This window comes from Streptomyces sp. NBC_00154, from assembly GCF_026342835.1.
Lineage (GTDB): Bacteria > Actinomycetota > Actinomycetes > Streptomycetales > Streptomycetaceae > Streptomyces.
Genome location: NZ_JAPEMI010000001.1, coordinates 1,524,644 through 1,581,181 on the forward strand (window position 1 = coordinate 1,524,644; position 56,538 = coordinate 1,581,181).

Annotated in this window: 50 protein-coding genes and 1 pseudogene (2 of these 51 only partly in view); 28 read left to right on the plus strand and 23 right to left on the minus strand. The window is 70.3% G+C overall.

Annotated features, from left to right (window positions below; all coding sequences use genetic code 11):
* Positions 1-2,007, plus strand: partial view of a 1,4-alpha-glucan branching enzyme gene (gene glgB, locus OHA03_RS06620; protein ID WP_267001684.1) — the 3' portion only. It extends 441 nt beyond the left edge of the window; 2,007 of the gene's 2,448 nt are visible here — the last part of the coding sequence; its start codon lies off the left edge, out of view; the stop codon is at positions 2,005-2,007.
* Here glgB and OHA03_RS06625 read toward each other — a convergent pair.
* Positions 1,964-4,174 (minus strand): ATP-binding domain-containing protein, encoded by a 2,211-nt coding sequence (locus OHA03_RS06625; RefSeq protein ID WP_267007950.1) that lies wholly within the window; start codon positions 4,172-4,174, stop codon positions 1,964-1,966. The genes glgB and OHA03_RS06625 overlap by 44 nt on opposite strands.
* Positions 4,175-4,614: 440 nt before the next feature.
* On the opposite strand from OHA03_RS06625, the gene OHA03_RS06630 reads away from it, so the two are divergent.
* Positions 4,615-5,562 carry a TIGR04222 domain-containing membrane protein gene (locus OHA03_RS06630; RefSeq protein ID WP_267001686.1) on the plus strand — a complete coding sequence of 316 codons (948 nt, stop codon included), beginning with the start codon at positions 4,615-4,617 and terminating at the stop codon, positions 5,560-5,562.
* 10 nt (positions 5,563-5,572) lie between these two features.
* Here OHA03_RS06630 and trxA read toward each other — a convergent pair whose 3' ends face one another.
* Both trxA and OHA03_RS06640 read right to left on the minus strand, forming a co-directional pair.
* Positions 5,573-5,914 (minus strand): thioredoxin, encoded by a 342-nt coding sequence (trxA, locus tag OHA03_RS06635; protein ID WP_323181159.1) that lies wholly within the window; start codon positions 5,912-5,914, stop codon positions 5,573-5,575.
* Positions 5,915-5,917: 3 nt separating this feature from the next.
* Entirely contained in the window at positions 5,918-6,322 is a 405-nt protein-coding gene (locus tag OHA03_RS06640) for a MerR family transcriptional regulator (protein ID WP_267001688.1), read from the minus strand.
* Between the two features lie 293 nt (positions 6,323-6,615).
* On the opposite strand from OHA03_RS06640, the gene OHA03_RS06645 reads away from it, so the two are divergent.
* The gene (locus OHA03_RS06645) at positions 6,616-8,013 is read left to right on the plus strand and encodes a glycoside hydrolase family 16 protein (protein ID WP_267007952.1); all 1,398 of its coding nucleotides are present in this window, start codon (positions 6,616-6,618) and stop codon (positions 8,011-8,013) included.
* A gap of 64 nt (positions 8,014-8,077) precedes the next feature.
* Here the strand turns inward: OHA03_RS06645 and OHA03_RS06650 are convergent, their stop codons facing one another.
* Positions 8,078-9,442: a cation:dicarboxylase symporter family transporter gene (locus tag OHA03_RS06650; protein WP_267001690.1), complete on the minus strand. Its 1,365-nt coding sequence runs from the start codon at positions 9,440-9,442 to the stop codon at positions 8,078-8,080.
* A gap of 130 nt (positions 9,443-9,572) precedes the next feature.
* On the opposite strand from OHA03_RS06650, the gene OHA03_RS06655 reads away from it, so the two are divergent.
* The 6 genes from OHA03_RS06655 (at position 9,573) to OHA03_RS06680 (ending at position 16,089) form a co-directional block, all read left to right on the plus strand.
* Positions 9,573-11,321, plus strand: a complete 1,749-nt coding sequence (locus OHA03_RS06655) for a sensor histidine kinase (protein WP_267001692.1) — start codon at positions 9,573-9,575, stop codon at positions 11,319-11,321.
* On the plus strand, positions 11,318-11,992 hold the full coding sequence (locus OHA03_RS06660; protein ID WP_267001694.1) for a response regulator: 675 nt from the start codon (positions 11,318-11,320) through the stop codon (positions 11,990-11,992). Before OHA03_RS06655 ends, OHA03_RS06660 begins: the two co-directional genes overlap by 4 nt.
* Before the next feature lie 174 nt (positions 11,993-12,166).
* Positions 12,167-13,528, plus strand: coding sequence for an ABC transporter substrate-binding protein (locus OHA03_RS06665; protein ID WP_267001696.1), 1,362 nt, complete (start codon positions 12,167-12,169; stop codon positions 13,526-13,528).
* A 107-nt stretch (positions 13,529-13,635) separates the two neighbouring features.
* Positions 13,636-14,469: a carbohydrate ABC transporter permease gene (locus tag OHA03_RS06670; RefSeq protein ID WP_267007953.1), complete on the plus strand. Its 834-nt coding sequence runs from the start codon at positions 13,636-13,638 to the stop codon at positions 14,467-14,469.
* Positions 14,466-15,314, plus strand: coding sequence for a carbohydrate ABC transporter permease (locus OHA03_RS06675; RefSeq protein ID WP_267001698.1), 849 nt, complete (start codon positions 14,466-14,468; stop codon positions 15,312-15,314). The genes OHA03_RS06670 and OHA03_RS06675 overlap by 4 nt, the downstream gene beginning before the upstream one ends.
* Positions 15,315-15,465: 151 nt before the next feature.
* Positions 15,466-16,089 (plus strand): XRE family transcriptional regulator, encoded by a 624-nt coding sequence (locus OHA03_RS06680; protein ID WP_267007954.1) that lies wholly within the window; start codon positions 15,466-15,468, stop codon positions 16,087-16,089.
* A gap of 72 nt (positions 16,090-16,161) precedes the next feature.
* Here the strand turns inward: OHA03_RS06680 and OHA03_RS06685 are convergent, their stop codons facing one another.
* Positions 16,162-17,187 (minus strand): ATP-dependent 6-phosphofructokinase, encoded by a 1,026-nt coding sequence (locus OHA03_RS06685; protein WP_030916099.1) that lies wholly within the window; start codon positions 17,185-17,187, stop codon positions 16,162-16,164.
* Positions 17,188-17,452: 265 nt separating this feature from the next.
* Between OHA03_RS06685 and pta the strand changes: the two genes are divergently transcribed.
* The 3 genes from pta to pyk all read left to right on the plus strand — a co-directional run bounded on the left by pta (position 17,453) and on the right by pyk (position 22,325).
* Positions 17,453-19,525: a phosphate acetyltransferase gene (gene pta, locus OHA03_RS06690; RefSeq protein ID WP_267001702.1), complete on the plus strand. Its 2,073-nt coding sequence runs from the start codon at positions 17,453-17,455 to the stop codon at positions 19,523-19,525.
* A 5-nt stretch (positions 19,526-19,530) separates the two neighbouring features.
* Positions 19,531-20,820: an acetate kinase gene (locus OHA03_RS06695; protein WP_267001704.1), complete on the plus strand. Its 1,290-nt coding sequence runs from the start codon at positions 19,531-19,533 to the stop codon at positions 20,818-20,820.
* A gap of 74 nt (positions 20,821-20,894) precedes the next feature.
* Entirely contained in the window at positions 20,895-22,325 is a 1,431-nt protein-coding gene (gene pyk, locus OHA03_RS06700) for a pyruvate kinase (RefSeq protein ID WP_267001706.1), read from the plus strand.
* Between the two features lie 104 nt (positions 22,326-22,429).
* Here the strand turns inward: pyk and OHA03_RS06705 are convergent, their stop codons facing one another.
* The 4 genes from OHA03_RS06705 to OHA03_RS06720 all read right to left on the minus strand — a co-directional run bounded on the left by OHA03_RS06705 (position 22,430) and on the right by OHA03_RS06720 (position 26,575).
* Positions 22,430-23,683, minus strand: a complete 1,254-nt coding sequence (locus OHA03_RS06705) for a hypothetical protein (RefSeq protein ID WP_267001708.1) — start codon at positions 23,681-23,683, stop codon at positions 22,430-22,432.
* A complete protein-coding gene (locus tag OHA03_RS06710; protein ID WP_267001710.1) occupies positions 23,673-24,260 on the minus strand; it encodes a DUF6114 domain-containing protein in 588 nt (195 codons plus the stop codon). Before OHA03_RS06710 ends, OHA03_RS06705 begins: the two co-directional genes overlap by 11 nt.
* 97 nt (positions 24,261-24,357) lie before the next feature.
* On the minus strand, positions 24,358-24,996 hold the full coding sequence (locus tag OHA03_RS06715; protein WP_267001712.1) for a DUF6230 family protein: 639 nt from the start codon (positions 24,994-24,996) through the stop codon (positions 24,358-24,360).
* Between the two features lie 598 nt (positions 24,997-25,594).
* The gene (locus OHA03_RS06720; protein WP_267001714.1) at positions 25,595-26,575 is read right to left on the minus strand and encodes a tetratricopeptide repeat protein; all 981 of its coding nucleotides are present in this window, start codon (positions 26,573-26,575) and stop codon (positions 25,595-25,597) included.
* 317 nt (positions 26,576-26,892) lie between these two features.
* On the opposite strand from OHA03_RS06720, the gene OHA03_RS06725 reads away from it, so the two are divergent.
* Positions 26,893-27,522, plus strand: coding sequence for a TetR/AcrR family transcriptional regulator (locus tag OHA03_RS06725; protein WP_267001716.1), 630 nt, complete (start codon positions 26,893-26,895; stop codon positions 27,520-27,522).
* Between the two features lie 27 nt (positions 27,523-27,549).
* On the opposite strand, the gene OHA03_RS06730 is transcribed toward OHA03_RS06725, so the two are convergent.
* From OHA03_RS06730 to OHA03_RS06745, 4 genes are all read right to left on the minus strand, one after another.
* A complete protein-coding gene (locus OHA03_RS06730; RefSeq protein ID WP_267001718.1) occupies positions 27,550-29,250 on the minus strand; it encodes a methylmalonyl-CoA mutase in 1,701 nt (566 codons plus the stop codon).
* Positions 29,251-29,334: 84 nt separating this feature from the next.
* Positions 29,335-29,667: a DUF3817 domain-containing protein gene (locus OHA03_RS06735; RefSeq protein WP_267001720.1), complete on the minus strand. Its 333-nt coding sequence runs from the start codon at positions 29,665-29,667 to the stop codon at positions 29,335-29,337.
* Positions 29,668-29,765: 98 nt separating this feature from the next.
* Complete coding sequence (locus OHA03_RS06740) at positions 29,766-30,275, minus strand: MarR family winged helix-turn-helix transcriptional regulator (RefSeq protein ID WP_267001722.1); 510 nt, start codon at positions 30,273-30,275, stop codon at positions 29,766-29,768.
* Between the two features lie 10 nt (positions 30,276-30,285).
* The gene (locus tag OHA03_RS06745) at positions 30,286-31,650 is read right to left on the minus strand and encodes an MFS transporter (RefSeq protein ID WP_323181161.1); all 1,365 of its coding nucleotides are present in this window, start codon (positions 31,648-31,650) and stop codon (positions 30,286-30,288) included.
* Positions 31,651-31,652: 2 nt separating this feature from the next.
* On the opposite strand from OHA03_RS06745, the pseudogene OHA03_RS06750 reads away from it, so the two are divergent.
* Positions 31,653-32,389 (plus strand): annotated as a pseudogene (locus tag OHA03_RS06750) (DUF5937 family protein); the annotation flags it as partial.
* 57 nt (positions 32,390-32,446) lie between these two features.
* On the opposite strand, the gene OHA03_RS06755 reads toward OHA03_RS06750, so the two are convergent.
* Positions 32,447-32,740 (minus strand): MTH1187 family thiamine-binding protein, encoded by a 294-nt coding sequence (locus OHA03_RS06755; RefSeq protein WP_014048385.1) that lies wholly within the window; start codon positions 32,738-32,740, stop codon positions 32,447-32,449.
* Entirely contained in the window at positions 32,737-33,087 is a 351-nt protein-coding gene (locus OHA03_RS06760) for a DUF3817 domain-containing protein (protein ID WP_267001724.1), read from the minus strand. Before OHA03_RS06760 ends, OHA03_RS06755 begins: the two co-directional genes overlap by 4 nt.
* 211 nt (positions 33,088-33,298) lie before the next feature.
* On the opposite strand from OHA03_RS06760, the gene OHA03_RS06765 reads away from it, so the two are divergent.
* The 4 genes from OHA03_RS06765 (at position 33,299) to OHA03_RS06780 (ending at position 35,974) form a co-directional block, all read left to right on the plus strand.
* Positions 33,299-33,931 (plus strand): AIM24 family protein, encoded by a 633-nt coding sequence (locus OHA03_RS06765; protein WP_037689357.1) that lies wholly within the window; start codon positions 33,299-33,301, stop codon positions 33,929-33,931.
* Positions 33,931-34,581 carry an AIM24 family protein gene (locus OHA03_RS06770; protein WP_267001726.1) on the plus strand — a complete coding sequence of 217 codons (651 nt, stop codon included), beginning with the start codon at positions 33,931-33,933 and terminating at the stop codon, positions 34,579-34,581. Before OHA03_RS06765 ends, OHA03_RS06770 begins: the two co-directional genes overlap by 1 nt.
* Positions 34,578-35,360 carry an AIM24 family protein gene (locus tag OHA03_RS06775; RefSeq protein WP_267001728.1) on the plus strand — a complete coding sequence of 261 codons (783 nt, stop codon included), beginning with the start codon at positions 34,578-34,580 and terminating at the stop codon, positions 35,358-35,360. Before OHA03_RS06770 ends, OHA03_RS06775 begins: the two co-directional genes overlap by 4 nt.
* Positions 35,361-35,497: 137 nt before the next feature.
* Entirely contained in the window at positions 35,498-35,974 is a 477-nt protein-coding gene (locus OHA03_RS06780; RefSeq protein ID WP_267001730.1) for a MarR family winged helix-turn-helix transcriptional regulator, read from the plus strand.
* A 117-nt stretch (positions 35,975-36,091) separates the two neighbouring features.
* Here OHA03_RS06780 and OHA03_RS06785 read toward each other — a convergent pair whose 3' ends face one another.
* Together OHA03_RS06785 and OHA03_RS06790 are read right to left on the minus strand one after the other, a co-directional pair.
* A complete protein-coding gene (locus OHA03_RS06785) occupies positions 36,092-37,582 on the minus strand; it encodes a cell wall metabolism sensor histidine kinase WalK (RefSeq protein ID WP_267001732.1) in 1,491 nt (496 codons plus the stop codon).
* Positions 37,579-38,241, minus strand: coding sequence for a response regulator transcription factor (locus OHA03_RS06790; RefSeq protein WP_267001734.1), 663 nt, complete (start codon positions 38,239-38,241; stop codon positions 37,579-37,581). Before OHA03_RS06790 ends, OHA03_RS06785 begins: the two co-directional genes overlap by 4 nt.
* 121 nt (positions 38,242-38,362) lie before the next feature.
* Between OHA03_RS06790 and OHA03_RS06795 the strand changes: the two genes are divergently transcribed.
* A complete protein-coding gene (locus tag OHA03_RS06795) occupies positions 38,363-38,788 on the plus strand; it encodes a PepSY domain-containing protein (protein WP_267001736.1) in 426 nt (141 codons plus the stop codon).
* Here OHA03_RS06795 and OHA03_RS06800 read toward each other — a convergent pair whose 3' ends face one another.
* From OHA03_RS06800 to OHA03_RS06810, 3 genes are all read right to left on the minus strand, one after another.
* Positions 38,789-38,989 carry a hypothetical protein gene (locus OHA03_RS06800; protein WP_267001738.1) on the minus strand — a complete coding sequence of 67 codons (201 nt, stop codon included), beginning with the start codon at positions 38,987-38,989 and terminating at the stop codon, positions 38,789-38,791.
* 61 nt (positions 38,990-39,050) lie between these two features.
* Complete coding sequence (meaB, locus tag OHA03_RS06805) at positions 39,051-40,007, minus strand: methylmalonyl Co-A mutase-associated GTPase MeaB (RefSeq protein WP_267001740.1); 957 nt, start codon at positions 40,005-40,007, stop codon at positions 39,051-39,053.
* A 44-nt stretch (positions 40,008-40,051) separates the two neighbouring features.
* Positions 40,052-41,254 carry an acetyl-CoA C-acetyltransferase gene (locus tag OHA03_RS06810; RefSeq protein WP_267001742.1) on the minus strand — a complete coding sequence of 401 codons (1,203 nt, stop codon included), beginning with the start codon at positions 41,252-41,254 and terminating at the stop codon, positions 40,052-40,054.
* A 135-nt stretch (positions 41,255-41,389) separates the two neighbouring features.
* Between OHA03_RS06810 and mce the strand changes: the two genes are divergently transcribed.
* The 7 genes from mce to OHA03_RS06845 all read left to right on the plus strand — a co-directional run bounded on the left by mce (position 41,390) and on the right by OHA03_RS06845 (position 50,982).
* Positions 41,390-41,818 carry a methylmalonyl-CoA epimerase gene (gene mce / locus OHA03_RS06815; RefSeq protein WP_030916038.1) on the plus strand — a complete coding sequence of 143 codons (429 nt, stop codon included), beginning with the start codon at positions 41,390-41,392 and terminating at the stop codon, positions 41,816-41,818.
* A gap of 165 nt (positions 41,819-41,983) precedes the next feature.
* Positions 41,984-45,778, plus strand: coding sequence for a polarized growth protein Scy (gene scy, locus OHA03_RS06820; protein ID WP_267001745.1), 3,795 nt, complete (start codon positions 41,984-41,986; stop codon positions 45,776-45,778).
* Between the two features lie 185 nt (positions 45,779-45,963).
* Complete coding sequence (locus OHA03_RS06825) at positions 45,964-46,902, plus strand: cellulose-binding protein (RefSeq protein WP_267001747.1); 939 nt, start codon at positions 45,964-45,966, stop codon at positions 46,900-46,902.
* A gap of 87 nt (positions 46,903-46,989) precedes the next feature.
* Positions 46,990-47,988 carry an ABC transporter ATP-binding protein gene (locus OHA03_RS06830; protein ID WP_267001749.1) on the plus strand — a complete coding sequence of 333 codons (999 nt, stop codon included), beginning with the start codon at positions 46,990-46,992 and terminating at the stop codon, positions 47,986-47,988.
* Between the two features lie 5 nt (positions 47,989-47,993).
* Positions 47,994-48,773 (plus strand): ABC transporter permease, encoded by a 780-nt coding sequence (locus OHA03_RS06835; protein ID WP_267001751.1) that lies wholly within the window; start codon positions 47,994-47,996, stop codon positions 48,771-48,773.
* Positions 48,774-48,964: 191 nt separating this feature from the next.
* On the plus strand, positions 48,965-50,101 hold the full coding sequence (locus OHA03_RS06840; protein WP_267001753.1) for an ABC transporter ATP-binding protein: 1,137 nt from the start codon (positions 48,965-48,967) through the stop codon (positions 50,099-50,101).
* Entirely contained in the window at positions 50,098-50,982 is an 885-nt protein-coding gene (locus OHA03_RS06845) for an ABC transporter permease subunit (protein ID WP_267001755.1), read from the plus strand. Before OHA03_RS06840 ends, OHA03_RS06845 begins: the two co-directional genes overlap by 4 nt.
* A gap of 21 nt (positions 50,983-51,003) precedes the next feature.
* Here OHA03_RS06845 and OHA03_RS06850 read toward each other — a convergent pair whose 3' ends face one another.
* Positions 51,004-51,333 carry an ATP/GTP-binding protein gene (locus OHA03_RS06850; RefSeq protein WP_267001756.1) on the minus strand — a complete coding sequence of 110 codons (330 nt, stop codon included), beginning with the start codon at positions 51,331-51,333 and terminating at the stop codon, positions 51,004-51,006.
* A gap of 209 nt (positions 51,334-51,542) precedes the next feature.
* On the opposite strand from OHA03_RS06850, the gene OHA03_RS06855 reads away from it, so the two are divergent.
* The gene (locus tag OHA03_RS06855; RefSeq protein ID WP_267001757.1) at positions 51,543-52,595 is read left to right on the plus strand and encodes an LLM class flavin-dependent oxidoreductase; all 1,053 of its coding nucleotides are present in this window, start codon (positions 51,543-51,545) and stop codon (positions 52,593-52,595) included.
* 77 nt (positions 52,596-52,672) lie between these two features.
* Here the strand turns inward: OHA03_RS06855 and OHA03_RS06860 are convergent, their stop codons facing one another.
* Positions 52,673-53,065: an SCO5389 family protein gene (locus OHA03_RS06860; protein ID WP_030971516.1), complete on the minus strand. Its 393-nt coding sequence runs from the start codon at positions 53,063-53,065 to the stop codon at positions 52,673-52,675.
* Positions 53,066-53,336: 271 nt separating this feature from the next.
* Between OHA03_RS06860 and nucS the strand changes: the two genes are divergently transcribed.
* Positions 53,337-54,008, plus strand: a complete 672-nt coding sequence (gene nucS, locus OHA03_RS06865) for an endonuclease NucS (RefSeq protein ID WP_267001759.1) — start codon at positions 53,337-53,339, stop codon at positions 54,006-54,008.
* A gap of 89 nt (positions 54,009-54,097) precedes the next feature.
* Here the strand turns inward: nucS and OHA03_RS06870 are convergent, their stop codons facing one another.
* Positions 54,098-56,538: the 3' portion of an ATP-binding protein gene (locus tag OHA03_RS06870; protein WP_267001761.1), read on the minus strand. It continues 43 nt past the right edge of the window; only the last 2,441 of its 2,484 coding nucleotides appear in the window; the start codon falls outside the window, past its right edge; its stop codon occupies positions 54,098-54,100.

Genomic DNA, 56,538 nt, shown 5'->3' on the forward strand with positions numbered 1-56,538 from the left:
GGCGACGGCCTCTTCTCCGGACTGCTGCCGATGCCGTCCGTCCCCGAGTACCAACTCCTGGTCGGCTACGCGGACAACGAGATCGAGGTCCATGATCCGTACCGTTTCCTGCCCGCGCTCGGCGATCTCGATCTGCATCTGATCGGCGAGGGGCGGCACGAGGAGCTGTGGACCGCCCTCGGCGCACAGCCCATGGAGCATCAGGGGGTCGCCGGTACGCGGTTCACCGTCTGGGCGCCCAATGCCCGCGGTGTGCGGGTCATCGGGGACTTCAACTACTGGGACGGCACGGGCTTCCCGATGCGTTCGCTCGGTTCCAGCGGGGTCTGGGAGCTGTTCCTCCCCGCGATCGGCGAGGGTGCGCTCTACAAGTTCGACATCTGCCGCCCGGACGGTACGCACACGGTGCGCGCCGACCCGATGGCCCGCCACACCGAGGTCCCGCCCGCCAATGCCTCGGTCGTGACGGCCTCGCACCATGAGTGGCAGGACCAGGAGTGGATGGCGCACCGCGGGGACGTACCCGTGCACGAGGCACCGTTGTCCGTGTACGAGGTGCATCTGCCGTCCTGGCGGCCGGGACTCACGTACCGCCGGCTCGCCGAGCAACTTCCGGCCTATGTAAGGGATCTGGGGTTCACACATGTGGAGCTGATGCCGGTCTCCGAGCATCCCTTCGGCGGCTCCTGGGGCTATCAGGTCACCGGCTTCTTCGCCCCGACCTCGCGCATGGGCACCCCCGATGACTTCCGGTATCTGATCGACGCGCTGCACCGGTCCGGCATCGGCGTCATCGTCGACTGGGTGCCCGCGCACTTCCCGCGCGACGACTGGGCGCTCGCCGAGTTCGACGGCCGCCCGCTGTACGAGCACTCGGACCCGGCACGCGCCGCGCACCCCGACTGGGGCACGCTCGAGTTCGACTTCGGCCGCACGGAGGTGCGCAACTTCCTGGTCGCCAACGCCTCGTACTGGTGCGAGGAGTTCCACATCGACGGGCTGCGGGTCGACGCCGTCGCCTCGATGCTCTACCTCGACTACTCGCGCGAGGACGGGGGATGGTCCCCGAACGAGCACGGCGGCCGGGAGAATCTGGATGCTGTCGCCTTCCTCCAGGAGATGAACGCCACCGTGTACCGGCGGAATCCCGGCGTCGTCACCATCGCCGAGGAGTCCACCGCCTGGGACGGCGTCACGCGCGCCACCCACCATGTCGGCCCCGGCGGCTTCGGCGGGCTCGGCTTCGGACTGAAGTGGAACATGGGCTGGATGCACGACTCCTTGGAGTACATGTCGAAGGAGCCGGTGCACCGCAAGTACCACCACAACGAGATGACCTTCTCGATGGTGTACGCGTACAGCGAGAACTACGTGCTGCCGATCTCGCACGACGAGGTGGTGCACGGCAAGCGGGCGCTGGTGTCGAAGATGCCCGGCGACTGGTGGCAGCAGCGCGCCAACCACCGGGCGTATCTCGGCTACATGTGGGCGCACCCGGGCAAGCAGCTGCTGTTCATGGGGCAGGAGTTCGCCCAGGGCGCCGAGTGGTCGGAGGGCCACGGCCCGGACTGGTGGCTGCTCGACCCGTCGTACGCGGCGGAGGCGGACCACCGGGGCGTACGGGACCTGGTGCGTGAGCTGAACACGGTATACGGGGCGACACCGGCGCTGTGGCAGCGGGACACCGTCCCCGAGGGCTTCGCCTGGGTCGACGGCGGAGCCGCCGAGGACAACGTCTTCGCCTTCCTGCGTTTCGACGCGGACGGTTCGCCGCTGCTCGCGGTGTCGAACTTCTCGCCGGTGGTCCGCCACGACTACCGGCTGGGCGTGCCGCCGTCCGTGTCCGCCTGGGCGGAGGTGCTCAACACGGACGCGGCACGGTACGGCGGCGGTGACGTCCTCAACCCGGATCCGCTGAAGCCGGAGTCCGTCGCCGCCCACGGTCACCGTACGAGCGTCCAGCTCACTCTGCCTCCGCTGGCGACGGTGTGGCTGAAGCCGGTGTGATGATGCCGAGCCGCTGGGTGGCCCGGGTCAGCGCCACATAGAGATCGTTGGGGGTCATCAGCCCGGGCGCGACGACGAGAACCGTGTCGAACTCCAGGCCCTTGGCCTGGCGCGGGTCGAGCAGGACGACGGGCCGGTGCAGATCCAGCGGCCCGTCGTCGAGTCCGGTGAGTTGCGCGTGGAGCTCGCGCGGGGCGATGACGGCGAGCCTGCCCTCCGCCGGGGTCTCCGCCTCGGCGAGCCCGGCCACCTCGGCGAGCGGCAGGGTGCGCTCCCAGGGCCGTGCACCGGTGGCGCGGATGGAGCGCGGGGGTTCGAAGGCGGGATCGGTGGCCCGGCGCCGTTCGGCCGCGTACTCCATGATCTCGGCGGGCGTACGGTAGTTGACCCCGAGCCGGGCGAGCTGCCAGCGGTCCTGGACGTACGGCGCGAGGATCTCCTGCCAGGAGTCGCAGCCTGCCAGGTCGCCGGTCTGGGCCGGATCGCCGACCAGGGTCATCGAGCGGGTCGGGCTGCGGCGCATCAGCAGCCGCCAGGCCATGGCCGACAGCTCCTGTGCCTCGTCGACGATGATGTGCCCGAACGCCCAGGTCCGGTCGGCGGCGGCGCGCTCGGCGGCGCTGCGGTGGTCGGCCTCCTCCTGACGCTCGGCGAACCGTTCGGCGTCGATGATGTCGTGCGCCGCGAGGACCTCGGAGGCGTCCTCGTCGAGGTCCTCCTTGTCCTCGAACTCGTAGGTACGGGAGGCGTACGAGACGTCGAGGACGCCCTGCGCGTAGGCGATCTGGCGGGCCCGCTCGGCCTCGGCGGCGGCCCGGGCAGCGGAGTCGTCCGCACCGAGCAGTTCGGCGGCCTCGTCGAGGAGGGGCACGTCGGCAGGCGTCCAGACGGCCTTCTTCACGCGCCGGAGCAGCTCGGCGTCGTCCTCGGCCAGATGCGTGGGCTCCTCCAGATAGTCGGCGAGAAACTCCTGCGGGGTGAGCGGGGGCCACAGGGAGGTGATGGCGGCGTGCACCTCCGCGCTGGCGGCGATGCCCTTGCCGAGCTGCGCGATGTCGTCGGGGCCGAGGAAGTTCGGTCCGCCGTAGGGGTCGGCGCCGATGCGGTCGGCGAGCTGCGTGGTGAGATCGTCGATGATCCGGAAGGCGAAGGTGGGCAGGGCGAGATTGTGCGGCAGCCCGGTCTCGCGGGCCTTGTGCCGCGCTTCGACTGCCATGTCCCAGTCGAGGATCAGCTCCCCGTCGTCGTGCGCGATGACGATCGGCTCGCCCTTCTCGGGCACCTGCTGCCGGTCCCGTACGGCCTCGGCCAGTACGCCGGCCATCTCCGCCCGGCCCTTGACGGCGGCCGCCGCGGGGCTGTCGGTGCCGGTGGCGTGCACGCCGGGGAACAGTTCGGCGACCGTCGACAGCAGCACACCGGTCTCACCGAGCGAGGGCAGCACGTCGCCGATGTAGCCGAGGAAGGCCGGGTTGGGCCCGACGATCAGCACGGCCCGCTTGGCGAGCTGTTCCCGGTCCGCGTACAGCAGATACGCGGCCCGGTGCAGCGCGACCGCGGTCTTCCCGGTGCCCGGCCCTCCCTCGACGACGAGCACCCCGCGCTGCGGGGCGCGGATGATGTGGTCCTGCTCGGCCTGGATGGTCGAGACGATGTCGCCCATCCGGCCCGTGCGGGCGCTGGTCAGCGCGGCGAGCAGCACCTCGTCGGCGTCGTGCGACTCGTATCCGGTGCGGGTGGTGTCGGCGAGATCCATGATCTCGTCGTGCAAGTCGGTGACCGTGCGCCCCTGCGTGGTGATGTGCCTCCTGCGGCGCAGCCCCATCGGTTCATATCCGGTCGCGAGATAGAACGGCCGCGCGACGGGAGCCCGCCAGTCGATCAGCAACGGGGTCCGCTCGGCGTCTTCCTGCCGGATTCCGATGCGCCCGATGTGATAGGTGACTCCGTCGCGCCTGTCGATCCGTCCGAAACAGAGTCCCGTGACGGCGGCATTCAGCGCGGCGAGCGAGGCGGAGTGCTCGGCGACGCCGATATCGCGCTCCACCCGCGCCTGTCGACCGGTGCTGAGCTGCGCGATCGTGGCATGCATGGCGGCCTCGGCCGCTGCCCGGAGCTGGTCGAGCCGCTCGTGGGCGAGGGAGACGAATTGCTGTTCCTGCCGCATTTCCTCGCTTGACAATTCAGCTCCTGACGCGATAGAGTATGTTTATTGAAGTCCTCCGCGTATTGCACAGTATGCGCACACGGAACTATTCAATATAGGCGAAGAAATACCCCGGCCGTCAATTCGGACCGGGGTTTTTGTTTGCGTCCATGGAGATGCTCGGCAGAGGGTCGGCGCGGCGCCCGTCACATCGAGCGCGGCGCGCAGCCGTGCGAGGATGCCCCGCCACAAGCCGGAGTCGCCCCGGAGAGCCGCGAGCCCGGAGTCGGGCGCAAGGATGCGATCGATGGCCCGGCCCGCGAGCACGGGGGGAAGCAAGCGTTCGGAACAAGCTCAGAAAAAGCTCTGAAATCAGGCCGGTCGTGATTGAGCAGGATTGGCACGGAGATACCCCTCGCATACACACATTCGTCCGGAACATGTCCGGATCGGGGGCTGCCATGTGGACCACACTCACGCTCATCGACGCCGCGACCGCACTGGTCGCTGCCACCGCCTGCCTGGCCCTCTCCGGTCGGCGACTGCTGCCGTGGCGGCGCAGGGAGCGCGCGCCCGAACTGGGTCCGTACGATGCGGCGTTTCTGGCGGGCGGACCGGAGCGGGTGGTGGAGGCGGCGCTCCACACCCTGTGGGGCAGTGACAACAACGTCGTGATCGGGTCGGGTGGGCGGCTGCGGTTGCCCGAGCCCTGGTCGGAACCCGAGCATCCGGTGGAGCATGCCGTGGTCGAGAAGTGGCGGACCTCCGGCTCCACGACCCCGACGCTACTGCGGGTACGGGCGGTGCGGGCGGGGGCCGTACGCGAGATCGGCGACCGGCTCGTCTCGTACGGTCTGCTGATGGCCCCGCCACGCGCCCTGGCCCGTCTGTACGCCGCACGTGGCCTGGCCGTCGTGGTGTGCGGCACAGCGGTCCTGGCCGCCTTGGCCCTCCCGCAGGGGCTGCGGCAGACGGCACCGTTCATCGTGGTGGGCGCCTGCTGTCTGGCCGTGCGGGTGCTGTGCCCGGCGCGGGGTCCGCTGACCCCGGCGGGCCGTCGCCGCCTCGCAGCGATACGCACCGGCGAGGTGTGGGCATCGGCCGCGCTCGGGGACGTGGTGTTCGACGGGCGCAGCGCGCTGCCGGGTGAGCGCCGGCGCTCTCGGCGGTGGGACGGGGGCGGGGGCCGTCTGCCGTCGGTGGGCCGGATGCTGATCAAGTACGGAAAGGCACTGGATTCGGACGACGACGACCGGACCCCGGACAGCAGTGTTACCGGCAGCGACCACAGCTCCTACGGATCCGGCAGCTCCCACGACTCGTACGGCTCCCACGGCTCCTCGTACGACGGAGGAGGTCACCACCACAGCTGCGGCGGTGGCAGCAGCTGTGGTGGCGGAAACTACTGAGCGTTATTGCTCACACCTTCTCGAACACGTCCTCCAGCTCCTGCAGGAGCCTGCGCTTGGGCCGGGCGCCCACCATCGACTTCACCGGCTCGCCGGACCGGAACACCATCAGGGTCGGCATCGAGAGCACTGCGTACCGGCTCGTGATCCCGGGGTTGTGGTCGACATCGAGCTGGACGACCTTGATGCGGCCGGCCTCCTCGGCGGCGATCGCGCTGAGCACGGGGGCGAGCTGGCGGCAGGGTCCGCACCAGTCGGCGGTGAACTCGACCAGTACGGGGAGCTCGGCCCCCAGCACCTCCCCGTCGAAGGTGACGTCGGTGACCTCGGCCACGCCCTCTGCATGAATCATCTGTCATCCTCCCAGTTCACAACGTGGTTCCGGGCCGCCAGGCAGCTCGGCCGCGGCCTCCAGCTCGGCCCTCGCCAGCTCTGCGCCCACCTGGGCGCGGACCGACTGGAGCTGCTCGATGAGCGAGTCGAGCTCGCCGAGCTTGCGCCGGTAGACGGCGAGCGAGGCGGGGCAGGCGTCACCGGCCGGGTGGCCTGCGCGCAGGCACTCGACGAACGGCCGGGTCTCCTCCAGATCGAACCCGAAGTCCTGCAGGGTCCGGATCTGCTGCAGCAGCCGCAGATCGTGCTCGTCGTACGTGCGGTACCCGTTCACGGCCCGCCGCGCAGGCAGCAGTCCGCGTGACTCGTAGTAGCGCAGAGTCCGCGTCGTCGTCCCGGCCCGCTCGGCCAGCTCCCCGATTCGCATGCTTCGACCGTAAAGGTTGACGCGGGCGTCAGGGCAAGCGCGGGGCTCTCCTTGCCCAGGCATTCCTTCAACTGCCTTTTACATTCAAGAAGTTAAGAGTGCGTCGCCATTGACGGCCCCCTGGCGTGCACCTACAAAAAGCATGAGAGCGCTCTCAAGACCGGTACCTCGTTCCCGCTCCCCCGCCCCCACCGGAGAGGTGTTCCTTGAACGCGAGCCGCATCCACCTGCCCGCTCACTCCCCCACGTCCGCTCCCCGCAGACGCACCACCGCACTCGCCGCGCTGACCGTGATGGCCCTGGTCCTGGCCGGGCTGGCCACCGTCCTCGGCTCCGGGTCCGCACGCGGCGCCGTCCCGCCCGCGCCTGGCTGGGACCTGAAGTGGAGTGACGACTTCAACGGCGCCGACCGCTCCCTCCCCTCGGCCGCGAACTGGCAGATCGACACCGGCCACGCCTACCCGGGTGGCCCCGCGAACTGGGGCACGGGTGAGATCCAGAACTACACCGCCAACCCCGACAACCTAAGCCTCGACGGCAACGGCAACCTGCGGATCACCCCGCTCCGGGACGGTGCGGGCAACTGGACCTCCGGCCGGGTCGAGACAACACGCTCCGACTTCAAGGCCCCGGCGGGCGGCACTCTGCGCATCGAGAGCCGGATCCAGATGCCGAACGTCACCGGGAACGCGGCGCTCGGCTACTGGCCCGCGTTCTGGGCGCTCGGCTCCCCGTACCGTGGCAACTACTGGAACTGGCCGGGTATCGGCGAGTTCGACGTCATGGAGAACGTCAACGGGATCAGCTCCGTCTGGGGCGTGCTGCACTGCGGTGTCAACCCGGGCGGCCCGTGCAACGAGACGACCGGAATCGCCAACAACCGGGCCTGCCCCGGCTCCAGTTGCCAGTCGGCGTTCCACACGTACACGTTCGAGTGGGACCGCTCCGTCACCCCCAATGTGCTGCGCTGGTACGTGGACGGCCAGCAGTTCCACTCCGTCTCCCAGAGCCAGCTGGACGCCGGCACCTGGGCCAACATGACCGAGCACGCGGGGTACTTCATCCTCCTCAACCTCGCGATCGGCGGTGCGTTCCCCAATGCGCTGGGCGGCAGCACCCCCACCGCGGAGACCGTCCCGGGCCGCCCCATGCTCGTCGACTACGTCGGTGTCTGGACCAAGGGCGGCGGGGGCGGCACCGACCCGACCGATCCGCCGTCCGGCTCCTCCGACCTCACGCTCCGCTCCGGTGGCGGTCTCGGTGCGGCTGAGGCGTCCGGCTCGGCCGCTACGCTCGCCTCGGCCGGCGGCGCCACCTACGACGGCACCCCGCACAGCCCGCAGACCTTCACTGCCTCGGGCATCACCCGGACGTACAACGGCGGCTCCACCCGGTTCGACCTGTTCGTCGACGCGGGCACGACCGTCGCCAACGGGCAGCAGATGAGGGTGAGTTACGACCGTACGGGCGACGGGACCTGGGACCGGACGGAGACGTACAACTACTTTCCCACCGACCCCGTCCCCGGCTACGAGCACTACACGCAGAGCAAGGGACTCATGGCCTCGACCGGGAGCCAGGGAAATCTGATGAACGGCAAGGTCAAGGTGGAGATCTGGAACGCCATCGGCAATGGTTCCAGCGCGGTCGGGATCGGCAACCAGTCGGTCGTGCACATCCCCTTCGGCTGAACGCACAGCTGACATACGTGTGCGGCCGGTACGGGAGTCCCGCACCGGCCGCACACCCACCTCGTTACGCCTTCGTCAGCAAGGGCTTCTCGTCGTCGCCGCCCCTGGACTCCGGGACGTACGGCTCCGCGGGACCCTCATCCGTGATCATCTTCTCGTCGAACGGGATGGAGCCGGAGAGCACCTGGTCCACCCGCTCCTTGTCGATCTCCTTGGTCCAGGTGCCTACCAGCACCGTGGCGACCGCGTTGCCCGCGAAGTTCGTCAGGGCGCGGGCCTCGCTCATGAAGCGGTCGATGCCGACGATCAGACCGACGCCGTCGACCAGGCCGGGGCGGTGGGACTGCAGGCCGCCCGCCAGCGTGGCGAGACCCGCGCCGGTGACGCCCGCTGCACCCTTCGAGGCCACAATCATGAAGAGCAGGAGCGAGACCTGCTCCCCCGCGCTCAGCGGGTCGCCCATCGCGTTGGCGATGAAGAGCGAGGACATCGTCAGATAGATGGCGGTGCCGTCGAGGTTGAACGAGTAGCCGGTCGGCACGGTGATGCCCGCGACGGACTTGCTGACGCCGAGGTGCTCCATCTTGGCGATGAGCCGCGGCAGCGCCGACTCCGAAGACGAGGTGGAGAGGATCAGCAGGAATTCGCGGCCCAGGTACTTCAGCAGGAGCAGCAGGTTCACTCCGGCGACCAGTCGCAGGATCGTGCCGAGCACCACGAAGACGAAGATCGCACAGGTGATGTAGAAGCCGACCATGATGATCGCGAGGGACTTCAGCGCATCGACGCCGGTCTCGCCGACCACCGCTGCCATGGCACCGAACGCGCCGACCGGGGCCGCCCACATGATCATGGCGAGGATGCGGAAGACAAGACGCTGGATGTGGCCGATGCCACGCAGGACCGGTTCGCCCGCCGAGCCCATGGCCTGCAGCGCGAAGCCCGCGAGCAGGGCGATCAGCAGGGTCTGGAGCACTTCGCCCTCGGTGAAGGCGGAGATCATCGTCGTCGGGATGATGCCCAGCAGGAAGTCCGTGGTGGACTCGCTGGCGCCCGCCGCCTGCTTCTCCCCGGCTGCGCGCACCGCTTCGGTGAGGTGGAGACCCTGGCCCGGTTCGAGGATGTTGCCGACGAGCAGACCAATACCGAGGGCCACGGTCGACATCACCAGGAAGTAACCGAGCGCGAGGCCGCCGACGGCGCCGACCTTGGCGGCCTTGCGGACCGAGCCGACGCCCAGCACGATCGTGCAGAAGATGATCGGCGAGATCATCATCTTGATGAGGTTCACGAAGCCGGTACCGATCGGCTTCAGCTCGACGGCCACCCCGGGGGCCACGAAGCCCACCAGGATGCCGAGCGCCACAGCGCCGATCACGGCGAGATACAGATAATGCGTACGGTCCCGCCTGGCGGCTGGCACTCCCACGGGGTTCTCCTCGGCTCGTCCCTGTCCGTCCCCCGTCCCGGGGGGTCCCGGCGAATATCCCGCCCCGTGTGACGGCCGTCACCCTTACGTGCATTTCGTTCATATGTTTTCGGCCAGGCAGACTGTGAGCATGCGTCTCCCACGCCCCCGTACCCGTCCGCGCAGCCTGGCCGGTCAGCTCTTCGCGATGCAGGTGGTGCTGGTTGCGGCCGTGGTGGCGGGGTGCGCGTTCTTCGCGTACGTCTCCGGGAGCGCGCAGGCGGAGGAGACCGCGACCCGGCAGGTCAGGGCGGCGGCGCTGGCGGTGGCCGATTCGCCGTCCGTACGGGAGGCGATCCGCACCCCGGACCCGACCGCCGTGCTCCAGCCGTACGCGGAGAAGGTCCGCAGGGACACCGGGATCGCCTTCGTCACGATCATGAGCCCGGACCGGATCCGTTGGACGCACCCCGACGCGGAACAGATCGGGGAGACGTTCCTCGGCCACACCGCGAGGGCGCTGCGCGGCGAGACGTTCACGGAGACGTACACCGGCACGCTCGGCCCCTCGATCCGGGTCGTCACCCCGGTCCGGGACGGCGGCAGGATCACCGGTCTGGTCAGCGCGGGCATCACGGTCGAGCGGGTCTCCTCGCAGGTGCGGGCGCAGCTCGGCGCGCTGGGGCTCGCGGCGGGCGGGGCACTCACCCTCGGCGGCATCGGCACGTATGTGATCAACGCCCGGCTGCGGCGCCACACGCACGGTATGAACGCCGCCGAGCTGAGCCGGATGCACGACTACCACCAGGCCACGCTGCACGCGGTGCGCGAGGGGCTGCTGATGCTCGACGGCCAGCGCAGGATCGCGCTGGTCAACGACGCGGGCCGGGATCTGCTCGGGCTGCCGCCGGGTGCGGTCGGGCGCCGGGTGGCCGAACTGGAACTGCCGGTGCCGCTGACCGGGGCGCTGCTGGCCTCCGAGGAGCGGGTCGACGAGCTGCATCTGACGGCGGACCGGGTGATCGTGGTCAACACCCGTCCGGTGGTGGGCGGCGAGCAGCGCGGTACGGTCGTGACCCTCCGCGACCACACGGAACTCCAGGCGCTGTCCGGCGAGTTGGACTCGGAGCGGGGGTTCACCCAGGCGCTGCGCTCGCAGGCGCACGAGGCGGCGAACCGGCTGCACACGGTCGTCTCGCTGATCGAGCTCGGCCGGGTGGAGGAGGCGGTCGGCTTCGCTACGGCGGAGCTGGAGCTGGCACAGGTCCTCACCGACCGCGTCGTCGGCGCCGTCGCCGAACCGGTGCTGGCGGCGCTGCTGCTGGGCAAGGCGGCGCAGGCGAACGAGCGGGGGGTGGAGCTGGTGCTCGCGGACGACAGCGTGATCGACGACGGCGCGCTGCCCGCGACGCTGCCGCAGCGCGATCTGGTGACGATCCTCGGCAATCTGATCGACAACGCGGTGGATGCCGCGTCGGAGGCGGCGACGGCCCCGCCGCCCGAAGCGGGTGTCCCGTCCGGCGCGGGGACCGTGCCCGGGGCCGGGGTGGCGGCGGACTCCGCAGTCGTGCCCGCCCAGCGCGGTGCGGCACCGCGCCGCGCCGGCCGCGCGCGGGTCACCGTCACCGCGCTCGCCGACGACCGTGAGCTGCTGCTGCGGGTCGCGGACACCGGGGCCGGGGTCGATCCCGACGTCGCCGCCGAGGTGTTCCACCGCGGCTGGTCGACGCACGGGGCCGGTCGTGGGCTCGGGCTGGCGCTCGTGCAGCAGGCCGTGCACCGGGCCGGCGGGACGGTCGTGCTCGGCGGGGGTCCGGACGGCGGCGCGGAGTTCACCGTACGGCTGCCGCTGTCGCCCTCGGCCACGCAGCAGCACACGCCGAAGGAGCCCACCCCGTGATCCAGGTGCTGGTCGTCGAGGACGATCCCGTGGCCGCCGACGCGCACAGGCTGTACGTCGGCCGGGTCCCCGGCTTCACCGTGGCCGCGGTCGCGCATTCGCGTGCGGAGGCGGTACGGGCGCTGGACCGTACCCAGGTCGATCTGCTGCTCCTGGACCTGTACCTGCCCGATGGACACGGTCTGCAGCTGCTGCGGTCGCTGCGCGCCGCCGGGCACACGGCGGATGTCATCGCCGTGACGTCGGCGCGCGATCTGGGGGTGGTCCGGGAAGGGGTGTCGCTCGGTGTCGTCCAGTACGTGCTGAAGCCGTTCACCTTCGCCACCCTGCGCGACCGCCTCATGCGCTACGCCGAGTTCCGTGCGGCGGCCGGTGAGGCCAGCGGCCAGGACGAGGTGGACCGGGCGCTCGGCGCGCTCCGGGCTCCGCAGCCGTCGCGGCTGCCCAAGGGGCTGAGCGGCCCGACGCTGGAGGCGGTGACCCGTGTGCTGCGGGCCTCCCCGGACGGGGTGACCGCAGCCGCGACGGGCGTGGAGCTGGGCATCTCGCGGATCACCGCACGCCGCTATCTGGAGCACCTGGTGACGGTGGGCCGCGCCGTCCGCAGTCCGCAGTACGGACAGATCGGGCGGCCGGAACTGCACTACCGGTGGGTGGCCGAGACTCGCTGACCGTACGCCCGTCCGTACGTCCGGCCGCGCCGACGCCCATCCGTACATCCAACTGCATTTCCACCCGTACGCCCCACGGACAACAAGCGCTTCCCGCACGGGGATTGACCTTGTCGACGGGCCGGTCCTACGGTCACGGTCTCAGCCCCCCGTGGCTATGAGGAGGTCGTGCCCGTGCGCCCCACCGCCCCACTGATCCTCGCCGCCGCAGTCATCGTTCTGACTGCCGGCTCGTTGACCGCCTGCTCCTCCGGTTCCGGCAGTGATCCGGACACCGTGAAGGTCGCGTACAACCGTTCCACGGACAACAAGATCCGGTTCAAGGACGCCTATCTCGAGTCTGTGAAGAAGCAGTTCGAGAAGGAACACCCCGGCAAGAAGATCAAGTTGATACCGATTCAGGCGGCGGACAACGACTACGCCACCAAGGTGCAGCAGATGATGCGCTCGCCGAAGACGGCACCGGATCTGGTCTACGAGGACACCTTCCGGATCAACTCCGACATCAAGGCCGGCTATCTGCGGCCGCTGGACGCATATCTCGCCAAGTGGGACACCTGGAGCCAGTTCGTGGACACGGCGAAGGCCGCTGCGAAGGCCGAGGACGGCAAGACGTACGGCGTCCCGGACGGCACCGACACCCGCGGGCTCTGGTACAACAAGAAGATCTTCGCCAAGGCGGGGCTGCCGGCCGACTGGCAGCCGAAGAACTGGGAAGAGGTCCTGGACGCGGCCCGCGCGGTCAAGAAGAAGGTCCCCGGCGTCATCCCGCTGAATGTGTACACGGGCAAGGCCCCGGGCGAGGCCGCGGTGATGCAGGGCTTCGAGATGCTGCTGTACGGGACCGGCGACGACCCGCTCTACGACCCCGGCGCCAAGAAGTGGGTGGCCGGCGGACAGGGCTTCCGTGACGCGCTGGGCTTCGTGGGGACGGTGTACGGGGAGAAGCTCGGCCCCGATCCGTCCGACGCGCTCGACCCCAACGTCGGTACGCATGTGGCCACCGAGTGGTTCCCCGAGGGCAAGCTGGCCATCTCGCTGGACGGCTCCTGGATGGGCCAGAACTGGATCAACGAGGGACCCAAGGCGTGGCCCGAGTGGAAGACGGAACTCGGCCAGACCCCGATGCCCACCCAGAACGGCCAGGCGCCCGGGAAGGTGTCCATGTCGGGCGGCTGGACCTGGGCGGTCCCGCAGAAGGCCAAGAACGCCGATCTGGCCTGGGAGTTCGTCAAGACGATGCAGACCCCGCAGAACGCGGCCAAATGGGATGTGGTGGGTGCGCAGATCGCGGTGCGTGAGGACGTGGCGAAGGATCCGACGTATCTGAAGTCGATGCCGGGCATCGACTTCTTCACCGGCCTCGTCCAGTACACCCACTACCGTCCCGCTCTGCCCGTCTATCCGCAGGTGTCGACGGCCATCGGTGAGGCGATGGAGAAGGTGACGACGGGCGACGGATCGCCGGAGTCGGCGGCGAAGGAGTACGACGAGCAGCTGAAGACCCTCGTCGACGGCGCGGTCGTCACGAAGTGAGCGGCGCCGCGTCGAAAGCCGGGCCCCTGCGATCGCGGCGAGCGGGGTCGTGGCAGCAGGCAGGGTCGCCGCGGCGTGCGGGGTCGTGGCGGCAGGCAGGGCGGTGGCTGCCGATCGCCCCCGCCACCGCGCTGCTGCTGCTCTTCCTCGCGGGCCCCATCGGCTACTGCGTATGGATCGCCTTCACCAACACCCAGCTGACCGGATCGTCGAGCTCCGACTTCGTCGGCTTCGCCAACTTCCGGCGGGCGTTCGCCGACGACAACTTCCGTAACGCCGTCCAGTTGACACTCGCCTTCACCTTCCTGTCGTCGATCGTCGGACAGAACACGCTGGGGCTGGCGCTCGCGGGCCTGATGCGGGCCGCGTCCCGCCCGGTCCGTACGGTCACCGGGGCGCTGGTCATCACGGCCTGGGTCCTGCCGGAGATCGTCGCGGCATTCCTGCTGTACGCGTTCTTCCGCCGCGAGGGCACTTTGAACGCGATCCTGGACCAGCTCCATCTGCCCTCCCAGAACTGGCTGTTCACGCTGCCGATCCTGGCAGTGTCGTTCGCCAATGTGTGGCGCGGGACGGCGTTCTCGATGCTGATCTACTCGGCGGCGCTGGCCGAGATCCCGCAGGACATCACGGAGGCCGCCGAGGTCGACGGGGCGAGCGGGCCGCGCCGGCTGTGGCACATCACGCTGCCGATGATCCGCCGTTCCATCGGCACCAATCTGATGCTCAACACCCTCTCCACGCTCTCCGTGTTCGGACTGATCTGGGCGATGACCCGCGGCGGTCCGGGCAACCGCAGCCAGACGCTTCCGGTGTTCATGTACGACCAGGCGTTCGTGAACAGTCTGATCGGCTACGGAACGGCGGTGGCGCTGCTGCTGCTTCTGGTGGGATCCCTGTTCTCGATCGTCTATCTGCGGCTGATGAAGGTGGAGGTGTGACGGGCGTGAAAGGCGTGACGACGTCCCGGCGCACCCGGGCGCGGCTGGCGTCCGACGGGGCGCTGCTGCTGGTCGCGGTGGCGTTCGCGCTGCCGCTGATGTGGCTGCTCTTCGCCTCGTTGGACGGCAGCGCCGATCTTCGGGTGCGACCGCCGACGTCACCGACTCTGGAGAACTTCGACGCGGTCCTCACCGACGAGATCACCTTCACTCCGATGCTCAACAGTCTGCTGTTGTGCGGCAGTGCGACGCTGCTGACCGTGGTGTGCGCGGCGCTGGCCGCGTATCCGCTGTCCCGCCACCGCTCGCGCCTGACCCGCCCGTATCTGCTGACGATCCTGTTCACGACATGTCTGCCGATCACCGCGATCATGGTGCCGGTGTACGGGCTCTTCGTACAGGTCGATCTGATCGACACGATGTACGGGACGGCGCTCTTCCTCGCCACCGCCCAGCTGCCGTTCGCCATCTGGCTGATGAAGAACTTCATGGACGGCGTGCCGAAGGTGCTGGAGGAGGCGGCCTGGACGGACGGGGCGTCGACGACACAGACGCTGGTCCGGGTGGTGCTGCCGCTGATGGGGCCGGGGGTGGGCGTGGTGACGATCTACACCTTCATCATGCTGTGGGGGAACTTCTTCGTCCCCTTCATGCTGCTGCTCTCCCCCGAGCAACTCCCGGCCTCCGTCTCGATCTTCACCTTTTTCGGCAACTACGGATCGGTGGTCTACGGGCAGCTGGCGGCGTTCTCGATCCTGTACTCGACGCCGGTACTGCTGCTGTACATCCTGATCTCGCGCCGGCTCGGCGGCGGGTTCGCCCTGGGCGGCGCGGTCAAGGGATGAGTGGGCGGCGCGGGCCAGGACGTTCCTACGAGCCGTGATCTCGGTCGAACAGACCGTAGTCAGGCCGGGTCCCGGCTCCTACGGTGGGGCCGTGCACCCCACCCCGTCTTTCAATGCCCCCGCCGCGCGCCGACTGCGCGAGGCCCTGGGGATGGCGCCCGGTCATGTCGCCTACGGCCTCAGCGCCCAGTACGGACTCCGGATCAGCGCGGACACCGTCGCCGCCTGGGAGCGTGGTCTCGCGCTGCCCGACGAGAAGGAACTCATGGCGCTGGCCGGAGTGCTGTGGTGCGCGCCGGGCGAGCTGCTGACCGCCGCCCGCACCCTGCACGAACACCGGGTGGCCCGTGGCCTGGCCGTGGACGAGCTGGCGCGGCTGCTGGGGCTGGCGGTCTCCGCGTATCAGCGGATGGAGGAGTCCGGGCGCTGGCGCGGCAACGAACGCCAGTCCGCGGCACTCAGCGAGGCGTTGCAGCTGACGGCGGCCGACTTCGTGACGGCGACGGGACGGCACGAGGAGCTCGGGGAGCTGCTGCGCAGCGCGGTGACAACGCGCTGGCAGGCGTACACCCGGCCGGTGGCGAAGCTGGTGCCGCTGGAGCGGCGGCGGCTGCAGGACGTGCTGGAACAGCTGCACGCCGACTACCAGGCAATGATGGTGTCGACGCTGAGCTGGAGCACGGGAGGTCCGGAGCGGGCGGGCGCGGACGGGGAGGCGGGACGGGCGTTTCTGGACGGGATCGTGGAGCGGTTCTGGGAGACGGCGGGGGCGTAGCGCGGCCGACGGCCGGCCGGTCCTCGGAGGCCGGCCCCGAAGCCGGCCCCCGAAGAGCGTCGGACCCGCCGGTCAGAACACCGACTCCGCCTCGTACATCCGGTCCTTCGGCACCGTCTTCAGCTGTGTGATCGCGTCCGCCAGCGGCACCATCATGATGTCGTTGCCGCGCAGCGCCGTCATCCGGCCGAAGTCGCCCCGGTGCGCCGCCTCGACCGCGTGCCAGCCGAAGCGGGTCGCCAGCACCCGGTCGTACGCGGTCGGCGTGCCACCGCGCTGGACATGGCCGAGAATGACCGGCCGGGCCTCCTTGCCGAGGCGGGTCTCCAGCTCGACCGCGAGCCGGTTGCCGATGCCCTGGAAGCGCTCGTGGCCGAATTGGTCGATCTCGCCCTTGGCGTACGGCATCGAGCCCTCGACCGGGTGCGCGCCCTCGGCGACGCAGATGACCGCGAACTTCTTGCCGCGGGCGAAGCGCTCCTCGACCATCTTGACCAGGTCCGCGACCTCGAACGGCCGCTCGGGCAGACAGATGCCGTGCGCACCGCCCGCCATGCCGGACTCCAGCGCGATCCAGCCCGCGTGCCGGCCCATCACCTCGACGACCATGACCCGCTGGTGCGATTCGGCCGTGGTCTTGAGACGGTCTATGGCTTCGGTGGCGACGCCGACCGCCGTGTCGAAGCCGAAGGTGCGGTCGGTGGACGAGATGTCGTTGTCGATGGTCTTCGGAACGCCGACGACGGGCATTCCGGCGTCCGACAGCATCCGGGCCGCGGTGAGGGTGCCCTCGCCGCCGATCGGGATCAGCACGTCGATGCCGTAACGGCGGCTCAGCTCGTCACAGTTCTCGGCGGCTTCGCGGAGCCGGTCGCGCTCCAGCCGGGCCGAGCCGAGAATGGTGCCGCCGTGCGCGAGGATGCCACTGACCGCGTTGAGGTCGAGGGGGCGGAAGTGGCCGTCGAGGAGTCCCTTGAAGCCGTCCTCGAACCCGATGACTTCATCGCCGTGACCCACCACGGCGCGGTGCACGACCGACCGGATCACTGCGTTCAGACCTGGGCAATCGCCGCCTGCGGTGAGAACTCCGATGCGCATCGTGCCATATCTCCTGCTCGTTAGTGCCGTGCATTTCGGGGGCGACCGCGGAATCCCCCGTACCGTGAGCCACAACGATTGTCCCACGTCAGGTCCGGACCTCGCGCTCTCGGCCTGTCCGGGGCGCGGCACCCGACCGCTACAGGACGTGTGCAGCACCCCGGAACAGGGGCTTTCGCCCGGGGGCGGCTGGTCCGCACCCGCAGGTATCGTCAAAACGGTCGATACCACACCAACCGGCAGCCAGAACGACGGGAGAGCATGCGTGACGCGCAGCGTGTACGTGACGGGGATCGACCGGGGAGACGGCCGCCAGGTCGTCGATCTGGGAGTCATGGAGCTCCTGACACGTCAGGTGGACCGGGTCGGGGTGTTCCGGCCGCTGGTCCACGACAGCCCCGACCGGCTGTTCGAGTTGCTGCGGGCCCGCTACCGGCTCAGCCAGGACCCGTCGTCGGTCTATGGCCTGGACTATGCGGAGGCGTCCGCGCTGCAGGCGGAGAAGGGTACCGACGAGCTGGTCTCGCGGCTCGTCGACCGCTTCCATCAGGTGGCCCGGATGTACGAGGTGGTGCTGGTCCTCGGCACCGACTTCGCGGCCACCCAGCTCCCCGACGAGCTGGCGCTCAATGCCCGGCTGGCCAATGAGTTCGGTGCCTCGGTGATCGCGGTGGTCGGCGGGAAGGGGCAGGACGCGGAGTCGGTGTGGGCCGAGACGCGCAATGCCTACCGGGCGTACGCCGGTCTGGGCTGCGACGTCCTCGCGATGGTGGTGAACCGGGTGGCGGCCGAGGACCGCGAGATCATCGCCGAGCGGCTGACGGCGCGGCTGCCCGTGCCGTGTTCGGTCCTGCCGGACGACGCTGCGCTCTCCGCGCCGACCGTCGCCCAGATCACCGCCGCGCTCGGCGGCACCGTGCTGCTCGGCGACGACGCGGGGCTGGCCCGGGACGCGCTGGACTTCGTCTTCGGCGGTGCGATGCTGCCGAATCTGCTGAACGCGCTGACGCCCGGCTGTCTGGTGGTCACGCCCGGGGACCGGGCGGATCTGGTGGTCGGCGCACTGGCCGCGCACAGCGCCGGCACCCCGCCCATCGCGGGCCTGCTGCTGACGCTCGACGAGCGCCCCGGCGAGGAGATACTCAAGCTGGCCGCACGGCTCGCACCGGGCACCCCGGTCGTGTCGGTGGCCGGCGGCTCCTTCCCCACAGCGGCCGAACTCTTCACGCTGGAGGGCAAGTTGAACGCGGCGACGCCCCGCAAGGCGGAGACCGCACTCGGCCTCTTCGAGCGCCATGTGGACACCCCCGCCCTGCTGGACCGGATCTCGGTGGCCCGCAGTGGCCGCGTCACGCCGATGATGTTCGAGCACGAGCTGCTGGAGCAGGCCCGCGCGGACCGGCGCCGGGTGGTGCTGCCGGAGGGCGCCGAGGAGCGGGTGCTGCGCGCCGCCGATGTGCTGCTGCGCCGCGATGTCTGCGATCTCACCCTCCTCGGCGACCTGGACGTCATCCGGAAGAAGGCGGCCGACCTCGGCATCGATCTTGCCGACACCCAGCTGATCGACCCGCAGACCTCCGAGCTGCGCCAGGCGTTCGCGGAGCGGTACGCACAGTTGCGCGCGCACCGCGGGGTCACGGTGGAGCTGGCGTACGACGTCGTCTCGGACGTGAACTACTTCGGCACCCTGATGGTCCAGGGGGGCCTGGCCGACGGGATGGTCTCCGGGGCCGTGCACTCCACCGCGGCGACGATCCGCCCCGCCTTCGAGATCATCAAGACCCGGGCGGACGCGTCGATCGTGTCGTCCGTCTTCTTCATGTGCCTCGCCGACAAGGTCCTGGTGTACGGCGACTGCGCGGTCAACCCGGACCCGGACGCGGAGCAGCTCGCGGACATCGCCGTCCAGTCCGCCGCCACGGCCGCCCGCTTCGGTGTGGAGCCGCGGATCGCGATGCTCTCGTACTCGACGGGCACCTCGGGCACCGGGGCCGACGTCGACAAGGTGCGCCGGGCGACGGACCGGGTGCGCGAGAGCCGGCCGGACCTCAGGATCGAGGGCCCGATCCAGTACGACGCGGCGGTCGAGCCGAGCGTGGCCGCGACCAAGCTGCCCGGTTCGGAGGTGGCGGGGCAGGCGACCGTGCTGATCTTCCCGGACCTGAACACCGGCAACAACACGTACAAGGCCGTGCAGCGCTCGGCGGGCGCCGTGGCCGTGGGGCCGGTGCTCCAGGGGCTGCGAAAGCCCGTCAACGACCTGTCGCGCGGTGCGCTGGTCCAGGACATCGTCAACACCGTGGCCATTACGGCGATCCAGGCACAGGCCCAGGAGTGAACCGCATGACCCCCACCCCCGTGAAGGAAGGTTCCGCCGCCGTGCAGGCCCGTCGTGTACTCGTCCTCAACTCCGGCTCCTCGTCGGTGAAGTACCAGCTCCTCGACATGAACGACCGCTCCCGGCTCGCGATCGGCCTGGTCGAGCGGATCGGCGAGGAGACCTCCCGTCTGCTGCACACCCCGCTGACCGGGGGCGACGCCGAGACACGTGAGCGCACCGGCAGGATCGCCGACCACGCGGCGGCGCTGAAGACGGCGGCCGAGGAGCTGGCCGCCGACGGGCTGGGCCTGGACTCCCCCGAGCTGGCGGCGATCGGCCACCGGGTGGTGCACGGCGGACTGCGGTTCACCCGGCCCACCGTCATCACCGACGAGGTCCTGACGGAGATCGAGCGGCTCGTCCCGGTGGCGCCGCTGCACAACCCGGCGAACATCACCGGCATCCGTACCGCGCAGGCGCTGCGCCCCGATCTGCCGCAGGTCGCCGTCTTCGACACCGCGTTCCACACGACGATGCCGGAGTACGCGGCGCGGTACGCGATCGACGTGGAGACCGCCGACGCGCACCGGATCCGCCGCTACGGCTTCCACGGCACCTCCCACGCGTACGTCTCCCGCAAGGCCGCCGAGCTGCTGGGACGCACTCCCGAGGAGGTCAACGTCATCGTGCTCCACCTGGGCAACGGTGCCTCGGCCTCGGCGGTGGCGGCGGGCCGGTGCGTGGAGACGTCTATGGGACTGACCCCGCTGGAGGGGCTGGTGATGGGGACGCGGTCCGGGGACATCGACCCGGCGGTCACCTTCCATCTGAAGCGGGTGGCAGGGATGTCCACCGACGAGATCGACGTCCTGCTGAACAAGAGGAGCGGCCTGCTCGGGCTCTGCGGGGACAACGACATGCGGGAGATCCGGCGCCGGATCGACGAGGGCGACGAGCGGGCGGCGCTGGCGTTCGACATCTATGTGCACCGGCTGAAGAAGTACATCGGCGCCTATTCGGCGGTCCTCGGGCGGGTGGATGCCGTGGTGTTCACGGCGGGGGTCGGGGAGAACTCGGCGCCGGTACGGGAGGCTGCGATCGCCGGTCTGGAGGAGCTCGGCCTGGTGGTGGACGCCGGTCTCAACGCCGTGCGGTCCGGCGAACCGAGGCTGATCTCGCCCAACTACGCGCGGGTCGCGGTCGCCGTGGTGCCGACGGACGAGGAGCTGGAGATCGCCGACCAGGCCTTCGCACTGGTCGGACGGGCCGAATCGGCCGGACAGGAAGTGCCGGTCGGACAGGTCGACAACTGAGCACCCCCGCGCCCCTTTGTATCTTCCACCAGACGGAATATTCCGCAGCGAAACAAACCGATAGGATCCGCCTCATGCGCCGTTCCAAAATCGTCTGCACCCTCGGTCCCGCCGTCGACTCCCATGAGCAGCTCGTCGCTCTGATCGAGGCCGGCATGAGCGTGGCCCGTTTCAACTTCAGCCACGGCTCCCACGAGGAACACCAGGGCCGTTACGACCGCGTCCGCAAGGCGGCCGCCGAGACGGGCCGGGCGGTGGGCGTGCTCGCCGACCTCCAGGGCCCGAAGATCCGCCTGGCGAAGTTCGCCGAGGGCCCCGTCGAACTGGTCCGCGGGGACGAGTTCACCATCACCACCGAGGACGTCCCCGGTGACAAGTCGATCTGCGGTACGACCTACAAGGGTCTGCCGAGCGACGTCGCCAAGGGCGACCCGATCCTGATCAACGACGGCAACGTCGAGCTGAAGGTCGTGGCGGTCGACGGCCCCCGGGTCAGGAGCATCGTCATCGAGGGCGGGGTCATCTCCGACCACAAGGGCATCAACCTGCCCGGTGCCGCGGTGAACGTCCCCGCCCTGTCCGAGAAGGACGTGGAGGACCTCCGGTTCGCCCTGCGGATGGGCTGCGACCTGGTCGCACTCTCCTTCGTGCGGGACGCCAGCGACGTCAAGGACGTCCATAAGGTGATGGACGAGGAGGGCCGCCGGGTCCCCGTCATCGCCAAGGTGGAGAAGCCGCAGGCCGTCGAGCACATGGAGGGCGTCGTCATGGCGTTCGACGGTGTCATGGTCGCCCGTGGCGACCTGGCCGTCGAATACCCCCTGGAGAAGGTCCCGATGGTGCAGAAGCGCCTGGTGGAGCTCTGCCGGCGGAACGCCAAGCCGGTGATCGTGGCGACCCAGATGATGGAGTCGATGATCACCAACTCGCGGCCGACCCGCGCCGAGGCGTCCGACGTCGCGAACGCGATCCTGGACGGTGCGGACGCGGTCATGCTGTCCGCCGAGTCCAGCGTCGGCGCGTACCCGATCGAGACGGTCAAGACGATGTCGAAGATCGTCGTCGCAGCCGAGGAGGAACTGCTCTCCAAGGGGCTGCAGCCGCTGGTGCCGGGCAAGAAGCCCCGTACCCAGGGTGGTTCGGTGGCCCGCGCGGCCTGCGAGATCGCGGACTTCCTGGACGGCAAGGCGCTGGTCGCCTTCACCAAGTCCGGTGACACGGCCCGCCGGCTCTCCCGCTACCGCGCCGCGCAGCCGATCCTGGCCTTCACCACCGACGAGTCCACCCGTAACCAGCTCGCGCTGAGCTGGGGCGTCGAGGCCCACGTCGTGCCGCACGTGGACAACACCGACGCCATGGTGGACCTGGTCGACGCGGAACTGCTGAAGCTGAGCCGCTACAACGCCGGCGACACGATGGTCATCACGGCCGGTTCGCCCCCCGGCGTCCCCGGCACCACCAACATGGTCCGGGTGCATCACGTGGGCGGCGGCGCCCGCGACTGACGCGTTCGCCCGCACCGGCGTACGACTGTGGCCCGCACCCCCTTCGAAGGGGGTGCGGGCCACAGTCCTGTGCGGCTCCCGAACGGGTCCTGGATCCACAGGCGCTAGCTGTTGCCGCCGGTGAAGTAGTTGTGCAGCCCGGGCACCGTGAGCGTGCCGCCGAACTGGCCGGCCTGGGTGACCTTCACGTTGGTGAAGAACGCGAACGGTACGTTCACCGGCGGCGGGGTCTGGGGGCTGAACGTGATCGGGATGAGGCCGAAGAGGTTGCCCTTCAGCTCCTCCGTGTACATCGTCACCGTGCCGTTACGGATGGTGGACGTGGAGCCCTTCCGCGCCTGGACATGGCCGGTGGTGCCGTTCGGGCCCTCCGTCAGCTGGTGCAGGTCCTTGATGTCGACGGACGAGGCGGTGAACTTGAGCACCTTCTTGGTGGTGCCGTCGCCCTTCTCCACCTCGACGATGCCCTTGTAGTCGAGCCCGCTCAGGGTGAGCAGCGAACTCTCCAGGATCCACGGCTGGTTCGGCAGCCGGGGGATGCCCTGCTCCAGGTCGGCCGCGGCCAACGCCTTGGGGTCGGCGGTGGGGCACGGGAAGCGCTCCTTGGCGCCGTCCGGGATGTCCACGTCCTTCACGGGGTCGAGGCCCTTGACCCCGTCGTCGAGCTCCTCGACCGTCGTGCCCGCCTTGTCCGCCGCGTCACGGATGGCGTCGGCGGTCTTGCCCACGGTGTCCGTGACCTTGTCGACGGGGTTGTCGGTCGACTTGGTCGCGGTGTCGGACGGCTTCGGGGACGCGGTGGTGGCACTCGGGGACGGGCTCGCCGTCCCCTGGTCCGATCCCCCGAGGAGGCCCTTGAGCGCGTCGCCGACACCCAGCGGGTCCAGCGGGTCCTTCGTCGCCGTGGGCGACGGGGAGGCGCTCGGCGTCGTGGCGGACGCGTCGCCCGACGAGTTCGACGTGCCGCTCGCCGACGAGGTCGCCGAAGGCTTCGGGGTCGCCCCGTCGCCCTGGTCCGAACCGCTGCCGCTGTCACCGGTGGTCTCACTGGCGGACGGCGACGGGGACTTCGTCGCCGAGGCCGACGGCTCCGGAGACTCGCTCGGCTCGTCGGAACGGGTCACGCACGGGCCCGGCGCGAACGGGATGTCCGTCGCGTCGTCGGCCAGCGCAAGCTTGGGGGTGAGCCCCATCCCGACAAAGACCGCCGTCGGCATCGCGGCGAGAGCGAAGGCCTTGCCCGCGGGTATGTGCAGCTTCGTCAGCAGCGATTTCCTGGGGGCCGCGTGACGCGGCCCGCTTCTGCCCCGGAAAACCTCGCCTCCGGTCGAGTTCAGCTGCGTCTCGTCACCCCGCACTGTTCCTCCCGCCGTTGGCTTCAACTTTGCCGTTCGTGCTGTCGTCGCTCCACGGAGCGGGACCCGGGCTGTACGTAGGTCCGGCGCCGAACTGGGGTTCCGTGCCGTCAGGCGCCGAACCCTCAGGAGCTTCCGGGCCCTTCGGGGAACCCCCGGCCGCGTGCTTGGCCGGCTGTTCGCCTGCGGGCGTGCCCGGGGCCCAGGACAGGGCGAGGCAGCCGCCGATCAAGGCGAGCAGGAACCCGACCACGAAACCGCCGAGGTTGGACACCGGAATGGAGACCAGCGCCAGCAGGATCGAGGCGACACCGGCGAACACCCGGACAATTTGGTGGTACCACATGGTCAGACCGAGCGTGACCAGCAGTACACCGATGATCAGTGAGCCCGCACCCGCCGTGGTCGCCATGGCCAGCGTGAGGTGGCCGAGCTTGAGATTGGCGTACGGGAAGTACGCGATCGGCGCCCCACCGAGTGCGGTGAGCAGGCCGGCCCAGAACGGCCGGGTGTGCCGCCAGGCACGGAACCGCAGCCGCCAGTAGGCGAAGTCGCGGGAACCTGTGGTCTCGGCGCTCATGGAAAACAGCTCCCTGGAACCGGTATTGCTGTGAAAAAGAGTGGGAGACGGGCAGGCGGGGCAGCTTCACGCTTCCCCGCCCACCCGGGCGGAGTGCTTAGTAGCACTCCTTGACGCCGTTGTAGAGGCGCATGCTCAGACCGCTGAGCTTGAAGGTGCCGGCGGTGGTCGCCCACGCCTTCTGCTTCACGTTGTCGAGAACCGCACGGTCCGCCTGCTGGGCGAAGCCGTTCTCGTTGACGTTCTCGCCGTCCTTGATCTTCGGACCCTTGTTGGCGTCCTTCGCCGCAACACCGATGTCGATGTTGGTGAACGTGGCGTCGGCGTCCAGATCCGCAACGTCGAGGTACAGGTTCTCGGCGTGAACCGGGGTACCGCCGCCGCCGGCCTTCAGCTGGAGGCTGACGGACCCGAGGAGCGGGATGTCCGGCGTGACCACGGACTGGCACATGCCCGTGATGTCGGCCGACTTGAACGACGAAATAGCGACCGGGTGCAGGGTCTTCTTGTCACCCTTGAGCTCCGCGTAGCCGGCGTCTATGCCGCCGTACTGCGAGAAGCCCTTGCCGTCCAGGTGCTCCGCTGTCACCTTGAACGACTGGCCGGAGACGCTGAACGAAGCAGCCAGCGCACCCTGTGCAAGGGACACACCTACCGCTGCCGTCAGGGCCACGCTCGGCACCATGACGAGAGCGAACCGCTTCCATCTGGTCCCGCCACGAACTTGGGACTCCATGACTTTCCTCCTTCTCGGACGTACATCTCCGGTCCGGGCCTGGCCCGTCCTGGGATGGGAGAAGTGCTACGTCCTCGGAAAGGAGAGCGCCGGAACCGGAGGCGTGAGCCGCGTCCGAATCACTGGCGATCACCCCCGAGCGACAACCACTGGCCACGCGTTCGCGCAACCTGTTCGGACAGGCCCTGCCGGTCAGCAGGAACCCCCCTGTCCGCAGTCGGCGCCACTGCCGCCGACCGACTCGGTGGGGACCCAATTCGGCCGCCGCGCCGACTGGCGGTCGGGCTGGCGTCATTGGACCGAGCGTGGCCGATCGTGGTCCATTCGCGCCCGCGACACAAGGGGGATCGTTACTGGCTAGTAACGGCCCGATAACCGATGCACAACCGGGTGACATCGACCGGCCACACAGGGTGGTGCAGGGCGCATGGAGAAAAGGGGAGATCGAGGTTTGTAAGCGGACAGATCCCAACGCGCGATTTACTGCGAGTAACAGCCCGAGCTTTTATCAAGATTTGGTAAAGCGGGGGCGGGTCTTGTCGCTCGACCGCGAAAAACGGCCGTGGCGCCGGCAGGGCGCCACGGCCGCGTTGTCACATCAGAACAGGACCCGGGCCAGCGCCGTGCGCGCGGCGACGACGCGCGGGTCCTCCGGGCCGATCACCTCGAACAGCTCAAGAAGGCGCAGCCGCGCCGCGTCCCGGTCGTCACCGAAATTGCGGCGCACGGTCTCGACGAGCCGCCCGAAGGCGTCCTCGATATGGCCGCCGACCAGATCCAGATCGGCGGCGGCGATCTGCGCCGCCACATCGCCCGGCTTCTCGGCGGCGTCGTTGCGGACCTGCTGCGGGTCCATGTCCCGCACCCGGGAGAGCAGTTCGGCCTGGGCGAGACCCAGCTTGGCCTCGGTGTTGGCCGGGTCGTCGGAGAGCACGTTCTTGTACGCCTGGACGGCGCCGGCGAAGTCGTTGGCGTCCAGCGCCCGGACCGCCGCTTCGAGCAGCGCGTCGTACGGACCGGCCGGCACCTCGGCCGGGCCCTGCTCGGCTCCCTCCGGACCGGCCGCGGTCGCGTCGACCGCGATCCCGGTGAGGCCGAACCGCTCCTCGCCGACCTGGATCAGCTGGTCCAGGGTCTGCCGGATCTGGGCCTCCGGGGCCGCGCCCTGGAAGAGCGGGAGGGCCTGTCCGGCGACGACGGCGAAGACCGCCGGGATGCCCTGGATACCGAACTGCTGCATCAGCATCTGGTTGGCGTCGACATCGACCTTGGCCAGCAGGAAGCGGCCGTTGTACTCCTGGGCCAGCCGCTCCAGGAGCGGCCCCAACTGCTTGCACGGCTCGCACCACTCGGCCCAGAAGTCGATGACGACGGGGACCTCGGCGGAGCGCTGGAGGACGTCGCGCTCGAAGCCCGCCTCATCGACATCGATCACCAGGGCGGACGGCGGCACGGCTCCGCCGCCACCCTGCCGGGCGGTCTCGGCACGGGCCTGCTCCGCCTTCACCTTGGCCTCACCGGCCGCCTTCACCGCGGCGAGGTCGACGACGCCGCTCATGGACATGTTCCTAGGCTGCATACGTACATCCTCCCCCCTTGGCACGCCGTTGCGGAAAGCGATCCGGGAACCGCATCCGTCCGTGGCTCCCGCCGGCATGCGGGGCGCACGGACATCCACGGTCCGAGAGCCCGCGAAGGGCCCTTTTTCCTGCCGGGTCCCCACCCGGCGCATGTGGCTGTCGTTCGCTCGTGGCGCAGCAACGGCACGGCCGTCGTCCTTACGCTACGACCCGTAGCGTAACTGTCCCGCCCCCCTCATGCACAAGAGTGTTCGGTGATCTGTCTCACGACGAACGGGAACGGCTTGTTCTCGCTACTGGCGGGTATGGTCACGGGATGCTGAGCCACGGCCACCCCAAACCGGCCCGAACGGGACGACCGCGCAACGCCGCGGCCGATGAGGCGATCCTGGAAGCCTGCCGGGCCTCGCTGGTCGACCTCGGCTGGTCGAAGCTGACGATGGGTGATGTGGCCACACGGGCCGGGGTCGCCAAGACGACCCTCTACCGTCGCTGGGCCGGAAAGAACGAACTGGTCGTCGACGCCGTCGCGGTCCTCTTCGACGAGCTAGAACTGCCTGATCTGGGCAGCCTGTCGGCCGATGTGCAGGGCGTGGTGCTGCAGTTCGCCGCGCTGCTGGAGCGCCCGGAGACGAGGACCGCACTGATGGCCGTCGTCGCCGAGTCGACCCGCGACGAGGCGCTGCGGGCCCGGATCCGCGACTCGATCGTGGACAGGCAGAAGCGCCTCGTGCTGCTGGGACGGCAACGGGCGCAGCAGCGCGGCGAGTTGCCCGTCGAGACGGACGAGGCGACGGCGGCCATGACGGCCGACCTGATCTTCGATGTGATCGCCGGTGCGGTCGTGCACCGGGCGCTGGTGAGCGCCGAGCCCGTCGACGAGGACTGGGCCCGGCGCTTCACCGTTCTGCTGCTCGCGGGACTGGGCGCGGCGGCCGCCACGTAACGCGGGGCCGCCGGCCGTGCGCCCCCGTCAGAAGCCGGGCGGCTCGGTGTATGTGCCCCACTCGTCGCGCAGGACCCCGCAGATCTCACCGAGCGTCGCCTCGGCCCGTACCGCTTCGAGCATCGGTCCGATCATGTTCGAGCCGTCGCGCGCGGCGGACAGCATCGCGTCCAGTGAGGCGCGGACCCGGGCGTCGTCACGGGCGGCCTTGCGGCCGACGAGCTCGCGGACCTGCTCGCGCTCGACCTCGTGGCTGACCCGCAGGATCTCCAGGTCGCCGGTGACCGAGCCGTGGTGGACATTGACGCCCACGACCCGCTTGTCGCCCTTCTCCAGCGACTGCTGGTACTGGAAGGCGGACTCGGCGATCTCGCCGGTGAACCAGCCGTCCTCGATCCCGCGCAGGATGCCGGAGGTCATCGGCCCGATGGGGTGCTGCCCGTCCGGGTGCGCCCTGGTGCCGCGCTCCTTGATCTGGTCGAAGATCTTCTCGGCGTCGGCCTCGATCCGGTCGGTGAGCTGCTCGACGTACCAGGAGCCGCCCAGCGGGTCCGCCACATTGGCGACACCGGTCTCCTCCATCAGCACCTGCTGGGTGCGCAGCGCGATCTCGGCGGCCTGCTCGGAGGGGAGCGCGAGGGTCTCGTCGAGGGCGTTGGTGTGCAGCGAGTTGGTGCCGCCGAGGACGGCGGACAGTGCCTCGACCGCGGTCCGTACGACGTTGTTGTACGGCTGCTGGGCGGTGAGGGAGACCCCGGCGGTCTGGGTGTGGAAGCGGAGCCACTGCGCCTTGTCGGTCTTCGCCCCGTACACCTCCTTCATCCAACGGGCCCAGATCCGGCGGGCGGCGCGGAACTTGGCGATCTCCTCGAAGAAGTCGAGGTGCGCGTCGAAGAAGAAGGAGAGCCCGGGGGCGAAGGTGTCGACGTCGAGCCCGCGGGAGAGGCCGAGTTCCACGTAGCCGAAGCCGTCGGCGAGGGTGTAAGCGAGCTCCTGCGCGGCCGTCGCCCCGGCCTCGCGGATGTGGTAGCCGGAGACCGAGAGCGGCTTGTACGCGGGGATGGCGGCGGCGCAGTGCTCCATCAGGTCGCCGATCAGACGCAGATGGGGCTCGGGCTGGAAGAGCCACTCCTTCTGCGCGATGTACTCCTTGAAGATGTCGGTCTGGAGCGTGCCGTTGAGCACCCCAGGGTCGACGCCCTGGCGCTCGGCGGCGACCAGGTACATGCAGAAGACGGGGACGGCGGGGCCGCTGATCGTCATGGACGTCGTGACGTCGCCGAGCGGGATGTCCTTGAAGAGGACCTCCATGTCGGCGGCGGAGTCGATGGCGACACCGCAGTGCCCGACCTCGCCGAGCGAGCGCGGCTCGTCGGAGTCGCGGCCCATCAGCGTCGGCATGTCGAAGGCGACGCTGAGCCCGCCGCCGCCCGCGGCGAGGATCATCTTGTACCGCTCGTTGGTCTGCTCGGCGTTGCCGAAGCCGGCGAACTGGCGGATGGTCCAGGTGCGGCCGCGGTAGCCGGTCGGATAGAGGCCCCGGGTGAAGGGGTACTCACCCGGCCAGCCGATCCGCTCGAAGCCCTCGTAGGTGTCCCCGGGCCGGGGCCCGTACGCGGGCTCGACCGGGTCCCCGGAGAGCGTGGTGAAGTCCGCGTCACGCTTGCGGGCCTTGTCGTAACGGGCCTGCCAGCGTCGGCGGCCTTCCTCGATCGCGTCAGCGTCCATGGAACCAATTTACTAGGACGTCCTAGTAAATGTCGATGACAAACCGCCCGGCGCTTTGCGCGGGGCGGTTCGGGTGGGGCCGGGTCAGACCTTGGCGGTCACCGGGGAGCCGTCCGCGATCAGCGGCTCGACCTCCTGCACCACCTTGCGCTCGACGAAGAACGCGGCGGTCGGGATCGTGCCGGAGATCAGTACCCAGAGGAGCTTGCCCATCGGCCACTTCGCCTTGGAACCCAGGTCGAAGGCGAAGATCAGGTAGATGATGTACAGCACACCGTGGATCTGGGAGACGACGAGCGTCAGACCCTCACCGGTGTCGAAGCCGTACTTGAAGACCATGCAGGTGCAGAGCACCAGCAACATGACGGCGGTGACGTAGGCCATCACCCGATACCGGGTCAGCACACTGCGTTTCATGGCAACGAGCCTAACCGGGCAGCCGGGGGGATCTTGAAGCGGGCCGGGGGTCGTGCGTGCCGGACCCCGCGAGCCCGGCAGGCCCCGAAGGAAAGACCCTAGTGCTCTTCGAAGTCGTGGGCCGCGATCCGCAGCGGACGCAGCATGGCGAAGATCTCCGCGCACTCCTCGGCGTCGTACACCCCGAGTCCGAACTCCATGTCCACCAGGTCCCGGGTGGCCGCCTCGACCACCTCGCGGCCCTTCTCGGTGATGGAGGCGAGCGTGCCGCGACCGTCGTTCGGGTTGGGCCGCTTGGCGACCAGGCCGGACCTGACCAGCCGGTCCACCGTGTTCGTGACGGAGGTGGGGTGCACCATCAACCGCTCGCCGATCTTGGACATCGGCAGCTCGCCCGCCTTGGAGAAGGTGAGCAGCACCAGCGCCTCGTACCGCGCGAAGGTCAGCCCGTACGGTCTGACGACCGCGTCGACCTCGCCGAGCAGGATCTGCTGCGCACGCATGATCGAGGTGATCGCCCCCATCGCGGGGACCGGACCCCAGCGCTGCTGCCAGAGTTCGTCGGCGCGGGCGATGGGATCGAACGGGAGACTGAGCGGCTTCGGCACGGCACCGACCTTACCCACTGGTCATATGCTGGTCAGCCCCGTCTCGTACTTCGGTCCGGCCACCGTCCACAGGTGCGGTCGCGCGTGCGGTTCTGCTGACCTCGCGGACGAGCAGAAGGGTGCAGACGACGCCGATCGCCCCGGAGCCGGCGACCACCCGGTGCACGGGGAGGAACTCGGCGGCCAGGCCGGCGAGGGCCATGCCGATGCCCTGGACCGTCATCAGTCCTGCGGTGAGCAGGGTCATGGCCCGGCCCCGCAGCTCCTCCGGGACGGCGTCGACGAACCACTGGTCGAGGCCGATGATGTACGCCGCACCCACCCCGGCCAGCGCGAGCGCCACCAGGGTCAGGACCGTGCCGGGGCGGAGCCCGTACAGCAGGAGCGGCAGCAGGCCGACAGCGGCGACCGGCAGCACGATCCGGGAGCGGATGCGCGGGGCCAGCACGGCGCCCGCGTACAGCTCGGCGGCGATGTGCCCGACCGGCATCGCGCACATCAGCAGCCCCAGGGCGGCCGGACCGAGGCCGATCTCGTCCGCGTACGGGGCGGCGAGCGCCTCCGGTGCGACGACGAACAGCGCGGGTACCCAGAAGAGCAGCATCAGCGCGCGGATCCTGCGGTCGGCGAGGACGATGCGGGCCCCGGCAAGTGATTCCTTGAGCAGCGCGCCGCCGCGGTCGCCGCCGGTCCTGGCGGGCCGGTTGCGGGTGCCGAAGCGGAGCAGGGCAGCCGAGCAGAGGAACGTCCCGACAGTGATCGTGATCGCCCCGCGCGCGGACAGCGCGGCAAGCAGCACACCGCCCACGCCGAAACCGATCAGCAGCGCGCTCTGCGAGACGATCCGCAGCAGCGAGCGGCCCAGTACGTAGAGGTCGCCCTCGCCGAGGATGTCGGTGAGCGCGGCCATCCGCGTCCCGGTGAAGACGGGCGACACGGAGGCGACGAGACAGCGCAGCGCGAGGAGCCCGCCGACCGGGGTGCCCGGCAGCACCATGACGGCGACGCAGCCCGCGCAGATCAGATCGCAGGTGACAAGAACCCGGCGGGCCGGGTAGCGGTCGGCGACCCCGGCGAAGAGGGTGCCGCCGACGAGGTACGGCAGGAAACCGAGCGCGAAGGTGAGGGCGCTGAGCAGGGGCGAGCCGGTGAGGTCGTAGACGAGGACGGTGAGCGCGAGCTCGCTGACCACGACGCCGAGGAGGGAGAGCAGATGGGCGGCGAAGACGGCCCGGAACTCCCGCACGGCGAAGACGGCACGGTAACCGCGAGGGGTGCGCTCCGGGGACGCGGCGGGGGCCCGGTCCCGGAGCGCGGGCGACGGCTTCGGGTCAATGGGGTCGGCGCGCTCCGGGGAAGGGGCCGAGTCGGGCACCGGAGATCGCCGGCGTACGCGCCATCGACCCCGGCTCATCCGCGAGGACCTGGCCCTGACGCTCGCCGACCAGCCGGGTGCGCTGGACTCCCCTGCCGGACAGGCGCTGCTCGCCGATCCTGCGCGGACGCTGCACGAGCTGGCCGCACTGCTGGAACAGGCCTGGCGGACCCTGGTCGAGCCGGACTGGCCGCGGCTGCGCGCGTTGCTGGAGGCGGACATCGCGTACCACTCGCGCCGGCTCGCCGAGGTCGGCTTCGCGCGGTTGCTCGGCGAGCTGAGCCCCCAGCTCAGGTGGACGGACTCGACCCTCACGCTGGTCGGGATGAAGGGCCGGCACTCCCGGGTGCTCGGCGGGCAGGGCCTCGTTCTGATGCCGAGCGTGTTCGCCTGGCCGGATGTGGTCAGCGGGTACGAACCGCCCTGGCTGCCCGCGGTGATCTATCCCGCGCGCGGGATCGGCGGGCTGTGGACGGAGCCCGCCGACCGTACGCCGCAGACGCTCGCCCGGCTGCTCGGCCGGGCGCGCGCCGACGTGCTGTGTGTGCTCGACGAACCGGCCGGGACGAGCGCCCTCGCCCACCGGCTGGGCCTCGCGCCGTCCTCCGTGTCGGCCCATCTGTCGGTGCTGCGGGCGGCGGGGCTGCTGACGTCACGGCGGTACGGACATCAGGTGCTGTACGAGCGCACGCCGCTCGGGATCGCACTCGCGGTGACATCCGGGGCGGGCACCACCTGACGACGAACCCCCACGCCGTGCGGCGCGGGGGTTCGTCAGGTGGTGCGGCGGCAGGTGTCAGTCCGCGAGGTACCGCTCGACCGTCTCGACCTTGGAGGTCAGGCCGTCGGTGACGCCGGGGCGGATGTCGGCCTTCAGTACGAGGGAGACACGTCCGGCGCGGGCCTCGACGGCCGCGACGGCCCGCTTGACGACGTCCATGACCTCGTCCCACTCACCCTCGACGGAGGTGAACATGGCATCCGTGCGGTTGGGCAGTCCGGACTCGCGGACGACCCGGACGGCGTCGGCGACGTACTCGCCGACATCCTCACCGACACCCAGCGGACTGACGGAGAAGGCGACGATCATGCGCCGACCACGCCTTCCCGGCGGGCGCGGGCGGCGATGACGCCGTCGGCCTCGTAGCGCTTCAGCACCTTGTCGCCGTACAGCCCGCCGAACGGGAGCAGCGCCAGCAGGAAGAAGAACGCGACACGCTTGAACGGCCACTTGGTCTTGGACCACACGTCCAGCAGCAGGACGGCGTAGATCACGAAGAGGACGCCGTGCAGCGCGCCGAGCGGCTTCATCAGGAAGTCGATGTCCGAGACACGGCTGAGGATCGAGCCAAAGATGATCAGCGCCGGGAAGGAGAGCGCCTCGGGAATCGAGATGAGGCGCAGCCGGTGCAGGGCGGTGGCGGTCTTGATGTCCACGAGGGCACCTTCGGTGGGAGGGTCGTGACGGCTTGTGAATGCAGGCACAAGCATCCCCCATTGTGACATCGCGCCCCACATGCCCCGGGGGCGGGGGGCGGCACCCGCCGCGGGGCACGTATCAACACATATCAGGGTCGATTCAGGGGCCGGATAGGTCCATGGGCCCTGTCCGGCCCCTGGCCCGGGCCGCTAACGTCACCCCGTGGCAATGTTCCGACTCCAAGGCAGCAAGACGCTCGCCGTCGATCTCACCGGCGACGCCGTCAAGGCGAAGAACGGCTCGATGGTCGCGTACGACGGCCGGATGGCGTTCAAGAAGATGTCCGGCGGCGGTGAGGGGATCCGCGGCATGGTGACCCGCCGGCTGACCGGTGAGCAGATGACCGTGATGGAAGTGACAGGACAGGGCACCTGCTACTTCGCCGACCGCGCGAGCGAGATCAATCTCGTGTCGCTGCGCGGCGAGAAGCTCTACGTGGAGGCGAGCAATCTGCTCTGCACCGACGCCGGGCTGCGCACCGGCACCACCTTCACCGGGCTGCGCGGCGGGGCGACCGGCAACGGCCTGTTCACCACCACCGTCGAGGGCACCGGCCAGGCGGCGATCATGTCGGACGGCTCGGCCGTGGTGCTGCGGGTGACGGCCCAGTACCCGCTGTTCGTCGACCCCGGCGCGTACATCGCCCACCAGGGCAACCTCCAGCAGCACTTCCAGTCCGGGGTGAACTTCCGGACGCTGATGGGCGAGGGCTCGGGCGAGTCGTTCCAGATCCGGTTCGAGGGCGAGGGCCTCGTCTACGTGCAGCCGAGCGAGCGGAACACCATCGGGGGCGATGTCTGATGCCGTTCCGCGAGATCAACTCGAAGATGGTCGAGGCGACGGTGGTCCCCGGCCAGAAGATGTTCAGCCAGCGCGGCGCGATGCTCGCGTACCGCGGCGAGGTGTCGTTCACCCCGAACATCCAGGGCGGCCAGGGCGGCCTGATGTCGATGATCGGCCGACGGGTGGCGAACGAGGCGACCCCGCTGATGACGGTCGAGGGCAACGGCACGGTGATGTTCGGCCACGGCGGCCACCACATCCAGGTGATCAACCTGGCCGGCGACACCCTCTACGTGGAGGCCGACCGGCTGCTCGCCTTCGACGGGACGCTGCAGCAGGGCACGATGTTCATGGGCGCGCAGGGCGGGGTCATGGGCATGGTGCGCGGCCAGGTGACCGGGCAGGGCCTGTTCACCACGACACTGAAGGGCCATGGCGCGGTCGCGGTGATGGCCCACGGCGGGGTGATCGAGCTGCCGATCACCCCGGGCCGCGAGGTGCATGTGGACCCGCAGGCGTATGTCGCGCACCACGGCGACGTACGCAACAAGCTCTCCACCGCGCTCGGCTGGCGCGACATGGTGGGGCGCGGCTCCGGCGAGGCGTTCCAGCTGGAGCTGAGCGGCAGTGGCGCGGTGTACGTCCAGGCGTCGGAGGAGAAGCTGTGAGCACGCCCGTGATCTTCGATCCGATGACACTGCCGTCGGACGACAACGTCAACGCGTACACCTTCTGCGTGGAGCTCAAGGGGAGCCAGTGGTTCCTGCAGAAGGGCAAGATGATCGCCTACTACGGGCGGATCGAGTTCAGCGGCATCGGTCACGGCCGCTTCGAGCGGCTGATCCGTACGAGCTTCCACTCGCCGCTGCACGCGAGCGACTGGGTAGTGGCCGAGGGCAGCGGCAAGATGCTGCTCGCCGACCGGGCGTTCGACGTGAACTCGTACGACCTGGAGGACGGGAACCTGACGATCCGTTCCGGCAACCTCCTCGCGTACCAGCCGACGCTGGCACTCAAGCAGTCGATCGTGCCGGGCTTCCTCACGCTCATCGGTACGGGGAAGTTCGTGGCCGCGTCCAACGGTCCGGTGGTCTTCATGGAGCCGCCGCTGCGGGTCGATCCGCAGGCGCTGGTCGGCTGGGCGGACTGCCCCTCGCCGTGCCACCACTACGACCACGGCTACGTGACGGGCGTGCTGGGCGGGCTCAGATCGCTGACCGGGATCGGCGGGACGTCGGGCGAGGAGCACCAGTTCGAGTTCGTCGGCGCCGGTACCGTGCTGCTCCAGTCGACGGAGGTCCTGATGCCCGAACAGGCGACCGGGCTGACTCCGCAGCAGGCCGGGGTGCCGGGCGGTGGGCAGCACTCACCCGGTGCAGGTCAACCCGGCTCCGCCCCCCGTCTGCCCGGGCAGCTGGGGGACCTCCAGCGCCGCTTCGGTTTGTGAACGGTAGTCTGCAGAGTGTGACGTCGAACGTCTGCGCCCAGCTCGGACCGGGCTCCTGAGCCGGTCTCCGGGCGGGTGCCGGACGTCACACCCAGTCTACTTCGTCCAGATTTCAACTTCTTAGGTAGAATCCATACATGGAGACCGAGACGGCCACCCGCTGGCTGAGCGACGCGGAGCAGTGCGCCTGGCGCACCCACCTGGACGTCAGCAGACTGCTGACGCATCAGCTGGAGAAGGATCTCCAGCCGTTCGACCTGACCATGAACGACTACGAGATCCTGGTCAACCTCTCGGAGTCGGAGGGCCAGCGCATGCGGATGAGCGACCTGGCCGCCGCCACTCTGCAGTCGAAGAGCCGACTCTCGCACCAGATCACGCGGATGGAGTCGGCCGGGCTGGTCCGCCGGGAGAACTGCGAGTCCGACCGGCGCGGGCTGTTCGCGGTACTCACGGAGACGGGCGCGGAGACGATGCACAAGGTCGCGCCGCACCATGTCGCTTCGGTGCGCAAACACTTCATGGACCTGCTGACGCCCGAAGCACTGGCGGACCTGCATGCGGCGCTGACGCCGGTTGCGGATCATCTGCGGGGACGGCGGGGCAAGCCGTAGCGCGGCGGGGTACGCGGGTGGGGTGCGCCGTCGCACGGGCGTGGCCGCCTCGTCCTCGATCGCCGGACGGGCTCGATCCGCCCGGGGGCGTGCTCAGCAGCGGACCCGGTGCCGATCTCATCTGCCTGGATCCGGCCTTGCCGGCAGGCGTAGTTCGAAGCGAGCACCGCCTTCCGGGGATCGGGTGACCGTCAGGGTGCCCTCGTGTCTGCGGGCCACGTCTCTCGCGATGGCGAGACCCAGGCCCGCGCCGCCCTCGTCGCGGCTGCGGGCGTCGTCCAGGCGCACGAAACGCTCGAAGATCCGCTCGCGCTCGGGCTCCGGAACGCCCGCTCCGTCGTCGCCGACCGCGACCACCACGCTGCCGCGTTGTGTGCGCACCGAGACGGCGACCGAACTCTCCGCGTGACGCTCCGCGTTGTCCAGCAGGTTGCCGATGACACGCGCCAACTGTCCGCGAGAACCGATGACTTCGAGAGGCCCCGACGGCGGCACGGACACCGTCACCGGGATCCGGTCGCCGGTGCGCTGCGAGACCTCCTCGTGGACGAGCGCGCCCATGTCCAGCCGGGTGTTCCCCGGCCGCTCCCCCGCGTCCAGCCGGGCCAGCAGCAGCAGATCGGCGGCCAGCGCCTGGAGCCGTACGGTGTCCGTGACCGCGCCCGACACATCCAGCAGATCCGGATGGGCCGCGCCCACCTCCAACTGCGTACGCAAGGACGCGATCGGGCTGCGCAGCTCGTGCGAGGCGTCCGCGACGAAGCGCCGCTGACGGTCGACCGAGGCCTCCAGCGCGGTCAGGGTCTCGTTGGTGGTACGGGCCAGCCGGGCGATCTCGTCGCGCGAACCGGGCTCCGGCACCCGCCGGGACAGATCCTCGGACGCCGTGATCGCGGCCATCTCCGCCCGGATGCCCTCGACGGGCCGCAGCGCGCGCCTCGTCGTCAGCCAGGTCACCGCGGCGACGATCAGCAGCATGACGGGCAGCCCGATCAGCATGGCGCCGCGCACGCTGCCCACCGCCTTCTGCTCGGTGGCGAGCGGGGCGCCCGCGTGGACGGTCAGGGTCACACCGGCGCCGGTGGTCGCGGAGACCGAGGCGAAGCGGTAGTCGGCCGTGTCGCCGTCGACGGTGGCGGTGCCGTTGGTGAAGTCCGGGTCGTCGGTGGACACTTCGCCGCGGGCGGGGATGTTCCCGGTCCCGTCGTCGTCGCCGCGTTTCTCGCCGCCGTGGCGGTCGCCGCCGCCGTCGTCATCACTGTCGTCGTCGGTGCCGGTGCTCGTCGGTGCGACGGACGTACGGGGGGTGACCCGGTCCGTACCCGTGCCGGTGATCGCCTTCAGGTCCTTGGACACGGCCACCGGCCGCCCGTCCTCGTCGGTCACCTGGACCGGGTGCTCCTCCTCGTCCGGCAGGTCCAGTCGGTCGACCGGCACATCGAGCGCCAGCTGTCCGGCGACCTCACGGGCCGCCACCTCCGCCTGGAGGCCCGCCTGATCGGTGAGGTTGGCGCGCAGGACGAGGAGTACGGCGAGTCCGGCGCCGATCAGGGCGACCGCGACCACCACCGTGGCGCCGAGCGCGGCCCTGGCCCGTACCGATCTCACAGCGCCTCCAGCCGGTAGCCGGCGCCGCGCACCGTACGGATGGCCGCGGCGGAGAGCTTGCGCCGCAGCGCACTCACGTACACCTCGACGATGTTCGGGTCCCCGTCGTACGCGAAGTCCCAGACGTGTTCCAGGATGTCCGCCTTGCTGACCACCTGTCCCGCCCGCAGGGCCAGCTGCTCCAGCACGGCGAACTCCTTGGCAGTGAGCGTGACTTCGTCCGCGCCGAAATGGACGCGGCGGGCGGCGGTGTCCATCCGCAGTGCGCCGACGGTGAGCACGGGTGAGGCGGAACCGCCGCCCCGGCGCCGCAGCAGTGCCCGGATCCGGGCGACCAGCACCACGTACGAGAACGGCTTGGTCAGATAGTCGTCGGCGCCGGTGTCCAGCCCCTCCGCCTCGTCGTACTCCCCGTCCTTCGCCGTCAGCATGAGGATCGGCACCTCGTGGCCGGCGGCGCGCAGGGCGGCGCAGACCCGGTAGCCGTTCATCCCCGGCAGCATGATGTCGAGGACGACGAGGTCGTACGCCCCTTCTGCCGCCCGGTGCAGCCCTTCGAGGCCGTCGTGCACGACGTCCACGGCGAAGCCCTCGGCGGTGAGTCCCCTGGCCAGAGACGTCGCCAGCCGCTTCTCGTCCTCCACGATCAACAGACGCATACGCACAGAGTGGCAAACAGAACCTGAAGACGGCTTCAGGTGGCTTCAGGCTGCGTTCAGCATCGGTGCGCCACGGTGGTTCACGTTGCACACGGACAACCCGAATCGGGGAGGAACCCTCATGAAGCGCAGGATCGCCATCGCCGCCGTCACCGCGGCCGTACTCGTCGGCGGCGGGACCGCCACGGCCGTCGCCTTCGGCGACGACAACGGCCGGGACAGCCACGACAGCGCGAAGGTACTCAGCAGGCACACCTCCGACGACAACAACGACGACACCGCCCATCGCACACCGCGGTCGGCCTCCGTCACGCTCTCCGCGGCGATGGACGCCGCCCTGCGCTCGGTGCCGGGCACGGTCACCTCGATCGAGCTCGACGACGCCGACCGGAGCGGCGAAGCACAGCACTGGGAGGTCGAGATCAACGGCAAGGACGGCAGGCACCACGAGCTGAACGTGGACGCCAGGACCGCCGAGGTCACCCCCGACCACTCGGACGACGGCCACCACGGGGGTGACCGGCACGACGGCCGCGACGACGACTGATCAGGGCGCGTAGCCCGAGAGCACCGTCCCGTCGGCGAAGATCAGAAGCAGCACGTCGCCTCTCGCGATCAGCTCCGGCTCGGCCCTCCCCGCGGGCCGGCCGGAGCAGAGCCCCACGCTCTTGCTGTCGGCGTCTCCCTCGGCGTGCAGGTCGTACGACTCCGGTGAGCCGCCCGAGGACGCCGCCCTTCGATGACGCATCCTCGGCGCGCACACCGTCCCGGGCGGAAGGCGGCCCGCACGCCGCCCGCCGCCCCAGGTGTCAGGCCCCGGTGATTCCCGCCACGAGTTCGTCCGCCGCGGCGTACGGGTCCAGGCTGCCCGCCACGATGCGTTCGGCCAGGGAGTCCAGGCGGCGGTCACCGTGGAGGTCGCCGATGCGTTCGCGGAGTCTGGTGACCGCGATCGTCTCGACCTCGCGGGCCGCGCGCGCTGCCCGCCGCTCAGCGAGGACGCCGTGCTCCTCCATCCACGCCCGGTGCTTCTCCAGCGCCTCGACGACCTCGTCGATGCCCTCGCCCCGGGCGGCGATCGTCTTCACGATCGGCGGCCGCCAGTCGCCCGGCCCCCGGGACTCCCCGAGGCCCAGCATGTGGTTGAGCTCACGCGCGGTGGCGTCCGCACCGTCCCGGTCGGCCTTGTTGACGACGTACACATCGCCGATCTCCAGGATTCCGGCCTTCGCCGCCTGGATGCCGTCGCCCATGCCCGGGGCGAGCAGGACCACGGAGGTGTCGGCCTGGGAGGCGATCTCCACCTCCGACTGGCCGACGCCGACCGTCTCCACCAGGATCACGTCGCAGCCCGCCGCGTCCAGCACCCGGATCGCCTGCGGCGCCGACCAGGCGAGTCCGCCGAGATGTCCGCGGGTGGCCATGGAACGGATGTAGACGCCCGGGTCGGAGGCGTGCTCCGACATCCGGACCCGGTCGCCGAGGAGCGCGCCCCCGGAGAACGGCGACGACGGGTCGACAGCCAGCACACCGACGCGCTTGCCGGCCCGCCGGTACGCCGAGACGAGCGCCGACGTGGAGGTCGACTTGCCGACACCGGGCGAACCGGTCAGGCCGACGACGTACGCGTTCCCGGCCAGCGGCGCGAGGGCCGCCATCACCTCGCGCAGCTGCGGCGACGCCCCCTCCACCAGCGAGATGAGCCGGGCCACGGCCCGCGGCCGGCCCTCACGGGCCTGCTCGACCAGGGTGGGGACGTCCACCATTACCGCTCCGTTCGGTTCGCTCTGCAGCTGCGTACGTACGACTACTACTTGCCCGGAACGCGAATGATCAGCGCATCGCCCTGGCCGCCACCGCCGCACAGCGCTGCGGCACCCGTGCCGCCGCCGCGCCGCTTCAGCTCCAGCGCCAGGTGCAGCACCACACGGGCACCGGACATCCCGATCGGGTGACCCAGCGCGATCGCGCCGCCGTTGACGTTCACCTTTTCCGGGGAGACGCCGAGGTCCTTCATCGACTGGACGGCGACGGCCGCGAACGCCTCGTTGATCTCGATGAGGTCGAGGTCCTCGACGGAGAGGCCGTCCTTCTTCAGCGCGTGCTTGATCGCGTTGGACGGCTGGGACTGCAGCGAGTTGTCCGGGCCCGCCACGTTGCCGTGCGCACCGATCTCGGCGATCCAGTCCAGGCCCAGCTCCTCGGCCTTGGTCTTGCTCATCACGACGACCGCCGCGGCGCCGTCGGAGATCTGCGAGGAGGTGCCGGCGGTGATCGTGCCGTCCTTGGCGAAGGCCGGGCGCAGCTTGCCGAGGGACTCGACGGTCGTCTCCGCGCGGATGCCCTCGTCCTTGGAGAAGAGGACCGGGTCGCCCTTGCGCTGCGGGATCTCGACCGGGGTGATCTCGGCCTCGAAGAGACCGTTCTTCTGGGCGGCGGCGGCGCGCTGGTGGGACAGGGCGCCGATCTCGTCCTGCGCCAGGCGGTTCAGACCGAGGCGGGTGTTGTGCTTCTCGGTGGACTCACCCATCGGGATGTTTTCGTACGCGTCGGTCAGACCGTCGTACGCCATCGAGTCGAGCATCTCGATCGCGCCGTACTTGTAGCCCTCGCGCGACTTCGGGAGCAGGTGCGGGGCGTTGGTCATGGACTCCTGGCCACCGGCCACCACGACGTCGAACTCGCCGGCGCGGATCAGCTGGTCGGCCAGCGCGATCGCGTCGAGCCCGGACAGACAGACCTTGTTGACGGTGAGCGCCGGAACGTTCATCGGGATGCCGGCCTTGACCGCGGCCTGGCGTGCCGGGATCTGCCCCGCCCCGGCCTGGAGCACCTGACCCATGATCACGTACTCGACCTGGTCGCCGCCGATGCCGGCCCGGTCCAGCGCGGCCTTGATGGCGAAGCCGCCGAGGTCGGCTGCGGAGAAGCTCTTCAGGGAGCCGAGAAGACGCCCCATGGGCGTACGGGCGCCCGCGACGATCACTGAGGTGGTACCGGTCGTTCCAGGCATGAGGCACGGCCCCTTGGATTAGATGTGAACGAGGGTTTACTCGAATGTACTGAGCGGTACCCCGCCCGTCATCCGGCAGCGGGTGTGATCGCGCGCACGTTGCGTAACCATCGGTGGAGCGCTCCACTGTTGTCCATGCTGACGCGAATCGACCACATCGGGATCGCCTGTTTCGACCTCGACAGGACTGTCGAGTTCTACCGCTCGACCTATGGCTTCGAAGTGTTCCACTCCGAGGTGAACGAGGAGCAGGGCGTGCGGGAGGCCATGCTCAAGATCAATGAGACCTCGGACGGCGGTGCCTCCTACCTCCAGTTGCTCGAACCCACTCGCGAGGACTCGGCCGTCGGTAAATGGCTGGCCAAGAACGGCGAGGGGGTCCACCACATCGCCTTCGGCACCGCAGACGTCGACGCGGACGCCGCGGACATCCGTTCCAAGGGCGTCCGGGTGCTGTACGACGAGCCCAGGACCGGGTCGATGGGGTCCCGGATCACCTTCCTGCACCCCAAGGACTGCCACGGCGTCCTCACCGAACTGGTCACGTCCGCAGCGGAGCACTGACCTCCGGATACCTGGCCCGGTAGAGTGGGCAATTCCGGGCCGGGGCCGGGTCGGGGCCGCGCCGCGTCCCCAGCCGTTGATCTGTCACCATTCCCCGGGGGACCGTTCGCCGGCGAACGGTACTCGTTTGGAGAGTTGCGACCAGGGGACGGATGGGACCGCGCAGTGCGGGGCTACGAACGCCAGGAGAGCCACCGAGCTGACGACGACCACCTCTCGCGGTTCGAAGCCGAGATGGATCGGCTGAAGACCGACCGGGAGAAGGCCGTCCAGCACGCCGAGGACCTCGGTTACCAGGTCGAGGTCTTGCGCGCCAAGCTGCACGAGGCTCGGCGCAATCTCGCGACCCGTCCCGCGTACGACAGCGCGGACATCGGCTACCAGGCCGAACAGCTGCTCCGTAATGCCCAGATCCAGGCCGAACAGCTGCGTACCGACGCCGAGCGCGAGCTCCGTGACGCCCGGGCGCAGACGCAGCGGATCCTGCAGGAGCACGCCGAACACCAGGCCCGGCTGCAGGCCGAGCTGCACAACGAGGCCGTGCAGCGGCGGCAGCAGCTCGACCAGGAGCTCGCGGAGCGCCGCCAGACCGTCGAGTCGCACGTCAACGAGAACGTCGCCTGGGCCGAGCAGTTGCGGGCCCGGACCGAGTCCCAGGCCCGCCGGCTGCTCGACGAGTCGCGGGCCGAGGCCGAGCAGGCCCTGGCCGCCGCCCGCGCCGAGACCGCCCGGCTCGCGGACGAGACCCGGCAGCGGCTCGGCTCCGAGGCGGAGTCCGCCCGCGCCGAGGCCGAGACGATCCTGCTGCGCGCCCGCAAGGACGCCGAGCGGCTGCTCAACGCCGCGTCCAGCCAGGCGCAGGAGGCCACCAGCCACGCCGAGCAGCTGCGTACGTCGGCGAACGCGGAGACCCAGCAGACCCGGCAGCAGACCGCCGAGCTGAACCGGGCCGCCGAGCAGCGCATGCAGGAGGCCGAGACGCAGCTGCGCGAGGCCCGCCTGGAGGCCGAGAAGGTCCTCACCGAGGCGAAGGAGGCCGCGGTCAAGCGGCTGGCCGGCGCCGAGTCGCAGAACGAGCAGCGCACCCGTACGGCCAAGTCGGAGATCGCCCGGCTGGTCGGCGAGGCCACGAAGGACGCCGAGGCGCTGAAGGCGGAGGCCGAGCAGGCGCTCGCCGACGCCCGCGCCGAGGCGGAGCGGCTCACGTCCGAGGCGACGGAGAAGGCCCGCACAGCGGCCGCCGAGGACACCGCGGCCCAGCTCGCCAAGGCGGCCAGGACCGCCGAGGAGGTGCTGACCAAGGCGTCCGAGGACGCGAAGTCCACCACCCGGGCGGCGAGCGAGGAGGCCGACCGGATCCGCCGCGAGGCGGAGGCCGAGGCGGACCGGCTGCGCGGCGAGGCGGCGGAGCAGGCCGACCAGCTCAAGGGCGCGGCCAAGGACGACACCAAGGAGTACCGGGCCAAGACGGTCGAGCTGCAGGAGGAGGCGCGCAGGCTGCGCGGCGAGGCCGAGCAGCTGCGCTCCGAGGCGGTCGCCGAGGGCGAGCGGATCCGGGGCGAGGCCCGCCGCGAGGCCGTCCAGCAGATCGAGGAGGGCGCGAAGACCGCCGAGGAACTGCTCTCCAAGGCGAAGGCGGACGCGGAGGAGCTGCGGACCTCCGCGGGCACCGAGAGCGAACGGGTCCGTGCCGAGGCGATCGAGCGCGCCACGGTGCTGCGCAAGCAGGCCGAGGAGGCCCTGGAGCGGGCCCGCGCAGAGGCCGAGCGGCTGCGTACCGAGTCCGAAGAACAGGCGGAGTCCACCACGGCCGCGGCCGAGCAGGCGGCGGCGGAGCTCCGTGAGGAGACCGAGCGCGCGGTCGCGGCCCGGCACGCCGAGGCGGCCGACGAGCTGATCCGGCTGCACACCGAGGCCGAGACCCGGGTCACCACCGCCGAGCAGGCGCTCACGGACGCGCGCGCCGAGGCGGATCGGATCCGGCGCGAGGCGAACGAGGAGTCCGAGCGGCTGCGCGCGGAGGCCGCCGAGCGGCTGCGCGCCCTGCAGGAGCAGGCGGAGACCGAGGCCGACCGGCTTCGCGACGAGGCGGCGGCGGATGCGTCGCAGTCCCGTGCGGAGGGCGAGGGCGTCGCCGTACGGCTGCGCAGCGAGGCGGCCGCCGAGGCGGAGCGGCTCAGGACCGAGGCACAGGAGAGCGCCGACCGGGTGCGGTCCGAGGCCGCGGCCGCGGCCGAACGGGTCGGCACCGAGGCCGCCGAGGCACTGGCCGCCGCCCAGGAGGAGGCGAACCGGCGTCGCCGCGAGGCCGAGGAGACCCTCGACGCCGCGCGCAGGGAAGCCACCCAGGAGCGCGAGCGGGCCCGCGAGCAGAGCGAGGAGCTCCTTGCCTCCGCCCGCAAGCGGGTCGAGGAGGCGCAGGCCGAGGCCCAGCGGCTGGTCGGCGAGGCGGACACCCGGGCGACCGAGATGGTCTCCGCCGCCGAGCAGACCGCCCAGCAGGTACGGGATTCGGTCTCCGGGCTCCAGGAGCAGGCCGAGGCGGAGATCGCCGGGCTGCGCTCCACCGCCGAGCATGTGGCGGAGCGGACGAAGTCCGAGGCGCAGGAGGAGGCGGACCGGGTCCGCGCCGACGCGTACGCGGAGCGGGAACGGGCCGGCGAGGACTCGGCACGGATCCGCCGGGAGGCCCAGGAGGAGTCCGAGGCCGCGAAGGCGATGGCCGAGCGGACCGTCAGCGACGCGATCACCGAGTCGGAGCGGCTGCGCACGGACACCGCGGAGTACAGCCAGCGGGTGCGTACCGAGGCGTCGGACGCGCTGGCCTCGGCCGAGCAGGACGCCGCGCGCAGCCGCGCGGAGGCCCGCGAGGACGCCAACCGGATGCGTTCGGACGCCGCGGCCCAGGCCGACCGGCTGGTGGGCGAGGCGACGGGCGAGGCCGAGCGGATCCTTGCCGAGACGACGCAGCAGACGACCGAGCTCGTCGGCGACGCCACCAACGAGGCGGAGCGGCTGCGTGCGGAGGCGGCAGCCACCGTCGGCTCGGCGCAGGAGCACGCAGCCCGTACCCGCGAGGAGTCGGAGCGGGTGCGCGCCGACGCGGAGGCGGCGGCCGAGCAGATGCGCGGGGAGGCCCGCGAGGAGGCGGACCGGCTGCTCGACGAGGCGCGCGAGGCGGCGGCGAAGCGCCGTGCCGACGCCGCCGAGCAGGCCGACCAGCTCGTCAACAAGGCCCAGGAGGAGGCGTTGCGCTCCGCCACCGAGGCCGAGAAGCAGGCCGACACGATGGTCGGCGCGGCCCGCAAGGAAGCCGTGCGGATCACCGCGGAGGCGACCGTCGAGGGCAACTCCCTGGTGGAGCGGGCCCGTGCGGACGCGGACGAGCTGCTGGTCGGCGCCCGCCGGGACGCCACTGCCATACGGGAGCGGGCCGAGGAGCTCCGGGCCCGTCTGGAGAGCGAGATCGAGGAGCTGCACGACCGGGCGCGGCGCGAGACCTCCGAGCAGATGAAGACGGCGGGCGAGCGTGTCGACAAGCTGATGAAGGCGGCGACGGAGCAGCGCGAAGAGGCTGCGGCGAAGGCCAAGGAGCTGCTGTCGGACGCGAATTCGGAGGCGAGCAAGGTCCGGATCGCCGCGGTGAAGCGGGCCGAGTCGCTGCTGAAGGAGGCCGAGCAGAAGAAGGCCAGCATGGTCCGCGAGGCCGAGAAGCTGCGCGCCGATGCCGAGCAGGAAGCGAAGAAGACGGTGGACGAGGGCCGTCGCGAGCTCGATGTCCTGGTGCGCCGGCGCGAGGACATCAACACGGAGATCTCCCGTGTCCAGGACGTCCTGGAGGCGTTGGAGTCCTTCGAGGCACCGGGCGGCGGTAAGGGTGCGGGCGGCGGTTCCACGGGCGGTGCCAAAGCCGGGGCCTCGGCCGGCACTCGATCGAGTGGCAAGTCGTCCGAGGGGTAGTCACCCGGTCGAGTCAGATGCTTCGACAAGGAGGTTCGCCCCTCCGAGTGGCAAGGGTTCCGGGGGTTAGCCACTCAAAAGGGGTGTCATTCTCCAGATCAAACGGGCATCCACTCGATGACACGCCGCTCGGGCCCCTAGGATTCCCTCTATCACCTCACCGGTCTTACTTCGACAGGAACCCCATGAGTGACCCTTCCTCCCCCTTCGGCTTCGAGCTCGTGCGGCGTGGTTACGACCGCGGTCAGGTGGATGACCGCATTACCAAGCTCGTCGCCGACCGTGATAGTGCTCTCACCCGCATCACGTCTCTGGAAAAGCGCATCGAGGAGCTGCACCTCGAAACGCAGAATGCCCAGGCCCAGGTAAACGACGCGGAGCCGTCGTACGCCGGTCTCGGTGCGCGCGTGGAGAAGATCCTCCGCCTCGCCGAGGAGGAGGCGAAGGACCTGCGCGAGGAGGCCCGTCGCGCCGCCGAGCAGCACCGCGAGCTCGCCGAGTCGGCGGCCCAGCAGGTGCGCAACGACGCCGAGTCGTTCGCCGCCGAGCGCAAGGCGAAGGCCGAGGACGAGGGCGTACGCATTGTCGAGAAGGCCAAGGGTGAGGCCACCTCGCTGCGCACCGAGGCCCAGAAGGACGCGTCGCAGAAGCGCGAGGAGGCGGACGCCCTCTTCGAGGAGACCCGCGCCAAGGCTGCCCAGGCCGCCGCGGACTTCGAGACCAACCTGGCCAAGCGCCGCGACCAGTCGGAGCGCGATCTCGCCTCCCGTCAGGCCAAGGCCGAGAAGCGCCTCGCCGAGATCGAGCACCGTGCCGAGCAGCTCCGCCTGGAGGCCGAGAAGCTCCGTACGGACGCCGAGCGCCGGGCCCGCCAGACGGTGGAGACCGCGCAGCGCCAGGCCGAGGACATCGTGGCCGACGCGAACGCGAAGGCCGACCGGATCCGCAGCGAATCGGAGCGCGAGCTGGCGGCGCTCACCAACCGCCGCGACTCGATCAACGCGCAGCTGACCAACGTCCGCGAGATGCTGGCGACGCTGACCGGTGCCGCGGTGGCCGCCGCCGGTTCGCCGGTGGACGACGAGCCCGTCACCCGTGGGGTCCCGGCTCAGCAGACCCGCTGACCCCGCAGTACCTCAGCTGTACCCCTTGCGCGCCCGGTTCCGCCCCTTGTGGTGGCGCCGGGCGCGCGCCCGTTCTAGCGTGAGCGCATGATCGAGCTCGACGGTCTCACCAAGCGCTTCGGCAACAAGGTTGCTGTCGACCACCTCTCATGCCAGGTCAGGCCTGGAATGGTGACGGGTTTTCTGGGCCCGAACGGGGCCGGAAAATCCACCACGATGCGGATGATGCTCGATCTCGACAACCCGACGAGCGGATCGGTGCGGATCAACGGCAAGCACTACCGCGAGCTGTCGGAACCCCTGACGCACATCGGCGCGCTGCTCGACGCCAAGTCGATGCACGGCGGCCGCAGCGCGTACAACCATCTGCTCTGTCTGGCGCAGAGCAATCGCATCCCGAAGAGCCGTGTCCCGGAAGTTCTCGACACCGTCGGCCTGAGCGCGGTGGCGAAGAAAAAGTCCAAGTCGTTCTCCCTCGGTATGGGTCAGCGGCTCGGAATCGCGGCCGCGCTGCTCGGTGATCCCGAGATCTTGATGTTCGACGAACCCGTCAATGGTCTGGACCCGGAGGGAATTCACTGGATTCGCAATCTGATGAAGACGCTCGCGGCGGAAGGCCGGACGATCTTCGTCTCCTCGCATCTGATGAGCGAAATGGCCCTCACCGCAGAACACTTGATCGTCATCGGCCAGGGCCGACTGCTCGCCGACACCTCGATGGCCGACTTCATCCACCAGAACTCGCGCAGTTACGTACGGATGCGCTCCCCGCAGCAGGAACGGCTGCGCGATGTGCTGCACGAGGCGGGCATCATCGCGGTCGAATCGGGGAGCGGCGTGCTGGAGATCGACGGCGCCACCAGCGAACAGCTCGGCGAGCTGGCCGCGCAGCACCAGCTCGTGCTGCACGAGCTGAGCTCCCAGCAGGCCTCGCTGGAGGAGGCGTTCATGCAGATGACGGCGGACTCCGTGGAGTACCACGCCCACGCGGACCACGCCGGGCCGCCGGCGGCGCTCGCGGGCCCGCAGTGGGGCGAGCAGTGGAACCTGCAGTCCGGCACCCCCGGCCCCGGCAAGGGGGTGTGACGACGATGGCATCGGTACCCGCGGTCCTGAACTCCGAGTGGACCAAGATCCGTACGGTCTCCTCGACCACCTGGACCCTGATCTGCGCGTTCGTCGTCACCGTGGCGATGAGCGCGGCACTCTGCGCACTGATGAACGCCCAGTTCGACGATCTCCCCGCACGGGAGAGGGCCACCTTCGACCCGGCCTTCCTCAGCTTCTCCGGCATGATCCTCGGCCAGCTGGCGATGGTCGTCTTCGGTGTCCTGGTCGTCGGGACGGAGTACAGCTCCGGCATGATCCGCACCTCGCTGGCCGCCGTACCGCAGCGCGGCTCGTTCCTCTTCAGCAAGATCGCGATCGCCGGCGTCCTCTCCCTGGTGGTCGGCCTCGCCACCAGCTTCGTCACCTTCTTCCTCGGCCAGGCCCTGCTCGGCGACCACCGCACGGACATCGGTGCGGACAACGTCCTGCGCGCAGTCTTCGGTGGCGGCGTCTACATGGGCCTGATCGCGATCTTCTCCATGGGCGTAGCCACGATGCTGCGCAGCTCGATGCTGTCGCTCGGCATCCTGATGCCGTTCTTCTTCCTGGTCTCCCAGATCCTGTCGGCGGTCCCGGGCACCAAGAACGTGGCCCGCTACTTCCCCGACCGGGCCGGCTCCAAGATCATGCAGGTGGTTCCGGACGCCATGAACACCGACCGGGCCCCGTACGGACCGTGGGGCGGGCTCGGCATCCTGGCGGCGTGGGTGGTGGCCGCGCTGATCGGCGGCTATCTCGTACTCAAGAAGCGGGACGCGTGAACCCGGAGGAAGCGGCAGGAAGCGCAGGAAAGCAGGAGAAAGAGATCCGGTTCGGTCCGATACGTGGGTGACGCACCCCTGCAACGGCTTGGCCGGAACCGTCAAGGCCTGGATATCCTCCTAACTCTTACGGGGGGCGTGCGGCCGGTCGGCCTGGGCCCCGACGACAGATAAGTCGATGGGGCTGGAGCATGATCGAGGCAGTCGGCCTGACCAAGCGCTACGGCGCGAAGACGGCCGTGTACAACCTTTCCTTCCAGGTGCGGCCGGGTGCCGTCACCGGATTCCTCGGTCCCAACGGGTCGGGCAAGTCCACCACCATGCGCATGATGCTCGGCCTGGACCGTCCGACATCGGGCCATGTGACGATCGGCGGGCACGCCTTCCGCAGCCTGCCGAACGCCCCGCGCCAGGTGGGTGCGCTGCTGGACGCCAAGGCGGTGCACGGCGGCCGCAGCGCTCGCAATCACCTGCTCTCGCTGGCCCAGCTCGCCGGAATTCCGGCCGCCCGGGTCGACGAGGTGCTCGGCGTCGTCGGTCTGCAGGAGGTCGCGAGGAATCGGTCCAAGGGGTTCTCGCTCGGCATGGGGCAGCGGCTCGGGATCGCGGCGGCACTGCTCGGCGACCCGCAGGTGCTGCTCTTCGACGAGCCGGTCAACGGTCTCGACCCCGAGGGCATCCTCTGGGTCCGCAACCTGATGAAGATGCTCGCCTCCGAGGGGCGCACGGTCTTCGTCTCCAGCCACCTGATGAGCGAGATGGCGCTCACCGCCGACCATCTGATCGTGATCGGCCGCGGGCAGCTGCTCGCCGATATGAGCGTCAAGGACTTCATCTCCGCCAACTCGGCCGATTTCGCCCGGGTGCGGGTCCCTGACGCGCAGCCGGAGCTGCGGGAGAAGCTGACCGCGTCGATCACCGAGGCGGGTGGCCGGGTCATGTCGGAGCCGGACGGGGCGCTGCGCGTCACCGGGCTGCAGCTGTCGAGGATCAGCGATCTGGCGCACGAGTCGGACGTCCGTCTGTGGGAGCTCTCGCCCCACCGGGCCTCGCTGGAGGAGGCGTACATGCGGATGACGCAGGGCGCCGTGGACTACCGCTCGACGGTGGACCAGAAGGCCGGGCTGCAGCAGCCCATGATGGGCGGCGGGTACGCGCAGCCGCCCGTCCAGGAGGTGCCACAGCAGGGCTGGTACGCCCCGCCGCCGCCCGGACAGAACCCGTACGCGGCGCCCCCCGTGGCCGCCCCGGCCGCAGCCGCCCCGGCCGTGCCCGCCGCCGGCCCCGCAGACCCGACCCAGCGCGACACCAGCGAGGACGCCCGATGACAACGCCGCCGACCCCGCAGGCGCCGTACCAGCAGCAGGCGCAGCAGTATCCCCCGGCCCCGCAGCAGAACTGGCAGGGGGCATCCGCCGGCCTCTACGCCTCGCCGATCCCGCAGCGGCGCGCCACCCTCGGTGACGCGCTCGCCTCCGAGTGGACCAAGATCCGTTCTGTGCGCTCCACGATGTGGACGCTCGGCATCATGATCGTGCTGCTGCTCGGCATCGGACTGCTGTCGGCGGTGGCCGTCGAGGCGTCCGATGCCGAGCTCGGCAACACCCCCGTGCTCAGCCTCGGCTTCTTCGGGGTGCTCCTCGGTTCGATCTGCGTGATCACGCTCGGCGTGATGACCATCGCCTCCGAATACGGCACGGGCATGATCCGTACGACGCTGACGGCCTGCCCCAGCCGCGGCCGGGTGCTGACCGCGAAGGCGGTCGTCTTCTTCCTGCTCACCTTCGTCATCACGACCGTGACGACCGCGCTCGTCGCGGTGCTGCAGACGGCCATGCTGGGCGGCGTGGAGCCTACCGGCGGCGACTGGCTGCGCGCCACGGTCGGTGTCGGCCTCTACATCGCGACGCTGGGGCTGCTGTCGCTCGCGGTGGGCGCCCTCATCCGGCACTCCGCCGGCGCGATCACGATCATGATCGCCGTGGTGCTGCTGCCGCTCGTGCTGGCCATGTTCATGTTCTCGCAGTCGCTCGCCGACGTGCAGCAGGCGCTCTTCGAGTACTCGATCCCCAGCCAGCTCGGCGCGTTCTACGACGCCTCGGTCGCCTCGTCGGGGCCGTCCGGCTGGGAGCCGCTCTGGATCATCCTCGGCGTCACGGCCGTGGCCATGATCGGCGCCTATGTGTCGCTGGACAGGCGCGACGTCTGACCGGTCACCGGCCGGCGCGGCTCAGTAGCGCGGCGCGTTCCTGGACCGCTGCACCCTTGTGGTGCGGCGGTCCTTCGCATTCCAGCAGGCCTTGTGCCAGTGCCTGCGGTCGTCGATCCCGCCGTACTCGGACCAGGCCACGAGATGCGGAACGCCGGACGGGATCTCCTGGTCGCAGCCGGGGCAGCGGTACCGCTTGCCCGCCGCGCTCGCGCCGCTCACCGGGCGGACCGACCACTGCTCGCCCTGCCACTCCTCTGCGCGCCCGCCCCCGCCGTACCGCTCGCCCGCCTCGCTTGCGCTGCCGGTAGGACTCTCGCCGCCTCGGGGGCGGTTGCGGCGCGGGGACACGTGACACCTCACTGGGCGGGCGGGCAGTTCCCGTCCAGCGTAGGGCCATTCGGACGGGGCAGGCGTCCAGGAGGTCCCGGAACGGGACCGGGACAGGACCGGGTTACCGGAAAATCGCAACAACTTCGCCGTGGACCGTGCCTTTGGCACGTGTCAGACGTTGTTGCCTATAGGGGAGAGCCGCGTCGGCCACAAGGAGGCAATTGGCGATGCGCGTGGGAACGTTTGTACTGGCAGCCCAGTTTCCGGGCCAGGGGCCGGGTGAAGCGCTGCATCGCGCGATCCGGTCCACCGAGGTCGCGGAGGAATCCGGACTCGATTCGGTCTGGCTGGCCGAGCATCATTTCGTGCCGTACGGGGTCTGCCCGTCCGCCGTCACCCTGGCCGCGCTGCTGCTCGGCCGCACCCGCAGAATCCGGGTCGGTACGGCGGTGAGCGTGCTGCCGTCGCAGCATCCGGTGGCGCTCGGCGAGCAGGCCGCGCTGCTCCATCTCACCAGCGGGGGCAGGTTCTCCCTCGGCGTGGGACGGGGCGGCCCCTGGGTGGATCTGGAGGTGTTCGGAGGGGGCCTGGAGGCGTACGAGAACGGCTTCCCCGAGTCGTTGGAGCTGCTGCTCGACTGGCTGAGCAAACCGCGTGTGGCGGGCCGTGGGGAGCGATTCGGCTTCCGGGAGGTCGCGGTGGTCCCCCGCGCCGACGAACTGCTCGACGAGCACCGCGAGGAGACCGCACAGGGGCCGGGCGGCCCCGAGGTGATCGTCGCGTGCACCTCGCCGAAGAGCGTGAAGCTCGCCGCGGAGAACGGCCTGCCGATGCTCCTCGGCATGCACTGCGGGGACGAGGAGAAGGCCGAGATGGTCGCCCTGTGGCGCTCCACCGCCCTCGCCGCCGGCCGTTCCCCGGAGAGCGTCCGGGACGCGGGCCATGTCTCCGCGGGCGTCGCCCAGATCACGGACCGGCGCGAGGAGGCCGTGGAGACGCTCGTGAAGGCGATGCCTGGCTGGCTGCGGCAGGGGCTCGACGCCCATGTCACGGTCGACGGCAGGCACCGGGTGATGCGCGATCCGGTCGCGTATACGGAGTTGCTGTGCAGTCTTCATCCGGTGGGCCCGCCCCGGCTCGCGGCCGACCGGCTCGCCGCCACCGCCGAGCGGACGGGCATCACCAGGTTCGCGCTCCTGGCGGAGGGTTCGGGAGATCTCGCGGCCACGGAGGAGAACGTAGCGCGGCTGGGCACCGAGGTACTGCCACTCCTGACATGAACACCCGTATGAGTACGGGGAGCTGCCGCCCCGGAGCCAGTTGCACCTCCCGCGGCCCGGAGCGACAGCAGAAGCGTTCAGCAGTCCCGTAGTTCGGGCGACTGGTTGAGCAACTGGCCTCTCACCGAGGTGAATCGGGCCAACCGCTCGTCGACCGAGGCGTCCAGCGGGAACACCGCGACGCGGTGGCAGTTCTGGAATGCCAGGCGCACCCCGAAGTGCCGCTGCAGCGCGCCGCGTATCGCATCACTCGCGAGCGCACGCAACAGCTGACCACGTGCCTGCTCGTCCGGCGGCGGCGTCTGGTTGTCGGCGAACTCTCCGCCGTCGACCTTCAGCTGGGCCACCAGAGAGCTGATCATCTCCCATGCGTAGGGCAGGGAGGTCCGGACGCAGTCGACGAAGTCGGCTTCGTCGACCTCGCCTCGCTCGGCCTGTTCCAACAGCGCCGGTGAGACGTCGAGCGACATGGGTTCTCCTCTCGCGACCCCGGCGGACGGCCGGGGCCTTACGGGCAGGGAAGGAGGACGGCGACGCAGCGTACACACACGGCGACCTCCTGCTTCCACGGTAAGGGCGCAGTCCGGGCCGCACCAGGAGATTGGGAACACAACCGGCCAATAACGAAGGTGCGCAAAGAGGGGCAAGCCCGCGGGCGGGAAGGGCTGTGGCAGGCGGTGGTGGTGGGTTGCCGGAGGGAGAATCGCGTGGAGCACCCGTCGTCGAGTAGCGTTGCCGACCATGCGTCTCGTCATCGCCCGCTGCTCCGTGGACTACGCGGGCCGGCTCACGGCCCACCTGCCCTCCGCTCCCCGCCTCATCCTGGTCAAGGCGGACGGGAGCGTCTCGATCCACGCCGACGACAGGGCGTACAAACCCCTCAACTGGATGTCACCGCCCTGCACACTGAAGGAGGGCGCCGACGACACCGAAGGCGTCTGGAGCGTGGTGAACAAAGCGGGCGAGAAATTGATCATCACGATGGAGGAGATCCTCCACGACTCGTCGCACGAGCTGGGCGTCGATCCCGGGCTCATCAAGGACGGCGTGGAAGCGCACCTGCAGGAGCTGCTCGCCGACCGGATCGAGATCCTCGGCGAGGGCTACACCCTGATCCGCCGCGAGTACCCCACCGCCATCGGCCCGGTCGACATCCTGTGCCGGGACGCCGACGGGAGGACCGTCGCCGTCGAGCTCAAGCGCCGTGGTGACATCGACGGTGTGGAGCAGCTGACCCGCTACCTGGAGCTGCTCAACCGCGATCCCCATCTCGCCCCGGTGAAGGGCATCTTCGCGGCGCAGGAGATCAAACCGCAGGCCCGGGTGCTCGCGACGGACCGCGGAATCGGCTGTGTGGTCCTCGACTACGACGCCATGCGCGGCATCGAGGACGACAAGCTGCGGCTTTTCTGACGCCGTCCCCCGCATACGCAAGGCCCCGGACCGCACATCGGCGGTCCGGGGCCTTGCGCGTACGGGTGCCTGTTCGTACGGGTCCCGTCTCAGGCCACCGTCGGCTCCGCCGTGGTGCCGGACTCGCTCGTCGTCGCCGACGGACCGCTCGCCGAGACGGACGTGTCCGGCGTGGTCGGTTCCGGTTGTGTCTCGGTCGGGCTGGGGCTGTCCGTCGGGGTCGGGGTCGGGGACTGCGTGGGTGTCCCGCTCGGAGGCTTGGTGGGGGACTTGGTCGGCGACTTGGTGGGCGTGCCCGGTGTGCTGGGCCTCCCGGTCGACGGTCTGCCCGATGACGACGGGCTGTCGCTCGGCCCGGTCGATCCCGTGGACGGCGCACCGCTGCCGCTCGGGGTGCTCCGGCTGCCGGACGGCCCCGGCGACGAGGGACTTCCGCTGGACGAGGCCTTGCCCGGTGTCGAGGCGTCCGTCGGCTCGTCGGCCGGGAGCCCGCTGTCGCCGTCGCCCTCGTCGGCCGGCTGCTCGGTCGTGACGCCGCCGCCGTCCCGGGCGTCGCTGCTGGACGTCATGCCGAGCGTCACCACCGTGCCGAGCACAGCGACCAGCGCGGCACCCGCGCCCGCCGCGACGAGATTGCGCCGGGCGCCGCCCAGCAGCGCAGCCTTGCGGCCGCCGGACCCACCAGTGCCTGCCGCCGGGGCGACCCGGGATATCAGCGCGGTTTCGTCCTCGGACGTACGCGGCGCGGTCTTCGGCCCGCCCACCGGTATGGCGACGGGCAGCCGCGGCGACTCCTCGTACCGCGCGGCCGGCACCTCCTCGCCCGACGGGCGGCCGCCGGACACCTGTCCGCCGGAGCGGTCGGCGACCAGGGCGAGCGCGCGGCGTCCGGCCACCGCCCCGGACTTGTCGGCGAGCGCGCCGCGCATACCGATCGAGGCCTCCAGTTCGGCCCTGGCCCGGTCGAGATTGCCGGTGCAGAGCGCGAGGACGCCCAACTCGTGGTGGAAGTAGGCCTCTTCGGCGACCTCACCGGCGATCCTGGCAGCCTCCTGGCCGAGCCGCAGAGCCTTCTCCCAGCCGCCCCAGTGCAGCCCGGCGGCGAAGGCGGGGGCCGCGCTGCGGGCCAGCAGCACGGCTGCGCTGGTCTGTCCGGCCCCGTCGCCGGGGACCAGCTGGGTCATGGCCGCGATGATCGCGTCGGCCTCGGCGACCGCGCGGGCAGGGGTGACCGAGGGATGCCCGGACCACCAGGCGTAGTGCTGGGCCGCCGTACGGGCCCGGTCGGCCGCGTCCTCGCCGTATCCGGCGGCCTCCAGCTGGGCGAGGACACCGGCGGCCAGCCGGTATCGGGAACCGGCCGGGGAGAGCAGTCCGCAGCCGGCCAGCTCGCCGAGCGCGGCATCGGCGTGGGTGTCCCCCACAAGGGCCGGCAGATGCGCCTGGTGGGGCACCTCGCCGCCGAGTGCGACCGCGAAGTGCAGGGTGTCGCGCGCGGGCTCGCTGAGCCGGGAGGCGAGCAGCGCGGCGGGCGCGGCGCCCTCGCCGAGGCTGGGCAGCGGTATGTCGTGGCCGTCGGCGTCGGCGTCCTGGCCGAAGGCGTCGAAGGAATCGTCGACGGGCCGGCCGTCGAAGTAGCCGTGCTCGTCGTACGCGGTGGGGTCGGTGCGCAGCATGTCGCGCTGGCGCAGCAGGGCGCCCGCCTGGACGAAGCGCAGCGGCAGCCCCTCGGACTCGAACCAGAGGTCGCCCGCCCAGTTCGCCTCGTCCTCGGTGAGCGACCGCTCGACGACCTGTTCCAGCAGGTCGACCGAGGCGCTGCGGCCCAGCCCGGCGAGGAAGACCTCTTCGAGGTGCGAGTCGGCGGTGGGTGCGGCGACGTCGGGTGTCGCGGCGAGCAGGAACGCGCACTCCGGCGTCGCGTCGAGCAGCTCCTCCAGCCCGGCCCCGCCGAACTCCAGGTCGTCGAGGACGACGACGGCCCCGATGCCCCGGACCTTTTCGAGGAGGGCGGCGCGGTCGGGGCGCAGCAGCGGTGCGTCGAGGACCGCCTCGTAGAGCCCGTACAACAGGTCAGTGGCGGTGCGCTTGTGGCCGGAGAGCCGTACGACTCCGTCCGGTGCGAGGTCCACACAGTCGGCTGCGACGGCGTTCAGCAGCGCGGTGCGTCCGGATCCGGCCGGCCCGGTGAGCCGCACCGAGCGGCCGCGCGCCAGCAGGCGCACCAGCCGCTCACGCTCCTCCGCACGCTCCAGGAGCGGCAGTTGGGGGGAGGGAGGTCCCGGCGGTACGGGTGGTGCGGCGGCGCGCTCGCGGTCGATGCGCTCGGCGGGAGTGCGGCGGACCGGAGTGGCGGGCTGCTCCCCCGGCGGGCACAGCTCGACCTCGCTGCCGTCGACCGGGTTGACGGTGAGGAGGAAGTCGCCGGGAAAGAGCTGCACGACGCGAGCCTGCTGCACCAACTGCTGACCGAATTCGGTGAGCGGGTCGCGGGACCGCCGTCGGCCGGTGTCCTCGCCGTAGCCGTCAT

Excerpts from the sequence above, each read along its gene's own strand:
- OHA03_RS06625 (WP_267007950.1), bottom strand. The coding sequence starts at position 4,174 with ATGCGGCAGGAACAGCAATTCGTCTCCCTCGCCCACGAGCGGCTCGAC.
- OHA03_RS06630 (WP_267001686.1), top strand. The coding sequence starts at position 4,615 with ATGTGGACCACACTCACGCTCATCGACGCCGCGACCGCACTGGTCGCT.
- trxA (WP_323181159.1), bottom strand. The coding sequence starts at position 5,914 with ATGATTCATGCAGAGGGCGTGGCCGAGGTCACCGACGTCACCTTCGAC.
- OHA03_RS06640 (WP_267001688.1), bottom strand. The coding sequence starts at position 6,322 with ATGCGAATCGGGGAGCTGGCCGAGCGGGCCGGGACGACGACGCGGACT.
- OHA03_RS06645 (WP_267007952.1), top strand. The coding sequence starts at position 6,616 with ATGGCCCTGGTCCTGGCCGGGCTGGCCACCGTCCTCGGCTCCGGGTCC.
- OHA03_RS06655 (WP_267001692.1), top strand. The coding sequence starts at position 9,573 with ATGCGTCTCCCACGCCCCCGTACCCGTCCGCGCAGCCTGGCCGGTCAG.
- OHA03_RS06680 (WP_267007954.1), top strand. The coding sequence starts at position 15,466 with ATGGCGCCCGGTCATGTCGCCTACGGCCTCAGCGCCCAGTACGGACTC.
- OHA03_RS06685 (WP_030916099.1), bottom strand. The coding sequence starts at position 17,187 with ATGCGCATCGGAGTTCTCACCGCAGGCGGCGATTGCCCAGGTCTGAAC.
- OHA03_RS06695 (WP_267001704.1), top strand. The coding sequence starts at position 19,531 with ATGACCCCCACCCCCGTGAAGGAAGGTTCCGCCGCCGTGCAGGCCCGT.
- pyk (WP_267001706.1), top strand. The coding sequence starts at position 20,895 with ATGCGCCGTTCCAAAATCGTCTGCACCCTCGGTCCCGCCGTCGACTCC.
- OHA03_RS06710 (WP_267001710.1), bottom strand. The coding sequence starts at position 24,260 with ATGAGCGCCGAGACCACAGGTTCCCGCGACTTCGCCTACTGGCGGCTG.
- OHA03_RS06715 (WP_267001712.1), bottom strand. The coding sequence starts at position 24,996 with ATGGAGTCCCAAGTTCGTGGCGGGACCAGATGGAAGCGGTTCGCTCTC.
- OHA03_RS06720 (WP_267001714.1), bottom strand. The coding sequence starts at position 26,575 with ATGCAGCCTAGGAACATGTCCATGAGCGGCGTCGTCGACCTCGCCGCG.
- OHA03_RS06725 (WP_267001716.1), top strand. The coding sequence starts at position 26,893 with ATGCTGAGCCACGGCCACCCCAAACCGGCCCGAACGGGACGACCGCGC.
- OHA03_RS06730 (WP_267001718.1), bottom strand. The coding sequence starts at position 29,250 with ATGGACGCTGACGCGATCGAGGAAGGCCGCCGACGCTGGCAGGCCCGT.
- OHA03_RS06735 (WP_267001720.1), bottom strand. The coding sequence starts at position 29,667 with ATGAAACGCAGTGTGCTGACCCGGTATCGGGTGATGGCCTACGTCACC.
- OHA03_RS06755 (WP_014048385.1), bottom strand. The coding sequence starts at position 32,740 with ATGATCGTCGCCTTCTCCGTCAGTCCGCTGGGTGTCGGTGAGGATGTC.
- OHA03_RS06765 (WP_037689357.1), top strand. The coding sequence starts at position 33,299 with ATGTTCCGACTCCAAGGCAGCAAGACGCTCGCCGTCGATCTCACCGGC.
- OHA03_RS06770 (WP_267001726.1), top strand. The coding sequence starts at position 33,931 with ATGCCGTTCCGCGAGATCAACTCGAAGATGGTCGAGGCGACGGTGGTC.
- OHA03_RS06780 (WP_267001730.1), top strand. The coding sequence starts at position 35,498 with ATGGAGACCGAGACGGCCACCCGCTGGCTGAGCGACGCGGAGCAGTGC.
- OHA03_RS06790 (WP_267001734.1), bottom strand. The coding sequence starts at position 38,241 with ATGCGTCTGTTGATCGTGGAGGACGAGAAGCGGCTGGCGACGTCTCTG.
- OHA03_RS06795 (WP_267001736.1), top strand. The coding sequence starts at position 38,363 with ATGAAGCGCAGGATCGCCATCGCCGCCGTCACCGCGGCCGTACTCGTC.
- OHA03_RS06800 (WP_267001738.1), bottom strand. The coding sequence starts at position 38,989 with ATGCGTCATCGAAGGGCGGCGTCCTCGGGCGGCTCACCGGAGTCGTAC.
- meaB (WP_267001740.1), bottom strand. The coding sequence starts at position 40,007 with ATGGTGGACGTCCCCACCCTGGTCGAGCAGGCCCGTGAGGGCCGGCCG.
- OHA03_RS06810 (WP_267001742.1), bottom strand. The coding sequence starts at position 41,254 with ATGCCTGGAACGACCGGTACCACCTCAGTGATCGTCGCGGGCGCCCGT.
- mce (WP_030916038.1), top strand. The coding sequence starts at position 41,390 with ATGCTGACGCGAATCGACCACATCGGGATCGCCTGTTTCGACCTCGAC.
- OHA03_RS06825 (WP_267001747.1), top strand. The coding sequence starts at position 45,964 with ATGAGTGACCCTTCCTCCCCCTTCGGCTTCGAGCTCGTGCGGCGTGGT.
- OHA03_RS06830 (WP_267001749.1), top strand. The coding sequence starts at position 46,990 with ATGATCGAGCTCGACGGTCTCACCAAGCGCTTCGGCAACAAGGTTGCT.
- OHA03_RS06835 (WP_267001751.1), top strand. The coding sequence starts at position 47,994 with ATGGCATCGGTACCCGCGGTCCTGAACTCCGAGTGGACCAAGATCCGT.
- OHA03_RS06840 (WP_267001753.1), top strand. The coding sequence starts at position 48,965 with ATGATCGAGGCAGTCGGCCTGACCAAGCGCTACGGCGCGAAGACGGCC.
- OHA03_RS06845 (WP_267001755.1), top strand. The coding sequence starts at position 50,098 with ATGACAACGCCGCCGACCCCGCAGGCGCCGTACCAGCAGCAGGCGCAG.
- OHA03_RS06855 (WP_267001757.1), top strand. The coding sequence starts at position 51,543 with ATGCGCGTGGGAACGTTTGTACTGGCAGCCCAGTTTCCGGGCCAGGGG.
- OHA03_RS06860 (WP_030971516.1), bottom strand. The coding sequence starts at position 53,065 with ATGTCGCTCGACGTCTCACCGGCGCTGTTGGAACAGGCCGAGCGAGGC.
- nucS (WP_267001759.1), top strand. The coding sequence starts at position 53,337 with ATGCGTCTCGTCATCGCCCGCTGCTCCGTGGACTACGCGGGCCGGCTC.